This is a genomic window from Bradyrhizobium sp. SZCCT0148, from assembly GCF_018129985.1.
Lineage (GTDB): Bacteria > Pseudomonadota > Alphaproteobacteria > Rhizobiales > Xanthobacteraceae > Bradyrhizobium > Bradyrhizobium japonicum_H.
In genome coordinates this window covers 508622-566292 of sequence record NZ_JAFCKT010000001.1, presented here as the reverse complement: position 1 = coordinate 566292, position 57671 = coordinate 508622, and the positions used below count along the sequence as shown (strand labels likewise).

Genomic DNA, 57671 nt, shown 5'->3' with positions numbered 1-57671 from the left:
CACAATAAGCTTGATCTTTCCCCTCGACCTAATCGTCATAGAGCTGTTGGCTCTGGTCTATTCCTATTCTTCGCGCTCGCTTGGAAAGTCTGGATGGTAACGGCCGCCGGTTTCGTAGCGGCGCCAGGCTGCATTTGGTTCTGGGAGGACTTCCCAAAAGCAAGAGCCAAGAGCAGTGAGGGAGGTTAGATCATCAGAACGGATCGGTCCCAAGTCCCGGCACATCCCCGGGCCGCGGCCCGGGCGCGGCCCAGTGAAACCGGCGGTCCTTCTCCGCGATCGCGATGTCGTTGATCGACGCCTCGCGTCGCTTCATTAAGCCGTGCTCGTCGAACTCCCACTGCTCGTTGCCGTAGGAGCGATACCACTGGCCGCCGGCGTCGTGCCATTCGTACTGAAAACGAACCGCGATGCGTTTGTCATCGAAGGCCCAGAGGTCCTTGATCAGGCGGTAATCCTGCTCCTTCTCCCATTTGCGGGTAAGGAACGCGACGATGGCTTCGCGACCCTGCAAGACTTCGGAGCGATTGCGCCAGCGGCTGTCCTCGGTGTAGGCGAGCGACACGCGCACCGGATCGCGTGAATTCCAGGCGTCCTCGGCCATGCGCGCCTTCTGCGCGGCGGTCTCACGGGTGAAGGGCGGAAGCGGCGGGCGTGACATGATGGCCTCATCGGTGAATTGAGGCCGCAAATCTATCGGCGTAATCGCTGGAGTCGAGTGGCCGTTGCCTATCGACTGATCACTTATCGGGCGATCACGAAATCAAATCGGCCTTCATCAATGCGCGAATCGATTTCGGAATCGGCTGGGCGCGGCCGCCGCTGATGAAGGCCACGCGGACCTCGGCTTTCACCAGAACCTCATTGCCGCGACGGACTTCCTGCGCCAGCATGATCGAGGCGCCCTTCACCGCAACCGGCCAGGTCACGACGTCGAGCACGTCGTCCATCCGCGCGGGCTTCAGGAAATCCAGATGCATCGAGCGCACCACGAACGCAAAGCCCGCGCCTTCGGTCTCCACCTGATCGAATAGTGCCTGCTGCTCGGCGCCCATCAGCCTGAGATGATTGGTGCGTCCGCGCTCCATGTAGCGCAGATAGTTCGCGTGATAGACGATGCCGGAGAAATCCGTGTCCTCGTAATAGACGCGGACCTGCATGTGGTGGCGGCCGTCGCGGATCTCGCCGTCGAGATGGGCAGTCACGTCGCGCGCCTCTTCGCTTCTTGCTACCGGCCCGTTTTGCGCAAAAACGGCCAGCCGCGCAAGCGCAGGTTACGCCACCGCCGGCGCTCGCCCCAGCGTCACCTCGACGATCTCAGGCGGCACGCCGACGCGGACCGGCATGATGCTGCAACCAAGGCCGCCGGAGATAATGAGGTCGCATTTCAGCCGAAAATGGCCATAGGCGAGCCGCAGGCCGTTCTTGGGCGAAACCGCCGGCGACCAGCCGAGCAGGCGAACCTGGCCGCCATGGGTATGGCCGGACAGTTGCAGCGCGACGCGCGAGGGTACCAGCGGCGCGATGTTGGGCTCGTGCGCGAGCAGGATGACCGGCGCATCGTCGGTGACCTTGGCGAGCGTGCCCGCGAGATCGTCGGCGCCGAGCCTGTGCATGCGGCCATAGCGCTTTGCGGGATAGTAGGCGAGCTGATCGCCGAGACCGGCGAGCCAGAACGGACGACCGTCCTTGCTGAGGCGCACGACGTCATTTTCGTAGACTGGAATGCCGACCGCCTCAAGCGCACGATGGGCGATGGTCGGCCCGTGCCCTGCCTGCTGCACCGTCCTGTCGTCCCAATAATCGTGGTTGCCCATCACGGCATGGACGCCGAGCGGCGCCTTCAGGCCGGCCAGCACCCTCGCCCATTCGCGCGACGGGATCAGGCGCGTGACCTGATGCACGCCGGCGACATAGTCGCCGAGCAGCACGATGATATCAGGCTTCAGCGCGTTCGTGCGATCGACGATCTCCGCGATCCGCTCCAGCGACATCCAGGGATCGCAGGCATGGATGTCGGCAATGGCGGCGATCTTCAGCGGAAGATCCGCCGGCCATTGCCGCGGCGCCGGATGGTAACGGGTGACGCGGAGCCGCAGAACCGGCTCGATGCCGACGCCATAAGCTGCGGTCGAGACGCCGAGGGCGGACAGACCGCCGATGGAACGGATGAGATGACGGCGCGTGATCATGGAAACCCGATCGTAATGCGCCTCGTTGATGCGGTCCGATTGGAGCGGAAATGGGGTGCGTTCGTGCAGGCCGTGTGCACGAGATTACCAGAAGTTCATGACAGAAGAAGCGCGCTGCGTTGGCGCAGCTCAGTCGTCGTTCTCGTCCGTGCCGAACAGGCCGAATTGGGTCGCTGCATCCCGCGAGGGCTCGGCGATGCCGAGATGGCGGAAGGCGTGCGAGGTGAGCAGTCGACCGCGCGGAGTGCGCTGGAGATAGCCGCACTGGATCAGATAAGGCTCGATGATATCCTCGATCGCATCGCGCGGTTCGGACAACGCGGCGGCCATGGTCTCGACGCCGACCGGACCGCCGCCATAGTTCATCGCGATGGTCGTGAGGTAGCGGCGATCCATCGCATCCAGGCCTGCAGCATCGACCTCGAGCGCGCTCAGCGCGTGGTCGGCGATCTTGCGATCGATCCTGTCGGCATCGGCGGCGGACGCGAAATCGCGCACGCGCCGCAACAGACGGCCGGCGATGCGCGGCGTGCCGCGGGCGCGGCGCGCGATCTCGTTGGCGCCATCGGCGCTCATGCCGACATTGAGCACGCGCGCGCCACGAGTGACGATGCTTTCCAGCTCCTCGATAGTGTAGAAATTGAGCCGGACGGGAATGCCGAAACGATCACGCAGGGGGTTGGTGAGGAGGCCTGCGCGTGTGGTGGCGCCGACGAGGGTGAATTTCGACAGCTCGATCTTGACCGAGCGCGCCGCCGGTCCCTCGCCGATGATGAGGTCGAGCTGAAAGTCCTCCATCGCGGGATAGAGCACCTCTTCCACCGCCGGGCTGAGGCGATGGATCTCGTCGATGAAGAGCACGTCGCGCTCTTCGAGATTGGTGAGGAGGGCCGCGAGATCGCCGGCCTTGGCAATTACAGGACCTGACGTCGCGCGAAAGCCGACGCCGAGCTCCTTGGCCACGATCTGCGCCAGCGTGGTCTTGCCGAGACCCGGAGGGCCGACGAACAGCACATGATCCAGCGCCTCGCCGCGCTTGCGCGCAGCCTCGATGAAAATCGAGAGATTCTTGCGCGCCTGCTGCTGCCCGACGAAATCGGACAGCGATTGCGGGCGCAGCGCGGTGTCGCCGACATCGTCGCTGCGGCGCTCGGGCGAGACCATGCGGGGTGGCGTGTTCACTCGTTGCCTCTGCGGTACTTGTTCGGCAGCAGTTCGCCGATCGTGACCACCTTCGGCGCGCTGCCATTATTTGGCACGATCACTTTCGCCTTGGCATCGTAGTCATGGATCAGTTCGCGGCAGGTGCCGCAGGGCGAAACGACGGCGATCTTACCAGGCTCGCCGGGCTTCGGATGGCGCACGGCGACGATGCTCTCGATGCCGTGGTCGCCGGTCTCCGTGATCGCGCGCCCGATCGCAATCGCCTCGGCGCAGATCGCGTTGCGGCCGATATAGGCATCGATATTGACGCCGGTCACGATCCGGCCGTCACGGGTGCGCAACGCCGCCCCCACCTCCTGCCAGTCGTTGCGGTAACGCTGGCTGATCGCGTCGGTCGCAGCGGCAATCAGCTCCTTATCCTTCTTGGTCAGCATTCGCGAGATATCGTCCCTGGTCGGTCTGCGGCGAACATAGCCTATTTCGCCAGTTCCTTCAGGCCAAGCCGAATGAGCTGCGCCGTCTCGGCGTTCTCACCCGCGCTACGCGAGGCCGATGCAATCGCAGCGGCCGCCTGCGGCTGACCGTAACCGAGATTGACCAGCGCCGAGATCGCATCCGCCACAGACCGCGGCGCGCGCTGGTCGTCGACGGCTCCGGCGAGATGCACGACGGCCGGATCGACATTGGCGAAGGCCGGCGCCTTGTCCTTCAATTCGGTGACGATGCGCTCGGCGACCTTGGGGCCGACGCCGGGCGTGCGCGCCACCGCGGCCTTGTCACGAAGCGCGATGGCATTGGCGAGATCGGCAGGTGCCAGCGTCCCGAGCACGGCGAGCGCGACCTTGGCTCCGACGCCCTGCACGGTCTGGAGCAGGCGAAACCATTCGCGCTCCTGGTCGGTGCGGAAGCCGAACAGCTTGATCTGGTCCTCGCGGACATAGGTCTCGATCGACAGCACGGCGGCCTCGCCCGGCGAGGGCAGATGCTGCAGCGTACGTGCCGAGCAATGCACCTGATAGCCGACGCCGCCGACGTCCAGGATCACATAGTCCTCGCTGTAGGAATCGATCAGGCCCTTGAGCTTGCCGATCATCGCACTTCCTCGGCAGTGTCTGACACGTCTCTCTTGTCATGGCCGGGCTTGTCCCGGCCATCCACGTCCTGGACACCGGCAAGGAACAAGGTCGATGTCCGGGACAAGCCCGGGCATGACGACAATGAATTGGATTGGCGGATCATAGCCCCGCCACCTTCAGCCTCAACGCGGTGCTCTGGCGGTGATGGGCGTGGGTGATGGCGATGGCGAGCGCGTCGGCAGCGTCGGCGGACGGCGGCTCGGCCTTTGGCAGCAGGATCTTCAGCATCATCGCGATCTGGTGCTTGTCGGCGTGGCCGGCGCCGACCACTGTTTTCTTGACCTGGTTCGGTGCGTATTCCGCAACGCTGACACCGAACATTGCGGGCGCCAGCATGGCGACGCCGCGGGCCTGGCCGAGCTTCAACGTGGCGACACCGTCCTTGTTGACGAAGGTTTGCTCGACCGCGGCTTCCATCGGCTGGTGGGTCGAGAGCACGGCCGCAAGCCCTTCGTGGATCGCGAGCAGGCGGCTCGCCAACGGCAGGTTGTCCGGCGGTTCCACCGAACCGCAGGCGACGTAGATCAGGCGATTGCCGTCAGCTTCGATCACGCCCCAGCCGGTGCGGCGCAGGCCGGGGTCGATGCCGATGATACGAACGGGGCCGCGAATCGGGAGCGCAGTCATCGGCCAGTGATAGCGGCTGGCCGCGGCGGGGGAAACAGAAACAGAACGAAAGTAACAGGGGAAAGGCGGTCTCGTGCCCCGGGCGCGACGCAGCGCGAAGCGGTGCAGCGCTGAACCGGGGCCATTTTGCCACCGATGCCCAGAGAATGGCGGGTCACGGCTCTGCGCAGCAGCTTTTCACGCTGCAGCGCGCCCGGGACAGGCTGGACTTCAGCCGCCCATCTTCGCCATCAGCGCGTCCGACACCTCGAAATTGGCGTAGACCTGCTGGACGTCGTCGTGCTCGTTGAGCAAGTCCATCAGCTTGAGGAGCTTCTCGCCGGTCTCGTCGTCGACCGCGACCGTGTTCTGTGGCTTCCAGATCAGCGCGGCCTTGCGCGGCTCGCCGAACTTGGCTTCCAGCGCCTTGGCGACGTCGCGATAACTCTCCGTCGACGCGTAGATCTCGTGGCCGCTTTCGCCGGAGACGACGTCGTCGGCACCGGCCTCGATCGCGGCATCGAGCACCGCGTCGTCGGAGGCGACGCTGCGGTCGTATTCGATGATGCCGGTGCGGTCGAACATGAAGGAGACCGAGCCGGTTTCGCCGAGATTGCCGCCGGATTTCGTGAAGAAGGAGCGGATGTCGGAGGCGGCGCGATTGCGGTTGTCGGTCAGCGCCTCGACGATGACGGCGACACCGCCGGGGCCATAGCCCTCGTAGCGGATCTCGTCATAGTTCTCGCCTTCGTTGCCGAGTGCTTTCTTGACGGCGCGCTCGATATTGTCCTTCGGCATATTCTCCTGCCGCGCCGCGATAATCGCCGCACGCAGGCGCGGGTTCATGGCAGGGTCTGGCGTGCCGAGCTTGGCAGCGACGGTGATTTCCCGCGCCAGCTTGCCGAACAGCTTCGACTTCTGGGCATCCTGCCGCCCCTTGCGGTGCATGATGTTCTTGAATTGGGAATGTCCGGCCATGCGTGGTCTCTCGGGGAATCGTCAGCCAAAAGGTGAGCGCGGGAAGCGCGGCCTTATAGGCCGCCAACTGCCCGGAATGAAAGAGGTTCTACGACTTTAAGGTAGTATCGTAGCACATCAGCCCAAAAGTCAGGCAACGTTAACCCTGATTTCATTCCGGCTTGCGAAAATAGCGTTTGCTCGTCCTCCGACAAGAGAGACCTGATGGCGTTCGGACTATTTCGGAAGCGTCCGCCGGACATGGCTGCGCCTGCGACTGCCCCAGCGGCTCCGCAGCCGGCGGCCCATTCCGAGCCCGTTCCCGCGGTCGAAACTGATTCGGCCCGGGAGATACTGGAACTGCTTGAACTCGAGCTCGGCGCCATGATCCGCCAACTCGAGCGCGCCGCCAATTCGGTGGCGGGCGGCGCCGAAGCGACCGCGGTGACGCTTGCCGCCATCCGCGACCGGACCGACGCCCTGACCGGCCGCACCAACGCCGCGCAATCGACCGCCTCCACCTTCGCCCAAGCCGCCGACAAGTTCACCCAGTCCGCGCTGGGGATCGGCGCGCAGGTTCGCGAGGCCGGCAAGCTCGCGGACGAGGCCAGCGCTGCGGCGCAGGAAGCCCGGGCCAATGTCGATCGCCTGCGCGAATCCTCCGCCGCCATCGGCAACGTCGTCAATCTGATCGCGCAGATCGCGCGGCAGACGACGCTGCTGGCGCTCAATTCGACGATCGAGGCCGCGCGCGCCGGCGCTGCCGGCAGAGGCTTTGCGGTCGTCGCGACCGAGGTCAAGGCCCTCGCGGTGCAGACGCAAGGCGCGACGGAAGAGATCACGAGGAAAATCGACGCGCTGCAGCGCGACGCGGCCGGCTCCGCGGATGCCGTGCACCGCATTTCGCAGGCGATCGAGGCGATCCGCCCGGTGTTCGAGACCGTCAACGGCGCGGTCGCCGAACAGAACGCCACCACCAGCGAAGTTTCCGGCAACGCCGCCAGCGCTTCAGAGTTCATCGTCTCGGTCGGCGCGAGCGCCGCCGAGATCGACGCCGCGACCAAGGCAGCCGAGAGCCACGGCGAGAATGTCGCGAGCGCCGGCAAAGCCGTCACCACTTTCGCACAGAAGCTGAAATCGCGCTGCGCGGTGCTGCTTGGCCAGAGCGAGCACGAGGACCGCCGCAAGACCGAGCGGTTGCCCTGCCATCTCAAATTCGAGAGCGCTCGCGGCGTGATGCCGGTCTACGAAATCGCGATGGACGGCGTGCTGATCGGCGGCGCGGATGCAGCCCGGCTCGCCCCGCAAGCGATCATCGAAGGCACCCTCGAAGCCGTCGGCGCCTGCCGCCTGCGCGTGATCGAGCACTCCAAGGCCGGCGCCCGCGCGCAATTCGTCAGTCCCGATGCCGGGCTCCGCGAAAAGATCGAGGACAGGCTCTGGTCGATCCACGAAGAGAACACCGAATTTGTCACCCGCGCCATGGAGGCGGGCAACGCGCTGACAAGGATCTTTGAACAAGCGGTTGCTCGCGGCGAAATCAAAATCGACGACCTGTTCGACACCGACTATGCCGAAATCGCCGGAACCGATCCGCAGCAATACCGCACGAAATATCTCGACTGGGCTGACCGCGCCCTGCCGCCGTTCCAGGAGGCCTTTCTGGCCAAGGACCAGCGCATGGCGTTCTGCGCCATGGTCGATCGCAACGGCTTCCTGCCGGTGCACAACCGGATCTATTCGCATCCGCAGCGTCCGGGCGACGCGGCCTGGAACACGGCCAACAGCCGCAACCGCAGGATCTTCAACGATCCGGCGGGGCTGGCGGCCGCGCGCAACCTGCGCTCGTACCTGGTGCAGAGCTATGCGCGCGACATGGGCAACGGCAATACGGTGATGATGCGCGAGATCGACGTCCCGATCCGCGTGCAGGGCCGGCACTGGGGCGGTTTCCGCACGGCTTACAAGCTTTAGAGCCGGGCCCGAAAGCAGGTGCCGCAGCTCTCGAACAGAATCGAGAAATAAGCCGCGAAATGCGCCTGAGTGCACGCTCAGGCAAGACGCCGGCCGCGAATCGTCCTTTTAAGCGGAATTGGAATGGGAATGCCGCCGTGAGCCGGGTCTACGGCTCTGTCTGGAGGACTCATCGAACATGTCCGTCGCACAACTTGCAGTCATGGACACCGGCTCCAATCGCACGCTGGCCGAGCGGCTGATTGACCAGCTTGCCGATCGCATCGGTGGCCTCGGCGTCGAACTCGCCGACATCGCCGGCAACGTCCAGGAAGTCGCAAACCGCGTCGCCAATCAGTCGGAACGGTTCCACCATCTCCAGAAGACCGCCGAAACGATGGTCTCGGCCAACCACGATATCGCCAATGCATCGCAGGCCGTGCAAACCACCACGTCGGCGGCGGTCGGCGAGATCGCGCAATCGCGCGGCGCCGTCGACGCCGCGGTCAGCCATATCTCCGAACTCGTCGCTGCGGTGGAGCGCATCGAAGCGCGCCTCAGCGCTGTCGGCTCGGCGCTGGCCCAGGTGGCAAAAGTCTCCGGCTCGATCGAGGCGATCGCGAAGCAGACCAATCTGCTCGCGCTGAACGCAACCATCGAAGCCGCCCGCGCCGGCAATGCCGGCCGCGGCTTTGCCGTGGTCGCAAGCGAGGTGAAGAACCTCGCGGAAGCCACCCGCCAGGCTACGCACCAGATCTCCGACACCGTGCGCGATCTCGACGGCCAGATCGAAGGCCTGATCGGCGAGAGCAGCGACGCCTCGCAGCGCGCGAAGACCGCCGGCGAAGGCGCCCAGCAGATCTCCGGCATCATCTCCCGGGTCCAGCAAGGGTTCGCCTCGGTGGAGGCGCAGATCGGCAGCGTCACGCGCGCGGCGACCTCCAATCTCGGACATTGCGACACCGTGATCAGCGAGCTGAACGAACTCGGGAAGGGCGTGGATCTCTCCTCGCGCGATCTCAAGAACGCCGACGAGCGGGTGGCGAAGCTGCTCGACACATCCGAGGGCCTGATCGCACTGATCGCCGACAGCGGCGTCGAAACGTCGGACACACCGCTGATCCGCATCGTGGTCGATACCGCCAGGCGGATCTCGGCCGAGTTCGAAGCCGCGATCGATCGCGGCGACATCACGCTCGCCCAGCTCATGGACGAAACCTACCGCGAAATTCCCGGCACCGATCCCAAGCAGTATCTCACCAACTACGTCGACTTCACCGACCGCGTGCTGCCCGCGATCCAGGATCCGCTCCAGAAATCCGATCCGCGCATCGTCTATTGCGTGGCCTGGGCGCGGAACGGATATTTGCCGACGCATAATCCCAATTACTGCTTGCCGCAGGGCAAGGACCCCGTGTGGAATAACGCCAATTGCCGCAACCGCCGCCTCTTCAACGACCGCACGGTCAAGAAGGTCGCGGGCAGCACGAAGCCCTTCCTGCTCCAGACCTACCGCCGCGACATGGGAGGCGGCCAGTTCGTGCTGATGAAGGACCTGTCGTCGCCGATCATGATCCGCGGCAAGCACTGGGGCGCCTTCCGGATGGGATTCCGGCAGGGCTGACGGACTCGCGCGGCGCGTCCTGAACCAAAAAATCGGAAAACAACCCCATGCACAGTAGCCGGGGCCTGCGAAATCAATGATTTACGCGGACAGGCTTCCGGCTCGTTTTGACGCGTCGGGCAAAACAGGGACACAACGTTATTTTCCGAAGTTCAACATCCGAGCTTGGCAGGGCCGGTTCAAGCGCCTCGTCCTTCGAGACGACCGTTTCGCGGGTCGCCTCAGCATGAGGCTTCACTGCATCGGTGTCCGTTGAAGCTGCTGCTGCGTACTCCGTCCTCATCCTGAAGGGTTGCCGGAAGCGGTGTCTCGAGGGATGGGCCGCAGGCAAGGCTCACAGTTGCGGCGCTCCGTCATCCGGCTTTCCCAATCGCACGACTTTCGTCATCGCATGATTTTGCGCATCCGCACGACGATCTCCGGACATCGACAACGTGCGCGACGAAAATGCGTCAAAAAATGACGCTTATCATATCAATCAGCCCAAAACACGTGCAGCGAGCGCCGCACAAATTTGTGAACATCATGGGCTGACGCGCTGGCAGCGCAAATATGCATTGCCGGAGATTGCGACGCTTCATCGTTTCGTATCGGTATGATTATTGTCGCGCGCGAATTCGCTGACTAGATCGCCGCAAGCGATCGAGCGAGCAAGGGGATGCATATGGCAATTGTTCTCACCATCAACGGCGAAACGAAATCGTTCGACGCGCCACCTGAAATGCCGCTGCTGTGGGTGCTGCGTGACATCCTCGGAATGACCGGCACTAAATTCGGCTGCGGAATCGCGCAATGCGGGGCCTGCACCGTGCATGTCGACGGCAAGGCCGTACGCTCCTGCGTGCTGCCTGTCAGCGCGGTCGAAAACCGCGCCATCACCACGATCGAACACATCGGCAGCACGCCTGCCGGCGCGAAGGTCCAGAAAGCCTGGCTCGATCTCGAAGTGATCCAGTGCGGCTATTGCCAGTCCGGCCAGATCATGTCGGCCGCGGCATTGCTGGCCGCCACACCCAACCCTGATGATTCCGACATCGACGCCGCGATGGCCGGCAACATCTGCCGCTGCGGCACCTACGTGCGCATCCGCGAGGCGGTCAAGCAGGCCGCCAACGGCCGTCAGTCGTGAGAATTGCCATGAATGCACACAACAGCGTCTCCCGCCGTTCGCTGCTGGCCGGCGGTCTCGCTACCGGTTTCCTGCTCGCCTTCCATCTGCCGCTGCGCGCGGCGGTCAACGAACCCTCGCAGCCGGCGGATGCGACCGACGGCAAGTTCGCGCCGAACGCCTTCATCCGCATCGACGAGACCGGCCGCACCGTGCTGATGATGCCGCAGGTCGAGATGGGCCAGGGCACCTACACTTCGATCTCGATGATCTTGGCGGAAGAGCTCGATGCCGACTGGGCAAAAGTCGAGGTGCTGCACGCGCCGCCCGATGACAAGCTCTACGCCAATCCCGCTTTCGGTCTGCAGGCAACCGGCGGTTCGACCTCGATCCGCGCGTGGTGGAAACCGCTGCGCCGCGGGAGCCAGCGCGCGGGCGATGCTGGTGCAGGCCGCAGCGGCGCAATGGGGGGTCGATCCTGCCAGCTGTACGGCCGCGAAGGGCGAAGTCATTCACGCCACGAGCGGACGCAAGCTCGGCTACGGCGCGGTAGCACTCGCCGCGCAAGGCCAGACCCCGCCGAAGGACGTTCCGGTCAAGGATCCCAAGGACTTCGTTCTCATCGGCCAGTCGCTGAAGCGGCTGGATACGCCGGACAAGGTCAACGGCAGGGCCGTCTACGGCATCGACGCGATCCTGCCCGACATGAAGATTGCCGTGATCGCGAACTGCCCGGTATTCGGCGGCAAGGTCGGAAAGGTCGACGACAGCGCCGCAGTGAAGGTCGCCGGCGTGCGCAGGGTCGTCGTGCTCGACGACGCCGTCGCTGTGATCGGCGATCATATGTGGGCGGCAAAGAAAGGTCTTGATGCGCTCAAGATCGAGTGGGACGAGGGAGCGAACGCCGCGATCAGCACCAGTGACATCTGGCAGAACCTGCGTGATGCGAGCGCGAAGGACGGCGTGGTCGCGAAATCGACTGGCGACATCGCCAAGGCGCTCGCAAGCGGCGACAAGTTCGAGGCGGCTTACGAGCTGCCGTTCCTCGCGCATGCGTCGATGGAGCCGATCAACGCCACCGTGCGGGTCACGAAGGACTCCTGCGAGATCTGGACCGGCACGCAGATCATGACGCGCGTGCAAGCGGAGGCGGCGAAGGCCGCGGGTGTCCCCGTCGACAAGGTGATCGTCAACCAGCACCTGCTTGGCGGCGGCTTTGGACGCAAGCTCGAACCGGACATGGTGGTCGCGGCGGTGAAAGTCGCCAAGCAGGTCGACTATCCCGTCAAGGTGATATGGACCCGCGAGGAGGACATCCAGCACGACGTCTACCGTCCGGTCTATCGCGACCAGATCGTCGCGTCGCTGGTCGACGGCAAGGTCTCGGGATGGAAGTACAAGGTCGCCGGCTCCGCAGTGCTGGCGCGCTGGCTGCCGCCGGCCTTCCAGAAAGGCATCGACATCGACGCGATTGATGCCGCCGTCGATGCGCCTTACGACTTCGCCAACTTCCACGTCGAATATGTCCGTGCCGAACCGCCGGCGGTGCCGACCGGCTTCTGGCGCGGCGTCGGCCCCAACAACAACGTGTTCGCGGTCGAATGCGCGATGGACGAACTCGCCCGCAAGGCCGGCAAGGACCCGGTCGAGTTCCGAAGGTCCATGCTGACCAAGAATCCGCGTGCGCTCGCGGTGCTGAACCTGGTCGCCGAAAAGTCCGGCTGGGGCCAGCCCTTGCCGCCGCGCGTCGGCCGCGGCGTCTGCGTGCAGCCGTCATTCGCGAGCTTCCTCGCGACCGTGGTCGAGGCCGAGATCGACGACATCGGAGAGATCAAGCTCCGCCGTGTCACCTCGGTGGTCGACACCGGGATCGCGGTCAACCCCGATACGGTGAAGGCGCAGATCGAGGGCGGGCTGATCTTCGGCCTCACCGCTGCGCTCTATGGCGAGATCACCATCGAGAAGGGCCGCGTGCAGCAATCCAACTTCCACGACTACCGCATGATGCGCATCAACGAGACACCGAAGATCGAGGTGATCGTCGTCAAGAGCGGTGAAGCGCCCGGCGGCATCGGCGAAGCCGGCGTCAATGCCGGACCGCCTGCGCTGCGCAACGCAATTCTCGCCGCGACCGGCGTGACGCTGCGGCGCATGCCGATCGATCGAAAACTGCTGGCTGTGGGGAAGAAGGCATGAGCGGCAAGATGCGTATCCTCACAAGTCTGGGCGTGATCGCCATCGTCGCAGCGGCGCTCGGCGTCTGGATCATCCGCGGACCCGGCCCGCTCGACTTTGCCGGCGGCACCAAGGTGACGTTGGCGGATTACCGGGCGGGCAAGCCGAGCGGCGTGCCGGCCAAGCTCGAGAAGGCCAGCCTGGTCGAACGCGGCGAATACCTTGCAAAGGCCGCCGACTGCATGGTGTGCCACACCAAGCCGGGCGAGAAGGAGTATTCCGGCGGGCTCGGCTTCAAGCTGCCGTTCGGCACGCTTTACTCCACCAACATCACGCCGGACAAGGACACCGGGATCGGCAATTACAGCGACCAGGATTTCCTGAACGCGGTCCAGCACGGCCAGCGCCGTGACGGCGCCCGGCTTTATCCAGCGATGCCGTACACGTCCTACACCTTCATGACCGACGAGGACGTGCTGGCGGTGAAGGCGTATTTGTTCAGCCTGCCGCCGGTGCGCGCCAAGGCGCCGGAGAATACGCTGTCGTTCCCGTTCAACCAGCGCTGGGCGATGGTCGTCTGGTCGGCCGTGTTCAATCCGGACACGCGCTTTGCGCCCGACACCTCGAAGAGCCCGGAGTGGAACAGAGGCGCGTATCTCGTCGAAGCGCTGGCGCATTGCGGCGAATGCCACACCCCGCGTAATCTCGGTTTCGCGCTGGATAACCGCAGGAAGTTCGCCGGCGCGATCACGGCGGGCTGGCGCGCCTTCAACATCTCCTCCGACAAGGCGACCGGTCTCGGCAACTGGAGCGATGCGGACCTGATCTCGTACCTGTCGCTCGGCCATGCGCCGGGCCACGGCGCGGCCTCGGGTCCGATGGGCGAAGCGGTCGACCACAGCTTAAGCCAGTTCGCCCCCGAAGACATCCGCGCCGTCGTTGCTTACCTGCGCAGCGTACCGCCACAGCCGTCGCCCGATCTGCCTGCCACCACGGCGCCCGTCGCGCCCGCCTCGCACAAGGACGGCATCACGGCGGACGCGCGCGGCAAGATGCTGTTCGCGGGCGCCTGCGCCTCTTGCCACGGCTGGAGCGGCGAGAGCCCGGTGTCGCCGATGGCGACGCTGACCGGCACCTGGGCGGTCAACGATCCCGCCGCCACCAACGTCGCGCAGATCGTGTTGTCAGGCACCAAGCGGCACACGCCGGATGGCGCGCTGTCGATGCCGGCGTTCGGCAATGCGTATACGGACGACGAGATCGCGGCGGTGGCGAACTACGTGACGGCGCGGTTTGGAGCGAAGGGCTCGAAGCTAACGGCGAAGGATGTGGCGGAGTTGAGGGAGCAGACGGCGGAGTAGGTGTCGCCACTGGTGCGGCGACCGTTGTTGCCATAGAAAGGCTGCCGCACATTCGGGGCGCGGACCCGAATCCAATCGACTGGCTTTCGATGTCCCTTCCACCCGCCCAAATCGGCGCGCCGTTGTCCGAGATCGATACGCCGGCGCTGATCATCGACCTCGACGCCTTCGAGCGCAATCTCGACACGATGGCAGCAGCGGTCGGCAAGCTCGGCGTCCGGTTGCGTCCGCATGCGAAGACCCACAAGTCGCCGATCATCGCGGCCAAGCAGATCGCGCGCGGCGCCGTCGGCCTATGCTGCCAGAAGGTCGCCGAGGCCGAGGTCCTGGTGGCGGGCGGGGTAAGCGACGTGCTCGTCAGCAACGAGGTGGTGGGCCTGCGGAAGCTGGAACGGCTCGCGGCGCTCGCGCGCCACGCACGCATCAGCGTTTGCGTCGACGATTCCATCGCTGTCGAGCAACTGGCGCTCGCCGCGGAGCGGGCCGGCTCGCACATCGAGGTGCTGGTCGAAATCGACGTCGGCGCCGGTCGCTGCGGCGTCAGGCCGGGCCCGGCGGCAGCCACCCTGGCGCGGCAGGTGGCGGGGTCACGCTACCTGTCGTTCGGCGGCTTGCAGGCCTATCACGGCTCCGCCCAGCATTTGCGCACGCCGGAGGAGCGGCGCGCGGCCATCACCAGCGCCGCGAACGCGACCACGGAGACGCTGCGCGCCCTCGAGGACGCGGGCTTTCAATGCCGGACGATTGGAGGCGCGGGAACCGGGACCTTCGAGCTCGAAGGCGCGAGCGGCATCTGGAACGAATTGCAGGCCGGCTCCTATATTTTCATGGACGCCGACTACGCCAAGAACGTCGCCGACGGGCCGCGCAACGCCAGTCCGTTCGAGCATGCGCTGTTCGTGATCGCGACCGTGATGAGCACAGCCTCCGGCGAACGCGCGGTCATCGATGCCGGCCACAAGGCCCTGTCGAACGACAGCGGATTTCCGGCGGTGCTGGGCCGTCCCGACCTACGCTATCACAGGCCCTCGGACGAGCACGGCGTGCTCGAGTTCGACAGCGCTTCGTTGCGGCTGGCGCTCGGCGACAGGGTGACGCTGATCCCCGGTCATTGCGACCCGACCGTCAATCTCTACGACTGGTATGTCGGCGTGCGCGGCTTCAATACGCCGGACGCCCGCGTGGAAGCGCTTTGGCCGATCGCGGCGCGCGGCGCCGTCACCTGAGATGGATGCGTGATCGCGCGTCGATCTCCGCCGTCGTCCCGGATGAGCGAACTTAGCTAGGGTAGTTCCTTTGTCATCGTAAAGGGATTGAACCCACATTCCGCGAGGGCAGCCCACGAAGCCGCGCCAAGGTGTGACAATCGGAAATAGTTTCGCGGTTTGGTCGGGTCGGTATCCAACACGAACCCCGTCGGTAACGCGCGGACAGTCGTGGCATAGAACCCACCATCGGGCGACCTCTGCGATTCGATGACAGCGATCAACGATTCTGCCCTCTCAGTCTTGCCGAGCAATTTCATCAAGAGGGCCATTTGGCCAGTACCTTCGGTCCACACACCGTCGCGGTCTTCACCGTAAGAAAATCCTCCGCCGACACTCATTCGCTGTTCGGCCGTCGTCATTGCCGATGCAAATTTTCCGGCCGCTCCGTGAAGCGCCGTCAAAGGCCAGATCTGGGCATCCAGAGCCAAAATCGGATTATGCGTAACACCGTCTTCAGCGGTCCCTGCGGCAAAGCAGGCGCACCCCGGATTCCACATCGTATTGACGAAGTACTCGGCAACCGTTGACTTATCGCGCCAGTGCGCCTCGCCTGTACGCATCGCAAGAAGGCCAAATGCGGCGGCGAGGTCAGTATTATGTTCAGTCGATTTCCACGTCCGCACTTGTGGCGTCGGTTCATGCCCAAACGTCCCACCCGTGAAACCGCCAGTACCGCGCGTATCGGCCCATTGCGCGATCCAAGCGCCAAGGCGCGCTGCACCATCGCGGAACCCGGCGCCGGTGTTTACATCATCAATCGACAGCAACGCCAACATGGCCCATGCGATGTTACCAACATCGCTACCCACCTGATATCGATCCTCTAACCATTTGTTTTGAGCATTGTCCCACCACCCTGGGAGCTTGGCGGAGCCACTTGCCACCACACCCGCTGCGTATGCGTTCCGGAGCCTGCCATCATGCCAGCTGCGATCGTTATCGATGGCCCATAGGATCGCCGAGCCAATTCGATACGCTTTGTCTCGCTCGCCGCAACCGACCAACGCGATGGCGGCAACCGCATTGTCATAGAGGTAGGCGGCGCCATGGAGCGGCCCCGATTCGACGGTCGGATAGCTGGGCAGGAACAACGGCCCTGATGGCGCTGCCTTATCGGGTAAACCAGCGAGATATCCGCACGCCGACGCTGCCGGCGCTGCTTGAGCCCAGAGTGGAGTGGCGACCCCAATGATCGTGCAATACGTTGCGATCCATGCGAAGGTTGCTATTCGGCCCACTGCTGCTCTCCGGGTGGACGATGGCCCTATCTATACCCATGGGACGATGTCTTGAAGTGGCGCTGCGGTTCATCCTTGAGAGCGTAGCGGAGTCCGCTTCCGAGTGTTGGGCCGGCTCATCTCCTGCCGCCGCGGGACGGCTGTTGACGACCCACAGCAGACGTCGCCTCCGCGAGGCCCGGGAACACTACCGTTCCGGTTTCGACTTCCACTCAACCGCCAGCTTCTGCGCTTCGGCGATCTGTGTCGGGGTCATCTTCTGCGCGATGCGATTTCGATTGCTGATCGCATCTTGGTCACTTCGCGCAGCCGCCAAACTGAGCCACATGTATGCTTGAATATTGTCTTGCTGCACGCCTAGTCCCGTAGCGTAACAGAGGGCAAGATATACCTGCGCTCCAATATGACCTTGGTCTGCAGCGCGGCGAAACCACTTCGCAGCCTCGATCCGGTTCTCGGCTACGGCCACGCCCGCGAAATGCAGGACCCCGACGTTGAACTGCGCACCCTCGTTACCGCCCTCGGCAGCAAGGTGATACAATTTCAATGCTTCAGCCTTGTTCTGAGGCACCCCATTGCCGTTGTCGTACAATGTCCCCAGGTTGTACTGAGCGAAGGTATGGCCTTGATCGGCTGCGAGGCGCCACCACTTGGCAGCCTTAGCGTAATTTTTCGGAACACCCTGGCCGCCGTCGTACATGAACCCGAGTGCGTACTGCGCTTCGGCATTGCCTTGATCGGCCAGCGGACGCCAGAGCCGTAGCGCGGTTGCGTAGTCGCGCCTGCTATGCGCCGCCTGCGCGTCCTCTAGCGGCCCCGCAACAGCGGATCCCGCCATCGACAGCGGCGAAGCGAGCGCGAGGAAGACCAGGAGGATCCGGACGATCGGCATGAGAAACCTCAATTGGCGTCGCGCGATAGGCCGGCGCGCGCCGCCGTCGCGACGATGGCAGCTTGTTTGTAGCGGGTCTCCCGCGAAAGGTTCACTGCCGACGGCTCTTGCGGACACAATCGAACGCCATTGCGCATGAGCCCGGATCCGTGCCTTTGCGAGCAGATCGCCTATCGGCCCGAAGCTGAACTTCGCGGCGATGCGCGCTGAGAGGCGCTTCTGATCCGAAGCGGAAGTTGCCACACGACGATCAAGACTGAGCTAACCCGACGCCCCTCGAGTTGCCCGCCGATGTCCGCTGCTGAGGGCAAAGTTGATGTGGTCGTCGGGGGGGGACAACACCGGGTGAGTGGCTTTGGCTTTCAGCTCAACCAGAATTTCGGTGTCGCCGGCTCCAGCCGTCCGCCCATGCGCACCGGCGCAACCCGTAGCGCGAGGCCCGTCGCGTCATCCGTCTCCACCGCAACACCACTGAGCGTCGCCGCACCCGCGGCCGGCTCGAACCGGCCCGACGGAATCCCCGACGTGAATCTCCGCAGCGGCTCTTCCTTCTGCATGCCGATGATGGAATCGTAATCGCCGGTCATGCCGGCATCGGTCATGTAGGCGGTGCCGCCTGAGAGGATCTGGTGGTCGGCGGTCGGCACGTGCGTGTGCGTGCCGACGACGAGGCTGGCGCGGCCGTCGCAGAAGAAGCCGATGCCCTGCTTCTCGCTGCTCGCCTCGCAATGGAAGTCGACGACGATGGCGTCGGCGGCAACGCCGAGCGGACAGGCACCGAGTTCGCGCTCCAATGCTGCGAAGGGATCGTCGAACGGGGTCATGAAGACGCGCCCCAACGCGTTGACGACGAGGGCATGCCTGCCGTTCTTGGTTTCGACCAGGGCGGCGCCCCGGCCGGGCGTGCCTCGCGGATAGTTGGCGGGACGCACCAGGCGCTCGGCGCGCTCGATGAACACCAGCGCCTCACGCTGGTCCCAGGAATGGTTGCCGAGCGTCACCGCGTCGGCACCGGCATCGAGAAACTCCTGATAGATCGCTTCCGTGATGCCGAAGCCGCCGGCGGAATTCTCGCCGTTGACCACCACCAAATCGAGCGACCAGTCCTTGACCAGGCCGGGCAGATAGTCGGCGATCGCCGTGCGTCCCGCACGGCCGACGACGTCACCCACGAAGAGAATGCGCAACTTCAGAACTCCGGAAATCGAACACGTCCGATTCCGTTAGCACATAATCCAGTGCAACGTCGTGGGCTAGTGCCGGAACCGCCTTGATCTCCTGCGCCGCAAAAGCGAGCCCGATGCCGACGATATTCTTGGTCTTGCGCAGATGCGCAAAGGTGAAATCGTAATGCCCCGCACCATAGCCGATGCGATGGCCCAGGCGATCGAAGGCCGCGAGCGGCGTCAGCATGATGTCCGGAATGACCTCGGCCGCCGCCGGCGAAGGCTCGGGAATGCCGAGCGGGCCAAGCATCAGGCGGTCGTTCGGATGGAAGATGCGGAAGATCAGCGACTGGCCGCGCGCGGTGACGCAAGGCAGCGCCAGCTTTGCGCCCTGCTCCGCGAGCTTCTTCAGCAGCGGCATCGGATCGATCTCGCTGCGGATCGGCGAATAGCCGGAGACGATGCTGCCAGGCAGCAGTTCGAACGGCAGCCCACGCTTGGCGAGCTTTGCGGCGGCCGTGGCGCGCTTCTTCTCGCTCAGCGCGTCGCGCGCGGCGAGGGCCTTGGCACGGAGTTCGGCTTTGGTGTTGGTCATGCGCGTCCCCCACGTCATCACCCGCGCATGCGGGTGATCCAGTATTCCAGGGCGTTAGTGCTTCACACAAATGCCGCGGCGTACTGGATGCCCCGCCCCGTGCGCAATCGCGCACTCTGGGAGGCATGACGCCTGTTGAACTGGCCGCCGTCATTCAACAAGCGCGAACCAAAGAAAACAGTGCGAAGCCGCGTACGCCGTTGAAGCACTCGATCCCGGAGTTCCCTACGAAAGTAGGTGGGCACCATATGTCCGGGCCCACGGGCCCGGCCAGGGACAGTTCCCTAAAGGATCGATAAGGCCCCGGGGATATTATGGCTCCTGACGCGCGTCGCAGCCTCGCCCAAGCAATGTAACAACGATGCTGACGAATCGCCAGCCCGGCGGAAGTACCGAACTTCGGCATCATCAAGCGGGTGCGAGCCAGGACGGAGGTCCGCTCCGTCCCCCGCTAGCGGGGGAGGGTTGGGGAGAGGGTTGTCTGCGCAACGGGACAATCCCCCAGAGGACAGAGCCCTCACCCGCGCCTTCGGTGCGACCTCTTCCGCAAGCGGGAGAGATTGAGCCTGCCCCGCACCGAGGACAACAACTCAGCGCGTCATCGGCGCCCCTACCCGATCGCAATCCCGTTGCCGACGGTCCGGTTCAGGACCTGGGTCGACTTCTCGATGCGTTCGGCTGCCGCGTTCAGGGCATTCACCACCGCGGTCTGCGTCATCCTGGCGCGCTCGACGGCGGCGTTGCGGAAGTCCCTGAGCTCGGTCAGCTCCTGCTCCATGGTGCGGAGACGGTTGCCGGAATCGACCAACTCGTCACAGACGGTCAGCGCCGCCATCACGGTGAGCCTGGCATCGCCGATCTCGCCGAATTTTCCGCGCAGAGACTGGATGCGGGTCTCCAGGCTCTCGGCGAGCTTGAGCAGCCGCACTTCCTGGCCCTCCTCGCAGGCCATGCGGTATTGCCGGCCGTTGATGGTGACGTTGATGTGGCTCATCCGTCCTCTCCGGTATCGAGCACCGAGCGTATCGTAACGATCGCGGAATCCAGCCGGTCGGAAATCTCGCGATTGGTGCGCTCGAGCTTGCGCGCCTTCACCAACGCTCCGTCGAGCTCATCGGCAAGTCGCGAACGATCCGCGCCCAGCGCCTGAATGCGCGCTGCGAGTTCGTTCTCGTCGCGATCCGCATCGCGTCGTCGTTCCACCGCGCTTTCCAGCGAGTCGAGCGCCGCCGTCAATCTTCGGGTCGCGATCTCGATCTCGACCGCGGAAGACTCCGTCATGGCAGCACTGTTGGAGACGCGATCGTTCATGCAGTCAGCGGTGAAACCTGGCGGCCTTTGCCCAGTGGCCTTTTGCTGGGGCTCGCCGCCCGGCAAAAGACTCGGTTCGGCAAGCAGTTAGAAGCAGAAATTTACAAAGCAAGCTAGCCCAGCGCAACGCCGCCGCAAAACTATGCACCGATCAATCGGAACGATGCCGCGCTGGCGGCCAGTTCCAGCTCCTGCACCCGCGCCGATGGCGATCTCCACAGAGGCAACTTTTACGGCCAAATCCGCGTTTGACTGCCTTGGACTCCCGGAACCGAGGTGCTATCCCAGCCCCGACCTTCAGGCCGCCAGGCTCCTCCCGCGCGGGCGCTCGTCGCCTCCAAGCGCCTCATTTCAGACGGATTTCAGACATGACGCAGGTCGACCACAACCGCATGGCCAACGCGATCCGCGGCCTTTCGATGGACGCTGTCGAGAAGGCGAAATCGGGCCATCCCGGCCTGCCGATGGGCGCTGCCGACATCGCCACGGTGCTGTTCACGCAGTTCCTGAAATTCGATATCGCTGCCACCGAATGGCCCGACCGCGACCGCTTCGTGCTCTCGGCCGGCCACGGCTCGATGCTGATCTATTCGCTGCTCCATCTCCTCGGCAGCCCCGAGATGACGATCGACCAGCTCAAAAACTTTCGTCAGATCGGGTCGCTGACCCCGGGCCATCCCGAACACGGCCACACCAAGGGCATCGAGACCACCACCGGTCCGCTCGGCCAGGGCATCTCGACCGCGGTCGGCATGGCGCTCGCCGAGAAGATGCTGGCCGCCGAGTTCGGCAAGAAGATCGTCGACCACCACACCTATGTGCTGGCCTCCGACGGCGACCTGATGGAGGGCATCTCGCAGGAAGCGATCGCGATGGCCGGGCACTGGAAGCTCAACAAGCTGATCGTGCTCTATGACGATAACGGCATCTCGATCGACGGTCCGACCTCGATCTCCGATTCCGTCGACCAGGTGAAGCGCTTCAAGGCGTGCGGCTGGGCCGCCGAGAAGATCGACGGCCACGACCAGGCCGCCATTGCCGCTGCCATCACCCGTGCGCAGAAATCCAGCAAGCCGACGCTGATCGCCTGCCGCACCACCATCGGCTTCGGTGCGCCGCATAAGGCCGGTACCAACAAGGTGCACGGCGAGGCGCTCGGGGCCGACGAGCTCAAGGCCGCCAAGGAAAATCTCGGGATTTCGCTCGAGCCGTTCTCGGTGCCCGACGACGTGCTGAAGGCCTGGCGTGCGGCCGGCAGTCGTGGCGCGTCGGCGCGTCAGGAATGGGAAGCAAGGCTTGGTGAGCTTGGCAGCCGCAAGCGCGCCGAGTTCGAGCGTCGGCTCCGCCACGAACGTCCGGCTGCGCTCGCCAAGGCGTTCAAGGCCTACAAGAAGGAGTTGCTCGAAAAGCCGATGACCGCGGCCACCCGCAAGTCCTCCGAAGCCGTGATTGAGGTCATCGCCGGCGCCATGCCGATGGAATTTCTCGCGGGCTCGGCCGACCTCACCGGCTCCAACAACAACAAGGCGAAGTCGGCAACCGCCTTCTCTGCCAAGACGCCGAAGGGCCGCTTCATCCATTACGGCATTCGCGAGCACGGCATGTGCGCGGCGATGAACGGCATCTTCCTGCATGGCGGTTTCGCGCCGAACGGCGCGACCTTCCTGGTGTTCACCGACTATGCACGGCCCGCGATGCGGCTTGCGGCGCTGATGGGCGCCGGCGTCGTCTACGTGATGACGCACGACTCCATCGGCCTCGGCGAAGACGGCCCGACCCATCAGCCGGTCGAGCATCTTTCCGCTCTTCGCGCCATTCCGAACATGCGCGTGTTTCGTCCCTGCGACGCGATGGAGGTCGCCGAGTGCTGGGAGCTCGCGCTCAACCGCACCGACGGCCCGACCGTGCTGGCGCTGACGCGGCAGAACCTGCCGCAGCTGCGGACCACCGCCACGAACGACAATCCCTGCCAGCACGGCGCCTACGAGCTCGTGGCATCCCAGGGCGAAGCCAAGGCGACCTTGTTTGCCTCCGGTTCCGAGGTCGAGATGGCGGTCGCCGCCCAGAAGCAGCTTGCCGAGCGTGGCATTCCGACACGGGTGGTCTCCGTACCGTCGCTCGAACTGTTGTTAGCGCAACCAAAAGAACGCCGCGACGCCATCATCGGCAACGCGCCGATCAAGGTTGCGATCGAGGCCGCCATACGCTGGGGCTGGGACGCCGTGATCGGCCAGGATGGCGAGTTTGTCGGCATGCACTCTTTCGGTGCCAGCGCCCCGCTCAACAAGATCTTCCAGCACTTCGGTATTACCGCCGAGGCCGCGGTTAACGCTGTCCTGAAGCGCGTTTCCTGAGTGTTGAGCTTGCCCGAAAAAAGGACTAGGTAATCTCTCATATGATCAAGCACCGCCCGGCCGAACCGAGCGTCCGCCCCTAAAAAACCCTCGCAGGCGCGTATGGCGCGTTGTGCGGGATGACAACGGTCATTGAAGGAGACGAAACATGGCAGTCCGCGTTGGAATTAACGGTTTTGGCCGCATCGGCCGCAACATCCTGCGGGCTATTGCCGAGTCCGGCCGCAAGGACATCGAGGTCGTCGGCATCAACGACCTCGGTCCGGTCGAGACCAACGCCCATCTCCTTCGTTTCGACAGCGTCCATGGCCGCTTCCCCGGCACCGTCACCGTCGACGGCGATACGATCAATCTCGGCGGCGGCAAGATCAAGGTGACCGCCGAGCGCGATCCCTCGAAGCTGCCCTGGAAGGATCTCGGCGTCGACATCGCGATGGAATGCACTGGCATCTTCACATCGAAGGACAAGGCGTCCGCGCATCTGACCGCCGGCGCCAAGCGCGTGCTGGTCTCCGCGCCCGCCGACGGCGCCGATGCCACGATCGTCTACGGCGTCAACCACGAGACGCTGACCAAGGAGCACCTGGTCATCTCCAACGGCTCCTGCACCACCAACTGCCTGGCGCCGGTTGCCAAGGTGCTGAACGATCTGGTCGGCATCGAGACCGGCTTCATGACCACCATCCACGCCTATACCGGCGACCAGCCGACGCTCGATACCATGCACAAGGATCTCTATCGCGGCCGCGCGGCGGCGATGTCGATGATCCCGACCTCGACCGGTGCTGCGAAGGCGATCGGCCTCGTGTTGCCGGAGCTCAAGGGCAAGCTCGACGGCGTCGCGATCCGCGTGCCGACCCCGAACGTCTCGGTGGTCGATCTCAAGATCGTCGCCAAGCGTGCCACCGACGTCAAGGAAATCAACGCGGCGATGAAGCGCGCCAGCGAGCAGCAGCTCAAGGGCATCCTCGGCTACACCAGTGCGCCGAACGTCTCGATCGACTTCAACCACGACCCGCACTCCTCGACCTTCCACGAAGACCAGACCAAGGTGCAGAACGGCACGCTGGTGCGCGTGATGTCTTGGTACGACAACGAGTGGGGCTTCTCGAACCGCATGGCCGACACTGCCGCTGCGATCGCGAAGGTGATCTGACTTCGCTCTCGTGTCCCGGGCGCGATGCAGCGTGAAACGCTGCGTCGCAGAGCCGGGACCCATCTAACCGCCGGACTCGCTGCAACATGGGTCCCGGTTCTGCACAGCGGCACTGCGCGCCGCAGTGCGCCCGGGACAAGGGCCATCCGATGACCAACAAATTCCGCACCCTCGACGACGTCGAATTGAAGGGCAAGCGCGTGCTGCTGCGCGTCGACCTCAACGTGCCCATGGACAACGGCCGCGTCAGCGACACGACCCGGCTCGAGCGCGTCGCGCCGACCATCTCCGAAATCTCGGACAAGGGCGGCAAGGTCATCCTGCTCGCGCATTTCGGCCGGCCGAAGGGCCGCGATGCCAAGGACTCGCTCAAGCCTGTCGCCGAGGCTCTGGCCAAAGTGGTGAAGAAGCCCGTCGCCTTCGCCGACGACTGCATCGGCGAAGCCGCGGCCAAGGCCGTGGCGGCGCTGAAGGATGGCGACATCCTGTGCCTGGAGAACACCCGCTTCCACAAAGAGGAAGAGAAGAACGATCCGGCCTTCGTTGCTGAGCTGGCCAAGCTCGGCGACATCTGGGTCAATGACGCCTTCTCGGCGGCGCACCGCGCCCACGCCTCGACCGAAGGGCTCGGCCACAAGCTGCCGGCCTATGCCGGCCGCACCATGCAGGCCGAGCTCGATGCGCTGGAGAAGGCGCTGGGTTCGCCGACCAAGCCCGTCATCGCGATCATCGGCGGCGCCAAGGTCTCGACCAAGATCGACCTGCTCGAAAACCTCGTGACCAAGGTCGATGCGCTGGTGATCGGCGGCGGCATGGCCAACACCTTCCTGCACGCCCAGGGCGTCGGAATCGGCAAGTCGCTGGCCGAGAAGGATCTCGCCCCGACCGCGCTGCGCATCATGGAGAAGGCGGAAGCCGCCAACTGCGCCATCATCCTCCCGGTCGACGCCACCGTCGCCTATCACTTCGCCGCCAACGCGCCGTCGCATGCCTATGGGCTCGATGCGATCCCGGCCGACGGCATGATCCTCGACGTGGGCCCGCAATCGATCGCCCGCGTCCACGCCGCGATCGACGACGCGGCGACCCTGGTCTGGAACGGACCGCTCGGCGCCTTCGAGATGCAGCCGTTCGACCGCGGCACGATGGCCGCCGCCAAACACGCCGCCGAGCGCACCAAGGCGAAAAAACTGATCTCGATCGCGGGCGGCGGCGACACCGTTGCAGCCCTCAACCAGGCCCATGTGGCCGGTGACTTCACCTATGTCTCGACCGCCGGTGGCGCATTCCTCGAATGGATGGAAGGCAAGCCCCTGCCCGGCGTTGAAGTTCTGCGCATCAAGTAAGCAAGCGGCCTTAGAAGCCCCAACGGGAGAACAAGACAGATGGCTCGGATCACGTTACGTCAACTGCTCGACCACGCGGCGGAGAACGATTACGGCGTACCGGCCTTCAACATCAACAATATGGAGCAGGCGCTGGCGATCATGGACGCGGCCAACCAGGTCGACGCGCCCGTCATCATCCAGGCCTCGCGCGGTGCGCGCTCCTACGCCAACGACATCATGCTCAAGCACATGATGGACGCGGTCACCGAAATCTATCCGCACATCCCGGTCTGCGTGCATCTCGACCACGGCAACGAGGCCGCGACCTGCATGACCGCGATCCAGGCCGGCTTCACCTCGGTGATGATGGACGGCTCGCTGAAGGCCGACGGCAAGACCCCCGGCGACTGGGCCTACAATGTCGGCGTCACCAAGACCGTGACCGACATGGCCCATCTCGGCGGCATTTCGGTCGAGGGCGAGCTCGGTGTGCTCGGCTCGCTCGAAACCGGCATGGGCGACAAGGAAGACGGCCATGGCGCCGAAGGCAAGCTCAGCCACGACCAGCTCCTGACTAATCCAGACGAGGCCGTGAAGTTCGTGCAGGAGACCAAGGTCGACGCGCTCGCGATCGCGATGGGCACCTCGCATGGTGCCTACAAGTTCACCCGCAAGCCGGACGGCGACATCCTCGCCATGAACGTGATCGAAGAGATCCACCGCAAGCTGCCGAACATGCATCTGGTGATGCACGGCTCCTCGTCGGTGCCGCAGGACCTGCAGGAGATCATCAACGCCAACGGCGGCAAGATGAAGCCGACCTGGGGCGTGCCGGTGGCCGAGATCCAGCGCGGCATCAAGAACGGCGTGCGCAAGATCAACATCGATACCGACAACCGCATGGCGATGACCGGCCAGATCCGCAAGGTGCTGAAGGATCATCCGGAAGAGTTCGATCCGCGCAAATACCTGAAACCGGCGATGGAAGCCATGACCAAGCTGTGCAAGCAGCGGCTCCAGGAGTTCAACACCGCCGGCCAGGCCTCCAAGATCAAGCGGGTCCTGACCACCGCCGAAATGGCCAAGCGCTACGCCAAGGGTGAGCTCGATCCCAAGGTGGCGTAAGACCGGGGATCGCACGCGCCCCGCTCGTGGCTGGTCCGCATCGAGAGCTTCGCGAGAGGTCGTCATGCCCGGGCTTGTCCCGGGCATCCACGTTCTAGGGTGCTCGCGGCAAGGCGTGGATGACCGGGACAAGCCCGGCCATGACGCTGGGGAGGTCGCCTCCCCCCTACCCTGCGACGAACGTTAACTCGGCAATTGCCTGAGAACGGTCTAACTTCACAGGCAAGGGCAGAATCGTTTTGGGAGGACCTCTCGATGAATCTGACTGAGCTCAATAAAGTCGCAACCGCCATGGTCGCATCGGGCAAGGGTATCCTTGCCGCCGACGAATCCTCCGGCACCATCAAGAAGCGGTTCGACGCGATCGGCGTGGAGTCGACCGAAGACAACCGCCGCGACTATCGCGAGATGCTGTTCCGCTCCAAGGAGGCGATGAGCCAGTATATTTCCGGCGTGATCCTCTATGACGAGACGATCTGGCAGGATGCCAAGGACGGCACGCCGCTGGTGAAGCTGATCGAACAAAGCGGCGCCATTCCCGGCATTAAGGTCGACGAAGGCACGCAGGCCCTGCCGATGTGCCCGGGCGAACTCGTCACCGTCGGGCTCGACAGGCTGGCCGAGCGGTTGAAGAAGTACTATGAGCGCGGGGCGCGCTTCGCCAAATGGCGCGCGGTGATCGACATCGGCAGCGGGATTCCCTCGATGACCGCGATCAGCGTCAATGCTCATGCGCTGGCCCGCTACGCCGCGCTCTGCCAGGCCGCACAGATCGTGCCGATCGTGGAGCCGGAAGTGCTGATGGACGGAGACCACGACATCGACCGCTGCCATGAGGTCACCCAACGGGTGCTCAACAAGACGTTCCAGGAATTGCGCGTGCAGCGCGTCGCGCTCGAAGGCATGGTGCTCAAGCCCAACATGGTGATCTCAGGCAAGAAGTGCCCGAAGCAGGCCTCCGTCGAGGAAGTCGCGGAGAAGACGGTAAGGTTGCTGAAAGCTTGCGTGCCCGCGGCGGTGCCGGGCATCGCTTTCCTCTCGGGCGGCCAGTCGGATGAGGAAGCGACTGCGCATCTCAACGCCATGCACAAGCTCGGCCCGCTGCCCTGGGGGCTGACCTTCTCATACGGCCGCGCGCTGCAGGCTGCGCCGCAGAAGGCCTGGGCCGGCAAGGCCGAGAATGTCGCAGCCGGCCAGCGCGCCTTCAGCCATCGCGCGCGCATGAACGGCCTCGCCTCCAAGGGCGAATGGCAAAGTAGCCTGGAACAGAAGGCAGCCTAGATCTTGTCGAACAAACCGCCTCCGGCGCGCCCGGCGCCGCGCCTCTATCTCGCGACGCCCGTCGTCGATGATCCGGCTGCGCTCGCCGCCGAGCTGCCCGGCCTGCTTGGCTCGGCCGATGTCGCAGCCGTGCTGTTGCGGCTGAAGGAAACCGACCAGCGCACCATGATCTCGCGCATCAAGACGCTCGCGCCGCCGGTGCAGAAGGCGGGCGCCGCGCTACTGGTCGAGGGCCATGCCGAGCTGGTCGCGCGCGGCGGCGCCGATGGCGCGCACCTGCCCGGCATCGCCGCGCTGAAAGAGGCGCTGCCGTCGCTCAAGCCCGATCGCATCGCCGGCGTCGGCGGGTTGACGACGCGGCACCATTCCATGGATGCGGGCGAGCTGGGCGCGGATTATTTGCTGTTCGGCGAGCTCGATGCAAAAGGCCAGCGTCCCTCGGCGCAGGCGATCGCCGAACGTATCGACTGGTGGGCAGAGCTGTTCGAGCCTCCCTGCGTCGGCTTTGCCATGTCGCTGCAGGAAGCCCGTGACTTCGCCGCGAGCGGCGCCGATTTCGTGCTGGTCGGCGATTTCGTCTGGGCCGATCCGCGCGGACCCAAGGCCGCGCTGATCGAAGTGGACGCCGCAATCAAGCAGGCCCATGCGACGGTGACGGCCGACCAGAATCCTGCCGGCAGCGAGCACGGCTAGCGCCCGACATGAAGCTTCCCTGCATCACCATGCTGGCCACGCTGCTGCTCACGGGGCCCGCTGCCGCGCAGCTCCAGATCGCGCCGCCGGCCACGATCCCGAGCGCTGTGCGCGAGAAGCAAAAGCCCAAGCCGGACGCGGTTCCCAAGAAGAAAGAGGCCGCGCCGGCGCCGAAGCCGTCGCCCTCGCCAAAACCGTCCCCTTCGCCCAAGCCGGCCGCCACCGTGATCCCGGCGCCGTCGACCGACAATTCCAACGCCGATCTGGTGTTCGGCGCCTATCAGCGCGGCCAGTACAAGACGGCATTCGATCTCGCCACCGCCCGCGCGCAAGCGGGCGATCCCAAGGCGATGACCATGCTCGGCGAGCTCTATTCCAACGCCATGGGCATCCGCCGCGACTACGCCAAGGCGGCCGAATGGTACAAGCGCGCAGCCGACGCCGGCGACCGCGAGGCGATGTTCGCGCTCGCCATGCTGCGCATTTCGGGCCGCGGCGGTTCGGTCGACAAGAGCGAGGCGGTCAAGCTGATGGCGTCCGCCGCCAAGCTCGGCGAGCCCAAGGCGGCCTATAATCTCGCGCTGCTCTATCTGGACGGCCAGACCCTGCCGCAGGACGTCAGGCGCTCCGCCGAGCTGCTGCGTCAGGCCGCCGATGCCGGCCTGCCCGAGGCGCAGTACGCGCTGGCGACCTTCTACAAGGAAGGCACCGGCGTGCCGAAGGACCCGGAACGCGCGGTGCGGCTGCTGCAGGCCGCCTCGCTCGCCGACAATGTCGACGCCGAGGTCGAATATGCCATCGCCATGTTCAACGGCACCGGCACCCCGAAGAACCAGCCCGCCGCCGTGGCCCTGCTGCGCAAGGCCTCGCGCCAGGGCAGCGCGATCGCACAGAACCGGCTGGCCTGGGTGCTGATCAACGGCGTGGGCGTTCCCGCAGACAAGGTCGAGGGCTTCAAATGGCACCTGGTGGCCAAGACCTCCGGCAAGGGCGACCCGGAGCTCGACAAGCAATTGGCCGACCTGCCGGCCGAGGACCGGACCAAGGCGGAGGCCGCCGCCAAAAAATGGCTTGGGAGCAAATGACCTGACGCAATGACTTGACCTGAGGGCCCTTGCAGGGCACCCAATCCCTCAAACAAGCGCGATTTCGCGCCATTTCCCGATCAAGACCCAGAGCTCATGCTGTATTCCGCCACTATCAACGTCATGGTCAAGGCTGCGCGTCGCGCCGGCCGCAGCCTCAAGCGCGATCTCGGCGAGATCGAGCATCTCCAGGTCTCGCTGAAGGGACCGGCCAATTTCGTCTCGCTCGCCGACAAGCGCGCCGAGCAGATCCTTTACGAGGACCTCGCCAAGTCCCGGCCCGGCTACGGCTTCATCGGCGAGGAAGGCGGCACCCGCGAGGGCAGCGACAAGAGCCACACCTGGATCGTCGACCCGCTCGACGGCACCACCAACTTCCTGCACGGCATCCCGCAATTCGCGATCTCGATCGGCCTGTCGCGCGAGGGCACGATCATTGCGGGCGTGATCTACAACCCCGCCAATGACGAGCTCTACATCGCCGAGCGCGGCAAGGGCGCCTTCCTGAACGACCAGCGCCTGCGGGTGGCCGGCCGCCGCCAGCTCAACGAATGCGTGGTGGCCTGCGGCCTGCCCCATATCGGCCGCGGCGACCACGAGGAATTCCGCCGCGAGATGACCGCGATCCAGGACCGCGTCGCGGGCCTGCGCCGCTTCGGCGCCGCCTCCCTCGACCTGGCCTTCGTCGCCGCCGGCCGCCTCGACGGCTACTGGGAGCGCAACCTGCAATCCTGGGACGTCGCCGCCGGCCTGATCATGGTCCGCGAGGCGGGCGGCACGGTGACCGACATCGACACGCCGGGCGACCCGGTGGTGACCGGGCATGTCGTGTGCGGGAATGAGTTCGTGCACGGGGAGCTGGTGAAGATTTTGCGGAAGCCGGCGTAGCGCGCAGGCCACGCTTCACACTCCGCCCGTCATTCCGGGGCGCGCCACTTGGCGCGAACTCGGAATCCATTGATCCGCATTGCTGGCCGCACGATGGATTCCGGGCTCGCGCTACGCGCGCCCCGGAATGACGGTGCCTTACGGCTTGACCTGCGCCGGCGGCCCGTACGCCTCGCTTTCCCTCGCCGCCTTCGGCTCCCTGTCCCCACCCAGCACGCGCTGCACCGAGACAAAGAACACCGGCACCATCAGAAGCGCCAGGATCACCACCGCGATCATGCCGCCCATCACGATGCTGCCGAGCGCCTGCTGGCTGGCGCCGCCCGCGCCATGGGCGATGGCCATCGGCAGCACGCCGCAGATGAAGGCGAGGCCGGTCATCAGGATCGGGCGGAAGCGCAGGCGGCAGGCTTCGATGGTGGCATCCACGAGCGGCTTGCCTTCCTTGCGCAGATCCTTGGCGAACTCGATGATCAGGATCGCGTCCTTTGCCGCAAGGCCGATGATGGTGATCAGGCCGACGGTGAAATAGACGTCGTTGGGCAGGCCGCGCAGCATGGCCGCGATCACGGCGCCAACGACGCCGAGCGGCACCGTGAGCAGCACGGCGAGCGGAATGGTCCAGCTTTCGTAGAGCGCAGCGAGGCACAGGAACACCACGAAGATCGAGAGGGCGAGCAGGAACGGCGCCTGCGAGCCCGATAGCTTTTCCTGCAGCGACTGCCCGGTCCATTCGTAGCCGAAGCCGCGTGGCAGCCGGCCGGCAAGGCGCTCCATCTCGGCGATGGCGTCGCCCGAGGTGAAGCCGGGCCTGGCCTCGCCGGAGATGCGCACGGCCGGATAGTAGTTGAAGCCGGCGATCTGGGTCGGGCCGCGCGCCCATTCGATCGTCGCGAACGACGAGAGCGGCACCAGCTGGCCGCGGCTGTTCTTGACGTTGTAGTTCAGGATGTCTTCGGTCCGCATGCGGTCGCGGGCATCGGCCTGCACCACGACGCGCTGCATGCGGCCGCGGTTCGGGAAGTCGTTGATGTAATTCGAGCCGAGATTGGTCGAGATCGTGTTGTTGATGTCCTCGAAGGTGACGCCGAAGGCGCCGGCCTTCTCGCGGTCGATCGCGAGATTGACAACGCCCGCTTCGGGCAGGCCCTCGACATAGACCTTCTGCAACACCGGGCTCGCATTGGCCTCCGCGATCAACTGGTCGGCGGCGCGTATCAAGGCCGGATAACCTTTCTGTCCGCGGTCCTGGAGGCGGAACGAGAAGCCCGACGAGTTGCCGAGATTGTCGATCGGCGGCGGCTGCAGCGCGGAGATCTTGGCGTCGCGGATCGAGGATCCCAGATCGCGGTTGATGTCGTTGACGATCGCCGCGGCGGAGTCTTTCGGCCCGCGCTCCGACCAGTCCTTCAGCGTGATGAAGGCCTGCGCCGTGTTCATGCCTTGGCCGGAGAAACTGAAGCCGGTGAGGAAGGTGACGTTGTCGACGCCCGGCCGCTGCGCCAGATATTTCTCGACCTTCTCGATCACCGCCTCGGTGCGGCCGTACGACGAGTCCGACGGCGTCTGTACGTCGGTGGTGATGAAGCCCTGGTCGTCGATGGGCAGGAAGCCGCCCGGCAGGCTGACGAAGGCCCAGGACAGGCCGACCAGCAGCGCGACATAGACCAGCATCAGGCGACCGGTCCGCTTCAGAGAGAAGCCGACGGTGCGCGCGTAGCGAAACCGGCAGGCTTCGAGGAAACTATTGAACCGGCTGAACACGAAGTTGGTCGAATGGCCGTGCCCCTTGATGGGCTTGAGGAGCGTCGCGCACAGCGCCGGCGTCAGCGATAGCGCGAGGAAAGCGGAGAAGCCGATCGCCGCGACCATGGTGACCGAGAACTGGCGATAGATGATGCCGACCGATCCCGGGAAGAATGCCATCGGCACGAACACCGCCATCAGCACGAGCGTAATGCCGATGATGGCACCCGTGATCTGCGACATCGCCTTGCGTGTCGCTTCCTTCGGCGACAGGCCTTCCTCGGCCATGATGCGCTCGACGTTCTCGACCACGACGATGGCGTCGTCGACGAGGATGCCGACTGCGAGCACCATGCCGAACATCGAAAGCATGTTGATGGAATAGCCGGCGAGCAGCAGCGTGGTGCAGGCGCCGAGAAGCGCTACGGGCACCACGATGGTCGGGATGATGGTGTAGCGGATGTTCTGCAGAAACAGGAACATCACCACGAACACCAGCACCACGGCCTCGACCAGGGTCATCAGCACCTTCTTGATCGAGGCCTCGACCACGGGCGTGATGTTGTAGGGAATTTCGTAAGTAATGTTGGCCGGGAAGAAGCGCGACAGCTCCTTCATCTTCTCCTCAACCGCGCTCGCCGTCGCCAGCGCGTTGCCGGTCGGCGACATCAGCACGGAGAGTCCCGCGGTCGGCTTGCCGTCCAGGCGGGTATTAAACTGGTAGCTCAGACCACCGACCTCGACGCGCGCGACGTCGCGCAGGCGCACGGTCGAGCCGTCGGCATTGGCGCGCAGGATGATGGCGCCGAACTCGTCCGGCGAAGAGAGTTGACCCTTGACCAGCACCAGCGCGGAGGTGCGCTGGCTCGACGTCGACGGCTCGGCGCCGATGCTGCCCGAGGCGACCTGGGCGTTCTGCGCGGCAATGGCCTTGTTGACGTCGTCGGCGGTGAGCCCATAGCCGACCAGCTTGGCCGGATCGACCCAGACGCGAAGCGATCGCTCGGTCGAATAAAGCGTGGCGCGGCCGACGCCCGGAATGCGGCGGACCTCGCCGAGCACGTTGCGGATCATGAAGTCGCCGAGGCCGACCTCGTCGAGGCTGCCGTCGGTCGAGCTCAGCGTGATGATCTGAAGCACCGCGCTCGACGCTTCCTCGATCAGGATGCCCTGCTGCATCACAGCGCGCGGCAGGCGCGCCTCGACGCGCTTGATGCGGTTCTGCACCTCCACCGAAGCGTCGTTGGTATTTGTGCCCGGCTGGAAATTGGCGATGATCTCGACCTGACCGAGCGAGTCGCTGGTCGATTCGAAGTTGAGGATGCCGGAGGCGCCGTTCAGCTCCTCCTCGATCAGGCGCGTGACGCTGTTGTAGAGATTTTCGGGCGAGGCGCCGGGATAGCTGGTCGAGATCGAGATCGAGGGCGGCGCGATGATCGGATATTGCGCGATCGGCAGCAGCGGCACCGCGATTGCACCGATCAAACAGATGAACAGCGCGACCACCCAGGCAAAGATGGGCCTGTCGATAAAGAAGCTCGCCATGATGCGTTACCGCGTGAGCTTCTGGGCGTGCCGGTTGTCCGCGGTCGCGTCCGCCTCCGACCAGGATTGCGGTTTGACCTTGTCCCCGGCGGCGAACTTCTGGAAGCCTTCGACCACGACCTTGTCGCCGGCCTTCAGGCCTTCGGTGATGAACCAGACTCCGTCCTGCACCGAGCCCGTGCGCACCGGCTGCACCGCGATGTGGTTGTCGTCCTTCACGACGAACACTTCGCTGCCGCCGCCGCCATTGCGCTGGATCGCCTGCTGCGGCACCGCGATCGCATCGGAATCGAGGCCCTGGTCGATACGGACGCGGACATACATGCCCGGCAACAGCTCGCGCTTGGGATTGGGGAACTCGCCGCGCAACGTCACCTGTCCGGTGTGGGCGTCGACCTTCGCGTCGGAGAACAGCAGCTTGCCGTCGAGCGAATAGAGCGTGTTGTCGTCGAGGACCAGATGCACCTTGGCGGCATCGGAGGCGATGCGCTCGAGGTCGCCGGTCTCGAAGGCGCGGCGCAGTTGGTTGAGCTCGTTCACCGACTGGGTGAAGTCGGCGTAGATCGGGTCGAGCTGCTGGATGGTCGCCAGATTGGTCTCATTCTGCACCGCAAGCGCGCCCTCGCTGACCAGCGCGGCACCGACCACGCCATCGATCGGCGCGCGCACGGTGGCATAATCGAGATTGAGCTTGGCGCGCGCAAGGTCGGCCTTGCGGCCCTCGACCTCGGCATGGGCCTGGCGCTCGGCGGCCACTGCCTTCTCGTTCTCAGCCTCGGGCGCGGCGCGCTGACTGGTGAGCGTGGCGATGCGGTGCGCCTGCTGCTTGGCCTGCATCAAGGCAGCCTCCGCCTTGGCAAGGGCGGCCTCGTTGGCCAACACCTCGACCTCGAATGGACGCGGATCGATGCGGTAAAGCGCATCGCCGGCCTTCACCTCGCTCCCCTGGCGGAACAGGCGCTCGACCACGATGCCGGAGACGCGCGGCCGCACGTCGGAGACACGCGTCGGCGCGATACGGCCGGGCAGTTCCCGGACCACGGCGCGCGGCTGCGGCTTCACGACGACCACGCTGACGTCGGGATAGGCCGGCGGGGCGGCGGAAACGGCGGAGTTGGACTCGTCACAGCCCGCGAGCAGCGGCGCCAAGGCCGCGAGCATCATTGCAACGCATGCCGATCGCGCGCGAAGTCCTGACATGAAGTTAAGTGCCCCGAGGTTGTTGAAATTGATCACGCTCCGCCCGCGGCCCGTTCTGGGCGATTTGGTGCGGCCGATGCCGTCAAAATAGAATGCGCCTGCTGCGATGCAACGCATGCTGCTGGCGGCTCATTGTCACACAGTGCATCGTACTGAAACTAAAGATCTTTTACCGAGTCACTCGATTGTGAGACCTGTTCCATCGCGGCGTGCTGCGGCGGAACATCGCAATTACCCCGCGGCCCTCAACCGGTAGTGGCTGATGCCCCATTCGGTTCCATCGGCATGGCCGAACAGGCCCGACGTGGCGAGCAGGAACCAGCGCCAGCGCCGCATCCAAAGGAAGGTCTGCTCGCCATGAACCTGACGCAGGGACATCTCGATCGCATCCCGATGCGCGTCGAAATTGGCGAGCCAGTCGTTGGCGGTGCGCTGATAATGCGTGCCGCTCCAGCACCATTCCTTTTCGACTGTGAAAATGTCGCCGAACTGTCTGACGAGATGATGGCTCGGTATCAGCCCGCCGGTGAAACCGTGCTGCGCGATCCAGTCCTCGCGATCGAGCCGGTCGAACAGCTGCGAGCCGGAGCGATGGGTGACGATCTGCATGAAGAAGCGCCCCTCGGGCGCCAGCCATGATCGCAGGCGCGTCATCAGCTTGCGCCAGTTCATCATCTGCTCGAACATCTCGACCGAGACGATGCGGTCGAACTGGCCTTCGGGCGCGAACACGTTCATGTCTGCAGTGACCACGCGCAGGTTCAGCAGGCCGCGCCGCCGGGCCTCTTCCTCGACATGAGCGCGCTGCGCCTGCGAGGTCGACACCGCCGTCACCCTGGCGTGCGGAAACTGCCGCGCCATCCACAGTGACAGCGAGCCCCAGCCGCAGCCGAGTTCGAGGATGGTCTGGCCGTCGGCGAGGCCGGCATGCGCGACGGTCTGGCGCAGCGCCTCTTCCTCCGCCTCCTGCAAGGTGGTCGCATCGGTCTTGTAGAAACAGCAGGAATATTTGCGGTTGGGGCCGAGCATTTCGGCGAAGAACGACGCGGGCACCTCCCCGCGCCGGGCTTCCGCGTTTTCGGCGATCGGCCGTAGCATCATCCGTCCGGCGAAGGCGGCGTCAGTGGCCGCATCATGCGCGGCGAGGCGCGTTGCGCTGCGGGAGCACAGGCGCTGGATCGCGGCGCGGAGGACGACGTCCGGCAGCGGCACGCGTTCGGCAGTCCCGATGATCGCGGAAACGACGCTCATGCGCCCCCTGACTGGCAGATCGCTGCAAATACCGGCTTATCAAAGCGCCGCTTCGGGCCGGGTTCCCGAGCTGGCCCCGAAATCGGCGCATCCGGCGCTTTTTTTGGGCCGGCGCTGTGCCATAGTGCGCACCGCAAGCAAGCTTTTGGAATGGATGATACCGGCCATGCCGTCAGGCACCTCGCCCCGCTCCACCATGGATATCGAGTACACGAAGCTGTCCTCACCCAGCGTCTTCCTGGTGCGGATGCTGGTCTTCCTGGTGCTGTGCGCGCTGGTCGGCGTGGTGCTCTACAAGCAGATCATCCAGGCCTTCTTCGCCAATCCCGGCCTCAATGCCCTGATCGGCGGCGTGCTGTTCATCGGCATCATCCTGGCCTTCCGCCAGGTCATCCGGCTCTACCCCGAGGTCTCCTGGGTCAACAATTTCCGCATCGCCGACCCCGGCCTGGCGCCGGCCCGGCACCCGAAGCTGCTGGCGCCGATGGCGGCGATCCTCGGCGGCGAGCGATCGGGGCGGATGTCGATCACCCAGACCACCATGCGGCATCTGCTCGATTCGATCGCGACCCGCCTGGATGAAGCCCGCGACATCTCGCGCTACATGACGGGCCTATTGGTCTTCCTCGGCCTGCTCGGCACCTTCTGGGGCCTGATCGAGACGGTCGGCTCGGTCGGCAAGGTGATCGACGGGCTCAAGGTCGGCGGCGATTCCGGCGCGCTGTTCGACACGCTGAAGGAGGGCCTCGCCGCCCCCCTCGGCGGCATGGGCATCTCGTTCTCCAGCTCGCTGTTCGGCCTTGCCGGCTCACTGGTCCTCGGTTTCCTCGATCTGCAATCGAGCCAGGCGCAGAACCGCTTCTATACCGACCTCGAAGACTGGCTCGCCACCACCGTGCGCGAATATGGCAGCGGCGAGGTCGCGGTCGCTTCCGGCGGCGGCGGGGTCGCCAGCGGCGAACTCCAGGCCGCGGTCGAGCGCTTGCGCTCGGTGCTCGAGGAAGGCAGCGCCAGCCGCGGCACCACGGCGGCGATGGCAAGCCTTGCCGAAGCCATTCAGGCGCTGGTCTCGCACATGCGCACCGAGCAGCAGATGATCCGCGAATGGGCCGACGGCCAGGGCGAACAGAACCGCGAGATCCGCCGCCTGCTGGAACGCATCGCCCGCCAGCCCGAGAAGAGTTGAGGACTGAACGAGGGTCTCGCGCCCCGGACGCTGCGCAGCACGAAGTGATGCGCTGCAGAGCCGGGGCCCAGAGGGGCCAGATATGGGTCCGGCTCTGCGCAGCAGCGTTGCACGCTGCAGCGCGTCCGGGACACGAGAGTGGAGACGGACAACATGGCACTGGCACGCGGCCGCCGCGGCGACACCTCCTTCAACTACTGGCCCGGCTTCGTCGACGCGCTGTCGACGCTGGTGTTGTCGATCGTGTTCCTGCTGTCGGTGTTCCTGGTGGTGCAGTTCTTCCTGTCGCAGGAGGTCACCGGCAAGGACAAGGCGCTGGAGCAGCTCAACGCCAAGATCGCGCAGCTCAACGAGCTGCTGTCGCTGGAGAAGCTCGGCAAGCTCACGCTTGACGACCAGGTCTCGCAGTTGAAGGCGGGCCTCGCCTCGGCCGAGACCGAGCGCGACCGCATCAAGGGCCTCTACGACGGCCTCGCCGCCGCCGGCAACGACGCGCAAGGCAAGACCTCCGAACTCGGCAAGGCGCTGGATTCGGAGAAGGCAGTCTCGGCGCGGGCGCTGGCGCAGATCGAGGTGCTGAACCAGCAGATCAGCGCGCTGCGCCGGCAATTGGCCGCGCTGGAAGAGGCGCTCGACGCTTCCGAGAAGCGCGACAAGGAATCGCAGAATCGCATCGCCGATCTCGGCTCCCGCCTCAACGTGGCGCTGGCGCAGCGCGTGCAGGAATTGTCGCGCTACCGCTCGGAATTCTTCGGCCGCCTGCGCGCCATCCTCGGCAACCGCCCGGACATCCGCATCGTCGGCGACCGCTTCGTGTTCCAGTCCGAAGTGTTCTTCGATACCGGACAGGCCATGCTGCTGCCCGAGGGGCGCGCCGAGCTCGACACGCTCGCGGCCGCGCTGATCGAGTTGGACAAGAAGATTCCAAGCGAAATCCCCTGGGTGCTGCGCGTCGACGGCCACACCGACGTGCGTCCGGTCAACGGTCCGAACTTCAAGTCGAACTGGGACCTGTCCGCGGCCCGCTCGATCTCGGTGGTGCAGTATCTGGTCTCGCTCGGCGTGCCCGCCCAACGTCTCGTCGCCGCCGGCTTCGGCGAATTCCAGCCGCTTGATCCTGCCAACACCGAAGAGGCCTACAAGCGCAACCGCCGCATCGAGCTGAAGCTGACGGAGCGGTAGTGGTGTCGGCTACGCCACAGCTTGTCATTGGCTGGCTTGACCCGGCAATCCATCAAACAGGATCGTCTCGAAGTGAATGGATGGCCGGGTCAAGCCCGGCCATGGCGAGTGTATGCCGATGATCCACCTCCGCCCCTACCGTCCCGAGGACGAAGCTGCCGCGATCGACCTCTGGCATCGCACCTGGCAGCAGGCCTATCCGCAGATCGACTTCGCGGCGCGGCTCGAATGGTGGCGCGAGCGCTGGCGCAAAGATCTGGTGCCGAAGGCGTCCATCGTCGTGGCGGAGCAGGACGGCGCGCTGACCGGCTTCGTCACCATCGATGGCGAGGGTTATCTCGACCAGCTCGTGGTCGACCCTGACCACTGGGGTTCGGACGCGGCCCGGCTGCTGGTCGACGAAGCGAAACGCCTGACGCCATCAGGCATCACGCTGCTCGTCAACAAGGACAATTCCCGCGCCATCCGCTTCTACGAGCGCAACGGCTTTGCCCATGCCGGCGACGATGTGAACCCGACCTCGGGCCGGCCGGTGCTGAAGATGGCGTGGCGGGCGTGAGATCCATCACGCTGGGATCCCTGGCCGTCTGCTAGTCGTTGACGCAATGAGCGATGACGAGCGGACGGAGATGACCGATGAAGCTGCGCGATCTGGCCAAGGGGTCCTCGATTTTCCTAAGCGTCGCTGTCGCCGGTTATCTGTCGACGACCTACATCGACCAGCGCTTTGCATCGCTCGAGACGACGCGGGCGCCTGCTCACGCGAACGGCACGGCCCCATCGGCCTGCGTCGACGAGGACGGGAGCTGGAAGAACTGGTGGTGGCCGAATGTGCCGGCGCTGTCGCCGAAGTGCCGGTAAGCCGAGGCAAAAAGTGCGAAAACAACCCCATGCACAGTAGGCCACGCAAGCAAAATCAATAACTTACGGAGACCCCCGAGAGGACCTTTATGCCCCCTCGAACTGCAGCCTCGCCAGCCGCGCATAAAGTCCGTTCGCAGCCACCAGCTCCGCATGCGTGCCCTGCTCGACGATCTTGCCCTGGTCCATCACCAGGATGCGGTCGCATGACAGGACAGTCGCGAGACGATGCGCGATCACCAGCGTCGTGCGGTGGCGCATCAACTCTTCCAGCGCGGTCTGCACCAGCGTCTCGCTCTCGGCGTCGAGCGCGGAGGTGGCTTCATCGAGCAGCAGGAGCGGCGCGGCGCGCAGGATTGCACGCGCGATCGCGATACGCTGGCGCTGGCCGCCGGACAACGTCACGCCGCGCTCGCCGAGCGGGGTGTCGAAACCGTCGGGCAGGCGGCGGATGAACTCGGCGGCATGCGCGAGTTCGGCGGCACGCTCGACCTCGGCGTCGGTCGCATCGGGACGGCCGAAGCGGATGTTCTCGCGGGCGCTTGCCGCAAACACGTTCCCTTCCTGCGGCACCAGCGCGATGCGCGCGCGGAAATCGCGGGGGTCGGCGGATCGGACCGGCACGCCGTCGAGCGAGATCGTCCCGCTGCGCGGGTCGTAGAAGCGCAGCAGCAGGTGGAAGATCGTGCTCTTGCCCGCGCCGGACGGGCCGACGATCGCGACCTTCTCGCCAGGGCGCACGGTGAACGAGACGGCATCGAGCACATTGACGTCGCGCCGCGCCGGATAGGCGAAGCTGACCTGATCGAAGCCGACCTCGCCGCGCGCCGGGACCGGAAGCGCACGCGGCGTGGCAGGCGCCTTGATATCGGGCTGCACATGCAGGATCTCGAACAGGCGCTCGGCCGCGCCCGACGCCGCCGAAACCTCGCCCCAGACCTCGCTGAGCTGGCCGAGGCCGGCTGCGGCGAACACCGCATACAGCACGAACTGACCGAGCCGGCCCGGCGAGATCGCGCCTGTGAGCACGTCATGCGAGCCGATCCAGAGGATCGCGACCACGCTTGCAAACACGATGAAGATGATGATGGCCGTGAGCACGGATCGCGCCTGGGTCGAGGTGCGCGCGGCCTCATAGGCCTGCTCGACCTCGCCGCCGAAACGCTGCTCGGCGAATGACTCGCTGGTATAGGCCTGCACGGTGCGGATCGCGCCGACCAGTTCGCCCGCATAGGCCGACGCCTCGGCCAGCGTGTCCTGCGCATTGCGCGACAGACGCCGCACCCAGCGCCCGAACGCGACCAGCGGCAGCACGATCAAGGGGATGGCCAGCAGCACGAAGCCCGACAGCTTCGGGCTGGTGATCACCATCATCGCCGTCGCGCCGAGAAACATCATGAGATTGCGCAGCGCGATCGACACCGAGGCGCCGACGGCCGATTTGAGCTGGGTGGTGTCGGCGGTGAGCCGAGAGATCAATTCGCCGCTTCGCGCGGAATCGAAAAAGGCGGGAGACAGCGACAGCAGATGAGCGAACACGTCGCGCCTGAGGTCGGCGACGATGCGCTCGCCGATCGTCATCACGAGGTAGTAGCGCGCAGCGCTGGCCACCGCGAGCACGCCGACCACCGCGAGCATCACCGAGAAGTAGCTGTTGATCAGCTCGATGCCCTCGGGCGTCAGGCCGAAATCGATCATCCGGCGCACCGCGACCGGCACCAGCAGCGTGGTCAGCGCCGCGACCGTGAGTGCGACGAAGGCCAGCGCCGCGCGGCCGCGATAGCGGCTGACGTAGGGCGCCAGCGCAAGCAGCGGGCGGAGCTTGGCGCGACCCTTGGCCGGCTCCTCGATCAGCTCGGCCTCGATCGAGGGCGTGTCCGCGGCGTTCATTCCGGGCTGATCGACATACTGATCATCAAGCCGTTCCACTGCGCTCATGAGATCCGACCCATTGCATTCGTTCGCTCCCAATAGGCCGGTGCAAGGGTAGTGGCAAATCCGGGATGTCCCTTAGGGGCAAACCCCCGGTTCGCGACCGGGATGGCTTGTTTTGCGGGGTTTCGTGAGGTATAGAGCCGCCCAAATCCGTCATTCGCTAGCCACCCAACAAGGCGCCGGGGCGCCGAGGAATTGCCATGAAAGCCGAAATTCACCCGAACTATCATACGATTAAGGTCGTAATGACCGACGGAACCGAATACCTGACCCGCTCGACCTGGGGCAAGGAAGGCGACACGCTGAACCTCGACATCGACCCGAAGTCGCACCCGGCCTGGACCGGCGGCAACGCCCAGATGCTGGATCGCGGCGGCCGCGTCTCGCGCTTCCAGAAGAAGTTTTCGGGCTTTCTCAAAAAGGATTGATCCGGCCCGCAAGGCTGGAGACGAAAACGCCCCCGCAAGCCGGGGGCGTTTTTTGTTGCGACCGTCATTCCGGGGCGCCCGAAGGGCGAGCTAGGATGCGCAATTGCGCATCTGAGAATCCATAGCCACGATCGGGAGTATGGATTCCGGGCCCGCGCCAAGTGGCGCGTCCCGGAATGACGACCGAGATTGTCGATGGAGCCTACCGCTCGAACGCCGCCTTCAGCGCGTTGAGATGCGGCACCAGCGGGTTGCCGATCGCCGCGTGTTCGGCCGGCGGGGTGTGGATGGTGGTGTCGAGGCGGCGCACGCGGGTCTGCAGGCTCATCGAGCGATGGATCAGATCCTGAAGCTGCGAGGGCAGCTTCTCGATGGTGTCGGCGGGGCCGGGATCGGCGGCGCTGAGCTTCACCTTGGTCTTCTCGCGGTTGGCCTGGCCCAGCGTCATCTCGCCTTCCTTCACTGCGCGATGCAGCAGCAGCCAGGAGGCGAGCTGCATCAGGCGGGTGGTAAGGCGCATGCTCTCGGTCGCGTAGGTGAGGCTGACCGCACGATCGAGCGCCTTGGCCTCGGTGCGGCCGGCGCCGTCGAGATAGGCGGCGGTCTCTTCGACGAGGTCCATGCCCTCGCGGAACAGGACGCCGAACGCCGCAGAATTGGTGAATCGCTCGCTGAGTTGAACGAGAGCGCCGTCGGCCTGCAAACGTTCCATGGTTAACGCCTCTTACGCAACTGTTTGACTGCCCGGCTTTGGCAGCCGGCTTATGATGAACAAATCATTGCGCGGGCGGGACGCGGAGTCCAGTGACAAGCGCGGATATGGTTTCCGCGGGTCATCCCGCGGAATTCAACCGCAACGGGATGCAAAAACGCAAAAAAGAGCCGCCGGAAAACCGGCGGCTTTGAAAGTTGATAACAGGGAGGCGTCAAACAGAGTGGACAGGAGCCACTCGGTGTCCAAACGAGGACAGTTCCAAGTCATAAACCCGAAAGCTTAATCGACCGTAAACGAGCGATTTCTTTGAGGGTTCGTTAGCCATGTCGGTCAGTGGCCGAGCGAGATGACACGTTTCCCTCTCTGCCGTCGTTTCCGGGGCGCGACAACGTCCCGAGCCCGGAATGACGAAACGGTCTTGCGCGTGACATGCGTCCAGGCTCTGCGGAGCGTCACTGCGTGACGCACCGCGTCCGGGACACGAGAGTTGTGAAATTCCTAAGACTTGAAAATGCTGTTGGCCGCGTCGCGCGAGGCGCGCTTCCTGGTGGCGGCCTCTTCCAGCCTTGCGATTTCGGACTTCAGCAGCGTGACGCGCTCGGTCAGTTCCTCGACCGACAAGAGTGAGAGATCCTGTCCGATGTCATGGCTGACCTTCTTGCGCGGGCGGTCGTCGTCTTCCGTCGCCATCGTCAATCCTCCTCTCGTCCGCGGACCGGACCACACGGCTCAGGCAGTTGCCAGTCCGGACCGCGCTGGCTAATCAAAGGCCTCGTTCATCCCGCACCTTCACCCAAGGACACATCATGGACAAGCTGCCCGCGCAAATGACCGTGGTCGCCATCTCCAAACCCGGCGGACCCGAGGTGCTGATCCCGGAACAGCGCGCGCTGCCGCAGCCCGGCCTCGACGAGATCCTGGTCAAGGTGCAAGCCGCGGGCGTGAACCGGCCCGACGTGGCGCAGCGCTCCGGCGCCTATCCGCCGCCGCCCGGCGCGAGCGACCTGCCCGGTCTCGAGATCGCGGGCGAAGTGGTGGCGGTCGGCAGCAATGCCAAGCGGCACAAGATCGGCGACAAGGTGATGTCGCTCGTTGCCGGCGGCGGCTATGCGCAGTACTGCATCGCGCAGGACGCCCAGGCGATGAGCGTTCCGCCCGCGCTGTCGATGAAGGAAGCCGGCGCGCTGCCGGAAACCCTGATGACGGTCTGGCACAACGTGTTCGAGCGCGGTGGCCTTAAGGCCGGCGAGACGCTTCTGATCCATGGTGGCTCCTCCGGCATCGGTACCATGGCGATCCAGCTGGCGAAGGCGTTCGGTGCGAAGGTGTTCGTCACGGTGGGATCGCAGGACAAGATCGATGCCTGCCTCAAGCTCGGCGCCGACCGCGCCATCAATTACAAGACCGAAGACTTCGTCGCCGTGGTCAAGGAAGCGACCAACAAGGAAGGCGTCAATCTGATCCTCGACATGGTCGCCGGCGAATATGTCGACCGCAACTATGATGCCGCCGCAGTCGACGGCCGGATCGTGCAGATCGCGACCCTCAACGGCCCCAAGGTCACCGTCAACATCGCCAAGGTGATGGTCAAGCGCCTGACCCATACCGGCTCGACCCTGCGCCCCCGTACGAATGCGGACAAGGCGGCGATGGTGGCCGCAATCGAGGCGAAAGTGATGCCGCTTTTGCGCGAAGGCCGCGTCAAACCGCTGATGGACAGCAGTTTCCCGCTGGAAAAGGCAGCCGATGCGCACCGGCGCATGGAGACGAGCGCACATATTGGCAAAATTGTGTTGGAGGTCTAGGCCGCTGACCCACAGGCGGCGGCGGAAACCCTTTGATTTTCCTCGCTTTCGTGGCATCTATCGCGACGCACTGAACGCACCCGTGCGGTCTGAAATCGTCTTCACCTGAGTCGTTTGCGTCGAACGCGGAGAACTGACCTTGCGTCTGATCAGGTGCCTCGCGCCCATCGCGCTCGGCTTCATGATTCTCGTCGCCGCGTATCCCGCGCGCGCGCTCGACGCCGTCAGCGTCCGCAGCGACGCGCCCGCGATCGACCTCACGGGCGTGCTCGAGCATCAGCGCAGTGATGCCGACCGCATCCAGGTTTCGACCGCGCCCGGCACCGACGGCATCGTCCGCCGCATCGAGGTGCGCGCGCGCGAAGGCGGCCAGAACTGGGTGGTGTTTGCGCTCGCCAACAACACCGACGACCAGCTCGACCGCCTGATCGTCGCCCCGCATTACCGCATCGTCTCCTCGGGGCTGCTGTGGCCCGACCTCGGCCTGTCGCGCATCGCGACCATCACGCCGTCGACCGGCGACCGGCCGGAGCGGCAGGAAAGTCCGACCGCCGACGTATTCCGCGTCACGCTCGACCCCGGCGCCGTCATCACCTTCGTCGCGGAGCTGCGTACCGACAAGCTGCCGCAGCTCTATCTGTGGGAGCCGGAAGCCTACAAGGACAAGGTCAACTCGTTCACGCTGTATCAGGGCATCGTGATCGGCATCTCCGGCTTGCTCGCGCTGGTGCTGACCATTCTGTTCGTGGTCAAGGGCAGCATCATGTTCCCGGCCGCCGCGGCGCTGGCCTGGGCGGTGCTGGTCTATATCGGCGTCGATTTCGGCTTCTGGGGCAAGGTGCTCGACATGTCGAACAACGCCGAGCGCATCTGGCGCGCGGCGGGCGAGGCGATCCTGGCGGCGACGCTGCTGGTGTTCCTGTTCGCCTATCTCAATCTCAGCCGATGGCACGTGCGCTATTCGCACATCACGGTGGGCTGGCTGGCGTTCCTGGGATCGCTGGTGGCACTGGCCCTGTTCGATCCGGCGGTGGCCTCCGGCATCGCGCGCATCTCGCTGGTGCTGATCGCCTTCGCCGGCTTCGCGCTGATCGTCTACCTCTCCACCCACGGCTTCGATCGCGCGGTGCTGTTGATCCCGACCTGGTTCCTGCTCGTGGTCTGGGTGGTCGCGGCCGGCATGACGGTGGCGGGCTCGGTGACCAACGACATCGTCGGCCCTGCCCTGCTCGGCGGCCTCGTCCTGATCGTGATGCTGATCGGCTTTACGGTGATGCAGCACGCCTTTGCCGGCGGCGGCGCCACCACCGGCGTCGTCTCCGATATCGAGCGGCGCGCGCTGGCGCTGGCCGGCTCCGGCGACCTGATCTGGGATTGGGACGTTTCCGCCGACAAGGTTTTCACCAGTCCCGAGACCGAAGCCCTGCTCGGATTGAAGCGCGGCACGCTGGAAGGGCCCGCGGCCTCCTGGCTAGAGGTGCTGCATCCGCTCGACCAGGACCGTTTCCGCGCCGCGCTCGACAGCGTGCTCGACCAGCGCCGCGGCCGCCTGGTGCAGGATTTCCGCCTGCGCACGCCGGACGGCCATTTCATGTGGTTCGCGCTCAAGGCGCGCCCGGTGGTCGGCTCCGACGGCGAGGTCTCGCGCGTCGTCGGCACGCTCACCGACGTCACCGAACTGCGCAACGCCGAAGAGCGCCTGCTCCACGATTCCGTGCACGACAACCTCACCGGCCTGCCCAACCGCAAGCTGTTCATGGACCGGCTGGGTGCGGTGGCGCATTTCGCCAAGACCATGCCGACGCTGCGGCCGACGCTGATGGTGATCGATCTCGACCGCTTCAAGCAGGTCAACGATTCCGTCGGCATCGCGGTCGGCGATTCCATCCTGCTGACGCTGGCCCGCCGCCTCACCCGCATCCTGAAGCCGCAGGACACGCTGGCACGGCTTGCCGGCGACCAGTTCGGCCTGATCCTGCTGTCGGAGCAGGATCCGGCCCGCATCACCGCCTTCGCCGAGACCATCCGCAAGACCATCCGCGCGCCGATCGCCTTCAACGACCGCGAGATCTTCCTCACCGCATCGATCGGCCTTGCGCTCTCCGATCCGCAAACGCAGCTGACGGACGAGATCATCAAGGATGCCGAGCTTGCGATGTATCACTCCAAGCGCATCGGCGGCGACCGCATCGACGTCTACAAGCCCGCCATGCGGGCGCGGAAGACCGACCGCCTGACGCTGGAGAGCGAACTGCGCCGCGCCATCGAGCGGCAGGAGCTTACCATCCTGTACCAGCCGATCGTGCGGCTGGAGGATCGTTCGGTGGCCGGCTTCGAGGCGCTGGTGCGCTGGGATCACCCGAAGCTCGGCCGCATGGCGCCGTCGGAATTCATCACCATCGCCGAAGAGACCGGCCTGATCGTCGACCTCGGCATGTTCGTGCTGGACCAGACCGCCAAGCAGCTTTCGATCTGGCAGCGCGCGATGCGCTCGCGCGAGCCGATCTTCGCCTCCGTCAACGTCTCGTCGCGGCAGTTGCTGCGCCACGATCTGATCCACGACATCCGGACCGTGCTGTCGCGCTCCTCGGTGGCCCGCGGCACCCTCAAGCTCGAACTGACGGAATCGCTGGTGATGGAGAATCCGGAGCACGCGGCGCAAATGCTGACGCGGATCCGCGAGCTCGGCACCGGGCTGTCGCTCGACGATTTCGGCACCGGCCACTCGTCGCTGGCCTATCTGCAGCGCTTCCCGTTCGACACCATCAAGATCGACCAGTCCTTTGTGCGCACGACCAACCGCGGCACCCGCCCGGTGATCCTGAAGTCGATCATCGCACTCGCGCACGACCTCGGCATGGACGTGGTGGCCGAAGGCGCCGAGACCGATTCCGACGCGGTCGAGCTCTACCAGATGGGTTGCGAATACGCACAGGGCTTCGCCTTCGGCGAGCCGATGGACGCGGACGCGGCGATGCGGCTCTTGACGGAAGTGCGGCTGGAAGCGGCGAGCTGATCGACAGTACCGTGGGGTGGGCAAAGGCGCGCTTGCGCCGTGCCCACCATCTATCCAGCACAGCAACAGATCGTGGGCACGCTTCGCTTCGCCCACCCTACGATACTTACCCCGTGGGAGATGAACGAAAGCACGCCGCTACCGTCGCCCGTCCTTCTTCATCTTCGTGAATCGCACGGTCTGCCCGTCCGGCATCCGCGTAGCCTTGAAGCCTGCGGCGAGGCAGGCTTCGCGCTGGGGCATCTGAATGTCCGGACTGCGCGAGGTATCCCACCATGAGGCGCGGTTGGCCGCGCGCGGCAAGGCGGCGCCGATGATCTCCTCGATCTGCTCGAAACTCAGGACAAATTCGGCCTGCTTCTGCCGCAGCAGATAGTCCCGTAACGCGTCGTAGTCGTTCACATCAGTCCTCTCGTCCCAAGCCCGGTTTCGCTCGGTCTGCCTGCCCAATTCGATGAGCCGCGTAAACCGGTTCTTAACTCATTGCGGCAGCGCCGTCCTTCCTTAAACACTACTCAAGCTTTCGGGCGCATCCATCAGGATCGGGAGAAAGCGATGCTGTCTGGATGGCGCGAAGTCACGGCCCGCCGGCCGTGGCGGATTTCGGCGAAGCTGCTGATCATCTCGTCCGTGGTGACGGTGATCGGCTTTTCCGCCATTTGCGTCAACGTCATGCTCGACATGCGCCGGGGCGAGGAGGCGCTCGCCCGCCAGACGCTGGAGAACCTGGCGACGACCATCGAGTCCGACATCGGCCGCAATATCGAGATCTACGACCTTGCGCTGAAGGCGGTCGCCAGCAACATGCTGCTGCCCGAGCTTGCGACCGTGTCGAAGCCGATCCGTCACCTGATCCTGTTCGACCATGCCATGACCGCCCGGCATTTCGGCGCCATCCAGGTGTTCGATGCCGGGGGCAGGCTGACGATCGACGCCTCCACGCTCGATCCTGCACCGGAGAATCGGAGCGAGGAGGACTACTTCAAGGTCCATCGCGACAACCCCGGAGCCGGACTGTTCGTCAGTCGTCCCATGCTGTTTCGCGGCGCCTATTCGATCGTGCTGAGCCGGCGCATCAGCGACAGCGACGGCGGCTTTACAGGCGTCGTCGCCGGTTCGATCCGCTTCAGCTATTTCCACGAATTGTTCGACCGGCTGAACCTCGGCCCCGAAGACACCATCACCGTGCTCAACCGAGACCGCACCATCATGATGCGGCGGCCGTTCGATCTCGACGTGATCGGCAAGAACCTCGGTGCGCGCCTGGACTGGAAGGCGGACAATCTGCGCGTCGGCGGCGCCTATGCCGGCCAGGGCCCCGTCGACACGACCCCGAGGCTGTATGTTCGCAGCAGCGGCACCAGCCCGCTGTTTGTCGTTGCCGGCAAGCCCTTGAGCGCCGTGTTCGAGCTGTGGCGGAAGGAGGCTTACCGGATCGGTGCCGTGGTGGTGGCGCTCATCCTGTTCATGCTGGGATCGACGCTCGTGCTCGCGCGTGAGATCGGCCGCCGCGCCGAGGCCGAGCGCAAGCTCGAGGAGATGGCGACGACGGACGCGCTCACCGGCCTGCGAAACCGCCGCAAGTTCGATTCCGTCATCGACATCGAGTGGCGGCGCGCCATGCGCCAGAAGGCGCCGCTCGCGCTGTTGATGATCGATGCCGATCACTTCAAGGCGTACAACGACACGTTCGGCCATCAGGCCGGCGACCAGGTGCTGGTCGGCATCGCCATCTGCATTTCCGATTCGGTGAGCCGGGCCGGCGACTGCGCCGCGCGCTATGGCGGCGAGGAATTTGCCGTGCTGCTGCCGAACACGTCCGCCACCGACGCTTTCAAGGTCGCCGAGACGATCCGTGCCAAGGTGCAGGGCTGGTCCGACGACGAGGTGATTTCAACGGTATCCTGCGGCGTCGCCAGCCTCGTTCCCACCACCGGCATGGATTGGGCGATCCTGGTCGCCGCCGCCGACAAGGCACTCTACGCGGCGAAGGCCGGCGGACGGAATCAGTCGGTGGTCGCGAGCCTGCCGAAGCTGTCGCTGGTGGCGTGAGACACGCTCCTCACTGCGGTCGAGCGCGACGCAATCCGCAACAGCCCCGGTGCTGCCCCGCGAAGGCGGGGACGACAGCGGAATGTGTGGCCGCTACTGCCCCAGATATTTCTTCATCTCCGTGATCAGTCCGTCGCGCAGTTCCGGGCGCTTCAGGCCGTAGGCGATGTTGGCGCGGAGGAAGCCGGGCTTGGAGCCGCAATCATGGCGCTCGCCCTCGAACTCGACGCCGTAGAATTTCTGCGATTTGGCAAGCCCGATCATGGCGTCGGTCAGCTGGATCTCGCCGCCGGCGCCGCGCTCCTGGGTCTCGAGGATCTTGAAGATCTCGGGCTGGAGGATGTAGCGGCCCGTGATCGAGAGATTGGAGGGCGCGGTGCCCTTGGCCGGCTTCTCGACCATGCCGTCGACCTCGAACATCTTGCCGTTGCGCTTGCCGACGCCGCAGATGCCGTATTGATGGGTGAGATGGTCGGGCACCGGCTCGACCGCGACCAGGTTGGATTTCTCGCCGAGCGTCGAGGCCATATCCATCATCTGCTTCAGGCAGCCGGGCGAGTTGAGCACGAGCTCGTCGGGCAGCACGACGGCGAACGGCTCGTTGCCGACGATGTCGCGCGCGCACCAGACCGCGTGACCGAGGCCGAGCGGCGCCTGCTGGCGGGTGAAGCTGACGGCGCCGGCTTCCGGCTGGTTCTGCGCCAGGACGTCCTGCTCGGCCTTCTTGCCGCGCGCGGCCAGCGTGGCGTCGAGCTCGTACATCCGGTCGAAATGGTCTTCGATGACACTTTTGTTGCGGCCGGTGACGAAGATGAAGTGCTCGATGCCGGCCTCGCGCGCCTCGTCATAGACGTACTGGATCAGCGGCTTGTCGACGATGGTCAGCATTTCCTTCGGCATCGCCTTGGTGGCGGGCAGGACACGGGTGCCGAGGCCGGCGACGGGGAATACGGCTTTGCGAATTTTCATGTGATCGTTTCGAATACCTGGGGGCACATGGAACGGGATGGGAACAGAGCAATGGCTCCTTGCTAGCCTGTTTGCAGCCGTCAACAAAGGCGGATGTGGGGCCTCGTCCGCCCAGAGTTAAGAAAAAGGCCGCCGCCAGAATTTCACTTTTGTTAAGCTATTGGCAACCGTAGCCAGGCCTCCTGATGGCGGATTGTGACGGCGATGGGTGAGACATGATGCGAGCGGCGGCAAGGCAGGCTAGGCGGGCGGTCACCGTGACCGGCGCTGCGACGATCGCGGCGGCTTTGCTGCTGCCCGTCAGCGCACAGGCCCAGGCGCAGAACGGGCTGTCCAACCTGTTCGGCGGCATCTTCTCCGGTGCGAATCCGGCGCCTTCGCAGGCCCCGCCCGGTCCCGGCGGCGCCCTCCCCTGGAGCGGCGAGGACGGCGCTTCCGGCCATCCGCTGATGACGGCCGCGGCGATCCGCGAGGCGGCCTCCAATTTCAGCAATTGCGTCGCCGGGATGTGGCCCGATGCCGCGCGGCGCGGCGTCACGCAGGAGAATTTTCAGCGCTTCACGGCCGGGCTTTCGCCTGATCTGCGCATCATGGACCTCATGGACTCGCAGCCGGAGTTCACCAAGTCGATCTGGGACTATCTCGACATCCTCGTGAACGAAAACCGCCTCGCCAAGGGCCGCGAGGTGCTCGCCAAATACAAGGCGCAGTTCGACGCCACCGAGAAGGCCACCGGCGTCGACCGCACCATCATCGCCTCGATCTGGGGCATCGAGTCCAATTACTCGACGCAGATGGGCGACCGCAGCGTGCTGCAATCGACCGCCACGCTGGCCTGCATCGGGCGGCGACAGGCCTATTTCAAGGACGAGTTCCTCTCAGCGCTGGAGATCCTCAACCGCGGCGACCTGAGGCCGGAGCAGATGCGCGGCTCGTGGGCCGGCGCCTTCGGCCCGACCCAGTTCATGCCGACCGCATTCAAACGCTTTGCCGTCGATGGCGATGGCGACGGCCGGCGCGACGTCGTCGACAATCCCACCGACCTGATTGCCTCGACCGCCAACAACCTCAAGAAGGACGGCTGGCAGGCCGGCCAGACCTGGGGCTTCGAGGTCGTGGTGCCCCAGGGCTTCAACTACATGCTGGCCGACCGCGCCAAGGCGATGCCGATCGCGCAATGGGAGAAGCTCGGGCTCAAGCGGGCGACCGGCCAGCCATTCCCGCATCCGGGAGAGAAAGCCTATCTGCTGGCGCCGGCCGGCGCGCAGGGGCCGGGCTTCCTGATGCTGCAGAATTACCGGGTCATCATGAAATATAACCCGGCCGAGGCCTACGCGCTGGCGATCGGCCATTTCGCCGACCGCCTGCGTGGAGGGCAGCCCTTCGTGCAGCCCTGGCCGCGGCAGGAACGCGAGCTGTCCCGCACCGAGCGGCTGGAGCTGCAGCAGCTGCTGGCCCAGCGCGGCTTCTACAAGGGCACCCCGGACGGCCAGTTCGGCGGCCAGACCCGGGAAGCCCTGCGCAATTTTCAGGCCTCGATCGGAGTGCCTGCAGACGGTTTTGCCTCCTCCGACGCCCTGGAACGGCTGCGCGGACGGTAAAATCGCCGCCGCGCCGGCTGCTCAGCTGCAACATAGTTCACGACGTCGGAGAGTTCGAACCTGGCTCCCGGGACCGACATGTCCTTCACCTTGGGCCGCCAGTTCGGGACCTGGACGAGATAGGACTGGCTGTCCGCGACCACGAGACCGATCAGGACCTCGGCGACGATACGGCCGCCAACGTCGCCCAGCCGGCTGCCGCCGAGCTTTGCCGTACGCTTCTTCTTGTCGTCATCCTCGAAGGCGGTCTTGACCTGATCGGTCAGCTCAGCCTCGCGCAAGATGTAGTACCAGAGCGGCGCATTCTCATGCAGCTGGGCGAAATTCGCCTTGAACATCTCGCGGCGTGCCTTCACCGCGGCTTCGTCCGTGAGGTTTCCCTCGTCGATCCAGAGTTGCTCGTCGGTCAGCGGCGTCAAACCCATGCGCCGCGCCACCGCCTGCCCGCTGGGCAAGCCCAGCGCTATCCCGCGTTGGAGATTCAGGCTCGGCAGCGACCTGCGATCGGGCCTTTCATTGCGCAGATCGGGCAAACTGGCGAGCGGGTCGACAAGCATCGAGTCGATCCGATAGGCCGGCTGCGGCCTGACGAAATTTCCGAACGGGAGCTCCTTCGTTGGTTTCGGCAAGTCGCTTTTCACATCGGGGAGGAAGAAGCTCCAGTCGACGCCCCATTCCGGCGGCAACGGTCGGAAGCCGTTCAGGCTCTGCACGTCGTCGCAGCTGAAGTTCGGCTTGAAGATGGCCAGCCGCTCCAGTGAATTCGTCTTTTGATGCGGTATCGCCGCGCTGAGCGAATAGCTCGGTCGGACCATGGAGTGACCGAACCGATAGGCCGCGACCGAGAATTCAACGGGCATGAACGGATAGCGCGCGGCTTCCGGCTTGTAGAACTGAATGTCCGGCTTGCCGCCATTGTAGACGGCATGGAACATCTTGTCCCCGACGATGCGCCGCACGAAGTCGTGCAACACCACCCATTGATAGTGCCACCGCACGATGCGCTGCGCCGTGTTGAAGGCCGCAAGCCCCGTGATGCCCGGGCGCTCGTTTCCCTTTGCAGTCGAGGGCTTGGCGAGATCGAGCATGATCCTGTTGTGAAAACGCTGCCACAGCACATGGATCTGCAGGACGATGTTGTTCTCGTCGTTCCGCTTGTCGCCGATGATGGCGCGGGGACAATCCTGGTGCGCATCTTCGACCTCGCCGCTCTCGTCGCGTGGCGCGCGCTGCACGTCAAAACGCTTCTTGCCTTTGAGGTAAGCGGGCGTCTTGTCGAAGCCCAGCTTGATGGTGAGATCCGGATTGTAGAGATAAGGCTGATCCGCCGGACCGCGCCCGTATATGGAATCGAGATCGAGCCGGGCCGTGCGGAAATCCTCGGTCGCGTTGGGATCATTATCGCGGTCGAGATCGGATGCGGGATCGAAGGTGATGTCGTGGTCGATGAACTGCCCGAAATAGGTATAGCCCGCCATGATCGCCGGATTTTCATCCACCGGCTCGGCCTTTTCGATCGGAGCGCCGAGATCGCCGGTCTTGATCATGGTGGCGGCGATCGCCTTCATGACCTCCTGCTCCTGAGACAGGGTGTCACCGAAACGGGCACGGGCGAGTTCGGGGAACATCCGGCCGAACCGGCCAAAACCTTCCGGATGGTAAGCCACCGCATCCAGACCGCGCTCGACACGTCCATGGCCTTGCGGCCGCTTCGCTTTGGCCTGTTCCGCTTGCTTATCGAGCAACTGCTCCGCTTGCGCACGCGACTTCGTCATGTCCTGCATGGCTAAGGCTCCACAAATCGACGTTGGTAGAAATGGAACAATTGCAATTACAGGAGGATTTTATATCGAAAATATCATTGAGGTTGTTGGATGGATCACAATTGGGGACGATCCGCGCCGCCCTGGCTCTTGGCCGGTAACCGTTCCTATCGCCGTCGCACGGCTTGGCCTTGACCCCCGGCCCCATCGCGCGATTTATGGTGATGGAATTTGCCTGTTTGCGGCCTGATTCCGGTATTATATGGGACTTGTTTCAGACCCCATTGCGTTGGCCCGAGATCGCATGTCGAAGCCCAAGTCCCTGTTCAGGGTGTTGACCGAGACCGGCCCGTTGATCGCGCTGGGGACGGCGCTTGCGATTCTGGTCTCGGTTGCGGGACCCGCCTCGGCGCAATTCTTCAATTTCCCTGGCTTCGGCGGCCCACCGCAGCGCCAGGCTCCGCCGCCACAGCGCGGCGGTGGAGGCGGCGGGTGGTTCGGCGGCGACTTCTTTGCGCCGTTCCAGCAGCAACAGCCGCAGGCGCCGCGCCAGGATTTTTCGCGTGCCCCCTCGCCCGCCAAACGCGACACCATTCCCGAGAAGAACGTGCTCGTGATCGGCGACGCCATGGCCGACTGGCTCGCTTACGGTCTCGAAGACGCCTACGCCGAGCAGCCCGACATGGGCGTGATCCGCAAACACAAGACCACGTCCGGCCTGATCAAGTACCAGCCGCGCGGCGAGCCCGCGGATTGGACGACCGCCGCAAGGGGCATCCTCGAGACCGAAAAGCCCGACGTGATTGTGGTCATGCTGGGCCTCAACGACCGCAGCGCGATCCGCGAGCCGGCCGCCGACAAGACGGACAAGGCCGCCGCAGACAAGGACAAGAAGAACGACAAGGGTGCGCGCGCCAAACAGCCGGCGAAGCCGGGGGACGCCAAGCCCGGCAACGACACCGCGGCCAAGCCGGACGACAAGCCTGCCGATGCCGATCTGCCGCAGGACGATGCCGACAATGCCGACACGCCGGCGGCCGCGCCGGAGAAGACCGCGCGCAATCCGAACGGCCTCTACGAATTCCGCGACGAGCGCTGGGTCGAGCTCTACGGCAAGAAGATCGAAGAACTCGCCGGCGTGCTCAAGAGCAAGGGCGTGCCGGTGCTCTGGGTCGGCCTGCCCGCGATCCGCGGTCCGAAGGGCACCGCGGACATGCTGTTCCTGGATTCGCTCTACCGGGAAGGCGCGGCCAAGGCCGGCATCACCTATGTCGATGTCTGGGACGGTTTCGTCGATGAGGCCGGCCGCTTCCTGCAGAAGGGCCCCGACTTCGAAGGTCAGATCCGCCAGCTCCGCAGCGGCGACGGCGTCTTCTTCACCAAGCCCGGCGCGCGCAAACTCGCGCACTATGTCGAGCGCGAGATCACGCGCCTGCTGGCAGGACGCTCCGGTCCGATCGCGCTGCCGAGCGAGCCGGCGACGCCGGACACCAGCGCCGAGCCCGGCAAGCCCGCGCCGCGGCCGCTGGCCGGGCCGATCGTGCCCTTGGTAGCAGCCTCGATCTCGACCGATCAATTGCTGGGTGGCCCGGGCTCGCGTCCCGCCGCCGTCGATGCGCTGGCCGCAAAGACGATGGTGAAGGGCGAGCCGCTGGCGGCTCCGGCCGGCCGTGCCGACGATTACGCCTGGCCGCGCCGGGAAGTGGGCCGCGAGCAGGCCAAGGGCGATACGCCTGTGGCCGCGACGACCCCTGACGGTGGTGCGGCTTCCCCCGCGCCGGGCGCAGCCGCGACGATCGCGCCACAAAAACTCGCGCCGAAAAAGCCACCCGTGGTGCAGCAGCCGGCGCAGGCCCAACCATCGATGCGTGATTTCTTCGGCTTCGGCTCGCCGCAGCCCGCGCCTGCGCCCCGTCAACTGACGCCTGCGCCGCGCAACCCGAATCCAGCCTCAAATCCAGGCCTTCCGCGTCCGCCGGGTAGCGTAGGGCGCTCGGCCGAAATGTTCCGGTAAGCGAAGGTCCGCGTCATGGACGCCTCGCAGCACCCCTGGTGATGCGAGGCAGTGTCGGACCCGGCTCTCTCACCACATTCGCAAAGAATCGGCCCCGGCTCCGCAAAGCGGCGTTTTGCGCCGCTTTGCGACCGGGGCACGAAAGACGTTGCCTAATTCAGGCCTAGTAGCGCCAGCGCGGCGGCGAGCGGCGAACCGGCCGCGACATCAGCAGCGCGAGCGCGAAGCCGATGCCACCGGCGACCATCAGTGCGCCGAGCGGATTGTCCTTCACCTTCTGGGAAATCGCCTGCGAGCCGTCACGGAAAGTATCGCCGCTGTTCTCATAGGCGTCCTTGGCGTAGCTGGCCGCAGTGTCCGTGGCGTCGCGCACGGCGTCCTTGGCCTGCCCGTAGAGATTCTGAACGGTGCCCGCGGCTTCCCGCGCCTTGCCCGATGCCTGCGTCTTGGAATCGCCAGCGATGTCTCCGATCGCGCTTTCCGCCTTACCTGCGTAGTCCTTTGCCGCTCCAACAATACGATCCGTATCCATGCTGCTCCTCCTCGGGTGTCAGCCGAAGTAACCGATCAGGTGCGGCGCGGTTCCACGCGACATCAAAAGTGTAGCCCTATAAAATCAGCCCACCATCGACGACCAGCGTCTGTCCGACGATGTAGGACGACAGCGGCGAGGCCAGGAACAGGGCCGCGCCCGCCATATCGGCCGGCGTGCCCAATCGCCGCAGGGGAATGCGCGCGAGCGCGCCTTCGAGCCGCTTGGGATTGTCGGTCGTCACCTTCGTCATCTTGGTGTCGACGAGCCCCGGCGCGATGCCGTTGACGCGGATGCCGTCTTCCGCCCAGGCCTCGCCCAGCGTCCGCGTCAATCCGACCGCACCGGTCTTCGAGGCGTTATAGGCGGGATTGCCCATGGTGGAATGATAGGCCGCGGTCGAGGACACCATGATCAGCGAACCCATCGCATCCCGCAACATGGAATGAAACCGCGTCGCGCAAGCCATCAGGCTCATGAGGTTGACCTCGACCACCTTGCGAAAACCGCTCATCTCGAATTCACCGCGGCGATAGAGCACCGCGCCCTGCGCCAGCACGAGCACGTCGAGCCGGTCGAAGGACGGCTTGAACGCCTCGATCGCAGCGGGGTTGCTGACGTCGAGCTGCGCATAGGCGAGACCGCTGAGATCGGAGCCTTCTTCAACTGAATATTCCGTCGCGTGAGCGCGCGTGCCGCAAACGGCGACAGCTGCGCCCCTCGTGCGAAATGCCTGCGCGATGCCGTTGCCGATCCCGCTCGAACCGCCGACCACCAGCACCTGCCTGCCTGAGAAATCGAGCTCGTTCGCCATTGCGGCCTCTCCCTTTGTCTTGCTTGTTTGACCTGTCTGCGGATCGATGCCAGCCTTGTCAATCATAACAAGAACAAGCGGGCTACCGAGGAAACAGCATGTCCGAGTTCAAGCAGCTCAGCCGGTCCGTCAAGGGCCTGACCGTTCTCGTCACCGGCGCCGCCAGCGGCATGGGGCGCGCCACCGCGCGGGTATTCGCCGCGGAGGGCGCCAACGTTGCCGTCACCGACCATGACGAGCAAGGCGCGCTCACCGTCGCGGAGCAGATCGCAGCAAGCGGCGGTACGGCAAAAGCCTGGACGCTCGATGTCGCCGACGGTGGCGAGATCAAGCGCGTGGTGAATGATGCCGCGGCACATTTCGGCGGGCTCGACATTGTCGTCAACAATGCAGGCATTTC

50 protein-coding genes, 1 other RNA gene and 1 pseudogene (1 of these 52 cut by a window edge) are annotated in these 57671 nt (G+C 65.0%); 26 read left to right on the top strand and 26 right to left on the bottom strand.

All coding sequences use genetic code 11. The annotated features are described in order from the left end of the window. Positions 1 to 193: 193 nt before the first annotated feature. The 8 genes from JQ580_RS02665 to JQ580_RS02630 all read right to left on the bottom strand — a co-directional run bounded on the left by JQ580_RS02665 (position 194) and on the right by JQ580_RS02630 (position 6076). Positions 194 to 661, bottom strand: a complete 468-nt coding sequence (locus tag JQ580_RS02665; RefSeq protein ID WP_212278186.1) for a nuclear transport factor 2 family protein — start codon at positions 659 to 661, stop codon at positions 194 to 196. A 94-nt stretch (positions 662 to 755) separates the two neighbouring features. Further along, a complete protein-coding gene (gene ybgC, locus JQ580_RS02660) occupies positions 756 to 1205 on the bottom strand; it encodes a tol-pal system-associated acyl-CoA thioesterase (protein ID WP_212278185.1) in 450 nt (149 codons plus the stop codon). A 69-nt stretch (positions 1206 to 1274) separates the two neighbouring features. Continuing rightward, positions 1275 to 2192 carry a metallophosphoesterase gene (locus JQ580_RS02655; RefSeq protein ID WP_212278184.1) on the bottom strand — a complete coding sequence of 306 codons (918 nt, stop codon included), beginning with the start codon at positions 2190 to 2192 and terminating at the stop codon, positions 1275 to 1277. A gap of 129 nt (positions 2193 to 2321) precedes the next feature. Next, positions 2322 to 3374 (bottom strand): Holliday junction branch migration DNA helicase RuvB, encoded by a 1053-nt coding sequence (gene ruvB / locus JQ580_RS02650; protein ID WP_212278183.1) that lies wholly within the window; start codon positions 3372 to 3374, stop codon positions 2322 to 2324. Continuing rightward, positions 3371 to 3790 carry a cytidine deaminase gene (locus JQ580_RS02645; protein ID WP_212278182.1) on the bottom strand — a complete coding sequence of 140 codons (420 nt, stop codon included), beginning with the start codon at positions 3788 to 3790 and terminating at the stop codon, positions 3371 to 3373. Before JQ580_RS02645 ends, ruvB begins: the two co-directional genes overlap by 4 nt. Before the next feature lie 41 nt (positions 3791 to 3831). Next, entirely contained in the window at positions 3832 to 4449 is a 618-nt protein-coding gene (gene ruvA, locus JQ580_RS02640; protein ID WP_212278181.1) for a Holliday junction branch migration protein RuvA, read from the bottom strand. Positions 4450 to 4591: 142 nt separating this feature from the next. Next, a complete protein-coding gene (gene ruvC / locus JQ580_RS02635) occupies positions 4592 to 5119 on the bottom strand; it encodes a crossover junction endodeoxyribonuclease RuvC (protein ID WP_212278180.1) in 528 nt (175 codons plus the stop codon). A gap of 210 nt (positions 5120 to 5329) precedes the next feature. Continuing rightward, entirely contained in the window at positions 5330 to 6076 is a 747-nt protein-coding gene (locus JQ580_RS02630; protein ID WP_212278179.1) for a YebC/PmpR family DNA-binding transcriptional regulator, read from the bottom strand. 204 nt (positions 6077 to 6280) lie between these two features. Between JQ580_RS02630 and JQ580_RS02625 the strand changes: the two genes are divergently transcribed. The 7 genes and pseudogenes from JQ580_RS02625 (at position 6281) to JQ580_RS02595 (ending at position 15502) form a co-directional block, all read left to right on the top strand. Continuing rightward, entirely contained in the window at positions 6281 to 8029 is a 1749-nt protein-coding gene (locus JQ580_RS02625; protein WP_212278178.1) for a methyl-accepting chemotaxis protein, read from the top strand. A gap of 178 nt (positions 8030 to 8207) precedes the next feature. Continuing rightward, a complete protein-coding gene (locus tag JQ580_RS02620) occupies positions 8208 to 9632 on the top strand; it encodes a methyl-accepting chemotaxis protein (RefSeq protein WP_212278177.1) in 1425 nt (474 codons plus the stop codon). 434 nt (positions 9633 to 10066) lie between these two features. Further along, positions 10067 to 10231 (top strand): hypothetical protein, encoded by a 165-nt coding sequence (locus JQ580_RS02615; protein WP_212278176.1) that lies wholly within the window; start codon positions 10067 to 10069, stop codon positions 10229 to 10231. Positions 10232 to 10296: 65 nt separating this feature from the next. Beyond that, on the top strand, positions 10297 to 10761 hold the full coding sequence (locus tag JQ580_RS02610) for a (2Fe-2S)-binding protein (RefSeq protein WP_212278175.1): 465 nt from the start codon (positions 10297 to 10299) through the stop codon (positions 10759 to 10761). An 8-nt stretch (positions 10762 to 10769) separates the two neighbouring features. Then, positions 10770 to 12936: pseudogene (locus JQ580_RS02605) on the top strand (xanthine dehydrogenase family protein molybdopterin-binding subunit). Continuing rightward, positions 12933 to 14276, top strand: coding sequence for a c-type cytochrome (locus tag JQ580_RS02600; protein WP_212278174.1), 1344 nt, complete (start codon positions 12933 to 12935; stop codon positions 14274 to 14276). Before JQ580_RS02605 ends, JQ580_RS02600 begins: the two are co-directional and overlap by 4 nt. 89 nt (positions 14277 to 14365) lie before the next feature. After that, entirely contained in the window at positions 14366 to 15502 is a 1137-nt protein-coding gene (locus JQ580_RS02595; protein ID WP_212278173.1) for a DSD1 family PLP-dependent enzyme, read from the top strand. Positions 15503 to 15558: 56 nt separating this feature from the next. On the opposite strand, the gene JQ580_RS02590 is transcribed toward JQ580_RS02595, so the two are convergent. The 7 genes from JQ580_RS02590 to JQ580_RS02560 form a co-directional block, all read right to left on the bottom strand. Further along, positions 15559 to 16635: a hypothetical protein gene (locus tag JQ580_RS02590; RefSeq protein WP_212278172.1), complete on the bottom strand. Its 1077-nt coding sequence runs from the start codon at positions 16633 to 16635 to the stop codon at positions 15559 to 15561. A gap of 334 nt (positions 16636 to 16969) precedes the next feature. Next, positions 16970 to 17674: a tetratricopeptide repeat protein gene (locus tag JQ580_RS02585; protein WP_212278171.1), complete on the bottom strand. Its 705-nt coding sequence runs from the start codon at positions 17672 to 17674 to the stop codon at positions 16970 to 16972. A 362-nt stretch (positions 17675 to 18036) separates the two neighbouring features. After that, positions 18037 to 18861, bottom strand: a complete 825-nt coding sequence (locus JQ580_RS02580) for a TIGR00282 family metallophosphoesterase (protein WP_212278170.1) — start codon at positions 18859 to 18861, stop codon at positions 18037 to 18039. Further along, positions 18839 to 19435, bottom strand: a complete 597-nt coding sequence (locus JQ580_RS02575) for a 5-formyltetrahydrofolate cyclo-ligase (protein ID WP_212278169.1) — start codon at positions 19433 to 19435, stop codon at positions 18839 to 18841. The genes JQ580_RS02580 and JQ580_RS02575 overlap by 23 nt, the downstream gene beginning before the upstream one ends. A 181-nt stretch (positions 19436 to 19616) precedes the next feature. Next, a non-coding RNA gene (ssrS, locus tag JQ580_RS02570) (6S RNA) lies at positions 19617 to 19778 on the bottom strand. 267 nt (positions 19779 to 20045) lie between these two features. Continuing rightward, positions 20046 to 20429, bottom strand: coding sequence for a cell division protein ZapA (locus JQ580_RS02565; protein ID WP_106948090.1), 384 nt, complete (start codon positions 20427 to 20429; stop codon positions 20046 to 20048). Next, a complete protein-coding gene (locus tag JQ580_RS02560; RefSeq protein ID WP_212278168.1) occupies positions 20426 to 20746 on the bottom strand; it encodes a DUF4164 domain-containing protein in 321 nt (106 codons plus the stop codon). Before JQ580_RS02560 ends, JQ580_RS02565 begins: the two co-directional genes overlap by 4 nt. A 368-nt stretch (positions 20747 to 21114) precedes the next feature. On the opposite strand from JQ580_RS02560, the gene tkt reads away from it, so the two are divergent. The 8 genes from tkt (at position 21115) to JQ580_RS02520 (ending at position 30656) form a co-directional block, all read left to right on the top strand. Then, positions 21115 to 23100, top strand: a complete 1986-nt coding sequence (gene tkt, locus JQ580_RS02555; RefSeq protein ID WP_212278167.1) for a transketolase — start codon at positions 21115 to 21117, stop codon at positions 23098 to 23100. A gap of 148 nt (positions 23101 to 23248) precedes the next feature. Further along, complete coding sequence (gene gap, locus JQ580_RS02550; RefSeq protein WP_106948088.1) at positions 23249 to 24256, top strand: type I glyceraldehyde-3-phosphate dehydrogenase; 1008 nt, start codon at positions 23249 to 23251, stop codon at positions 24254 to 24256. Between the two features lie 149 nt (positions 24257 to 24405). Beyond that, positions 24406 to 25602: a phosphoglycerate kinase gene (locus JQ580_RS02545; RefSeq protein WP_212278166.1), complete on the top strand. Its 1197-nt coding sequence runs from the start codon at positions 24406 to 24408 to the stop codon at positions 25600 to 25602. A gap of 39 nt (positions 25603 to 25641) precedes the next feature. Next, entirely contained in the window at positions 25642 to 26709 is a 1068-nt protein-coding gene (gene fba / locus JQ580_RS02540) for a class II fructose-bisphosphate aldolase (protein ID WP_212278165.1), read from the top strand. Positions 26710 to 26964: 255 nt separating this feature from the next. Continuing rightward, entirely contained in the window at positions 26965 to 27990 is a 1026-nt protein-coding gene (locus JQ580_RS02535; protein ID WP_212278164.1) for a class I fructose-bisphosphate aldolase, read from the top strand. 3 nt (positions 27991 to 27993) lie between these two features. Continuing rightward, on the top strand, positions 27994 to 28683 hold the full coding sequence (locus JQ580_RS02530; RefSeq protein WP_212278163.1) for a thiamine phosphate synthase: 690 nt from the start codon (positions 27994 to 27996) through the stop codon (positions 28681 to 28683). Between the two features lie 8 nt (positions 28684 to 28691). Beyond that, positions 28692 to 29768, top strand: coding sequence for a tetratricopeptide repeat protein (locus JQ580_RS02525; protein WP_212278162.1), 1077 nt, complete (start codon positions 28692 to 28694; stop codon positions 29766 to 29768). A gap of 96 nt (positions 29769 to 29864) precedes the next feature. After that, a complete protein-coding gene (locus tag JQ580_RS02520) occupies positions 29865 to 30656 on the top strand; it encodes an inositol monophosphatase family protein (protein ID WP_106948083.1) in 792 nt (263 codons plus the stop codon). Positions 30657 to 30794: 138 nt separating this feature from the next. On the opposite strand, the gene JQ580_RS02515 is transcribed toward JQ580_RS02520, so the two are convergent. The 3 genes from JQ580_RS02515 to JQ580_RS02505 form a co-directional block, all read right to left on the bottom strand. Beyond that, positions 30795 to 33947, bottom strand: a complete 3153-nt coding sequence (locus JQ580_RS02515) for a multidrug efflux RND transporter permease subunit (RefSeq protein WP_212278161.1) — start codon at positions 33945 to 33947, stop codon at positions 30795 to 30797. Between the two features lie 6 nt (positions 33948 to 33953). Then, a complete protein-coding gene (locus JQ580_RS02510) occupies positions 33954 to 35147 on the bottom strand; it encodes an efflux RND transporter periplasmic adaptor subunit (RefSeq protein WP_212278160.1) in 1194 nt (397 codons plus the stop codon). Positions 35148 to 35378: 231 nt separating this feature from the next. Then, positions 35379 to 36398 (bottom strand): SAM-dependent methyltransferase, encoded by a 1020-nt coding sequence (locus tag JQ580_RS02505; RefSeq protein WP_212278159.1) that lies wholly within the window; start codon positions 36396 to 36398, stop codon positions 35379 to 35381. Between the two features lie 166 nt (positions 36399 to 36564). On the opposite strand from JQ580_RS02505, the gene JQ580_RS02500 reads away from it, so the two are divergent. From JQ580_RS02500 to JQ580_RS02485, 4 genes are all read left to right on the top strand, one after another. Beyond that, positions 36565 to 37584, top strand: a complete 1020-nt coding sequence (locus JQ580_RS02500; protein WP_212278158.1) for a flagellar motor protein MotA — start codon at positions 36565 to 36567, stop codon at positions 37582 to 37584. Between the two features lie 153 nt (positions 37585 to 37737). Continuing rightward, positions 37738 to 38766: a peptidoglycan -binding protein gene (locus JQ580_RS02495; RefSeq protein WP_212278157.1), complete on the top strand. Its 1029-nt coding sequence runs from the start codon at positions 37738 to 37740 to the stop codon at positions 38764 to 38766. A 112-nt stretch (positions 38767 to 38878) separates the two neighbouring features. Then, positions 38879 to 39325: a GNAT family N-acetyltransferase gene (locus JQ580_RS02490; RefSeq protein WP_212278156.1), complete on the top strand. Its 447-nt coding sequence runs from the start codon at positions 38879 to 38881 to the stop codon at positions 39323 to 39325. Positions 39326 to 39402: 77 nt separating this feature from the next. After that, a complete protein-coding gene (locus JQ580_RS02485; protein WP_212278155.1) occupies positions 39403 to 39627 on the top strand; it encodes a hypothetical protein in 225 nt (74 codons plus the stop codon). An 87-nt stretch (positions 39628 to 39714) separates the two neighbouring features. Here JQ580_RS02485 and JQ580_RS02480 read toward each other — a convergent pair whose 3' ends face one another. After that, positions 39715 to 41565 carry an ABC transporter ATP-binding protein/permease gene (locus JQ580_RS02480; protein ID WP_212278154.1) on the bottom strand — a complete coding sequence of 617 codons (1851 nt, stop codon included), beginning with the start codon at positions 41563 to 41565 and terminating at the stop codon, positions 39715 to 39717. A gap of 197 nt (positions 41566 to 41762) precedes the next feature. Between JQ580_RS02480 and rpmE the strand changes: the two genes are divergently transcribed. After that, a complete protein-coding gene (gene rpmE / locus JQ580_RS02475) occupies positions 41763 to 41990 on the top strand; it encodes a 50S ribosomal protein L31 (protein ID WP_008137002.1) in 228 nt (75 codons plus the stop codon). Positions 41991 to 42192: 202 nt separating this feature from the next. Here the strand turns inward: rpmE and rcdA are convergent, their stop codons facing one another. Both rcdA and JQ580_RS02465 read right to left on the bottom strand, forming a co-directional pair. Then, complete coding sequence (gene rcdA / locus JQ580_RS02470) at positions 42193 to 42702, bottom strand: protease adaptor protein RcdA (RefSeq protein WP_212278153.1); 510 nt, start codon at positions 42700 to 42702, stop codon at positions 42193 to 42195. Between the two features lie 501 nt (positions 42703 to 43203). After that, positions 43204 to 43395: a DUF1192 domain-containing protein gene (locus tag JQ580_RS02465; RefSeq protein WP_212278152.1), complete on the bottom strand. Its 192-nt coding sequence runs from the start codon at positions 43393 to 43395 to the stop codon at positions 43204 to 43206. A 116-nt stretch (positions 43396 to 43511) separates the two neighbouring features. Between JQ580_RS02465 and JQ580_RS02460 the strand changes: the two genes are divergently transcribed. Further along, positions 43512 to 44510 carry an NAD(P)H-quinone oxidoreductase gene (locus JQ580_RS02460; RefSeq protein WP_212278151.1) on the top strand — a complete coding sequence of 333 codons (999 nt, stop codon included), beginning with the start codon at positions 43512 to 43514 and terminating at the stop codon, positions 44508 to 44510. A gap of 139 nt (positions 44511 to 44649) precedes the next feature. Further along, positions 44650 to 47526: an EAL domain-containing protein gene (locus JQ580_RS02455; protein ID WP_212278150.1), complete on the top strand. Its 2877-nt coding sequence runs from the start codon at positions 44650 to 44652 to the stop codon at positions 47524 to 47526. A gap of 138 nt (positions 47527 to 47664) precedes the next feature. On the opposite strand, the gene JQ580_RS02450 is transcribed toward JQ580_RS02455, so the two are convergent. Continuing rightward, positions 47665 to 47928 carry a DUF7662 domain-containing protein gene (locus JQ580_RS02450; RefSeq protein WP_212278149.1) on the bottom strand — a complete coding sequence of 88 codons (264 nt, stop codon included), beginning with the start codon at positions 47926 to 47928 and terminating at the stop codon, positions 47665 to 47667. Positions 47929 to 48081: 153 nt separating this feature from the next. Between JQ580_RS02450 and JQ580_RS02445 the strand changes: the two genes are divergently transcribed. Next, positions 48082 to 49578, top strand: coding sequence for a sensor domain-containing diguanylate cyclase (locus JQ580_RS02445; RefSeq protein ID WP_212278148.1), 1497 nt, complete (start codon positions 48082 to 48084; stop codon positions 49576 to 49578). Between the two features lie 93 nt (positions 49579 to 49671). Here the strand turns inward: JQ580_RS02445 and JQ580_RS02440 are convergent, their stop codons facing one another. Then, positions 49672 to 50547, bottom strand: coding sequence for a UTP--glucose-1-phosphate uridylyltransferase (locus JQ580_RS02440; RefSeq protein WP_212278147.1), 876 nt, complete (start codon positions 50545 to 50547; stop codon positions 49672 to 49674). Between the two features lie 218 nt (positions 50548 to 50765). Between JQ580_RS02440 and JQ580_RS02435 the strand changes: the two genes are divergently transcribed. Next, a complete protein-coding gene (locus tag JQ580_RS02435) occupies positions 50766 to 52148 on the top strand; it encodes a lytic murein transglycosylase (protein WP_409363194.1) in 1383 nt (460 codons plus the stop codon). Here JQ580_RS02435 and JQ580_RS02430 read toward each other — a convergent pair. Then, a complete protein-coding gene (locus JQ580_RS02430; protein ID WP_212278145.1) occupies positions 52076 to 53932 on the bottom strand; it encodes a peroxidase family protein in 1857 nt (618 codons plus the stop codon). The two genes, JQ580_RS02435 and JQ580_RS02430, sit on opposite strands and share 73 nt — an antisense overlap. Positions 53933 to 54215: 283 nt before the next feature. Between JQ580_RS02430 and JQ580_RS02425 the strand changes: the two genes are divergently transcribed. Next, positions 54216 to 55925 (top strand): SGNH/GDSL hydrolase family protein, encoded by a 1710-nt coding sequence (locus JQ580_RS02425; RefSeq protein ID WP_212278144.1) that lies wholly within the window; start codon positions 54216 to 54218, stop codon positions 55923 to 55925. A 163-nt stretch (positions 55926 to 56088) separates the two neighbouring features. On the opposite strand, the gene JQ580_RS02420 is transcribed toward JQ580_RS02425, so the two are convergent. Further along, positions 56089 to 56457 (bottom strand): CsbD family protein, encoded by a 369-nt coding sequence (locus JQ580_RS02420; RefSeq protein WP_212278143.1) that lies wholly within the window; start codon positions 56455 to 56457, stop codon positions 56089 to 56091. A 76-nt stretch (positions 56458 to 56533) separates the two neighbouring features. Continuing rightward, positions 56534 to 57271, bottom strand: a complete 738-nt coding sequence (locus JQ580_RS02415) for an SDR family NAD(P)-dependent oxidoreductase (protein ID WP_212278142.1) — start codon at positions 57269 to 57271, stop codon at positions 56534 to 56536. A 98-nt stretch (positions 57272 to 57369) separates the two neighbouring features. Here JQ580_RS02415 and JQ580_RS02410 point away from each other — a divergent pair, with 98 nt between their 5' ends. Then, a protein-coding gene (locus JQ580_RS02410) for an SDR family NAD(P)-dependent oxidoreductase (RefSeq protein ID WP_212278141.1) crosses the window boundary here: on the top strand, positions 57370 to 57671 show its 5' end (the start). 478 nt of this gene lie beyond the right edge of the window; 302 of the gene's 780 nt are visible here — the first part of the coding sequence; its start codon is at positions 57370 to 57372; its stop codon lies off the right edge, out of view.

Bases quoted from the DNA above. Each gene is read 5' to 3' on its own strand.
- JQ580_RS02665 (WP_212278186.1), bottom strand. From the start codon at position 661: ATGTCACGCCCGCCGCTTCCGCCCTTCACCCGTGAGACCGCCGCGCAG.
- JQ580_RS02655 (WP_212278184.1), bottom strand. From the start codon at position 2,192: ATGATCACGCGCCGTCATCTCATCCGTTCCATCGGCGGTCTGTCCGCC.
- JQ580_RS02645 (WP_212278182.1), bottom strand. From the start codon at position 3,790: ATGCTGACCAAGAAGGATAAGGAGCTGATTGCCGCTGCGACCGACGCG.
- ruvA (WP_212278181.1), bottom strand. From the start codon at position 4,449: ATGATCGGCAAGCTCAAGGGCCTGATCGATTCCTACAGCGAGGACTAT.
- ruvC (WP_212278180.1), bottom strand. From the start codon at position 5,119: ATGACTGCGCTCCCGATTCGCGGCCCCGTTCGTATCATCGGCATCGAC.
- JQ580_RS02630 (WP_212278179.1), bottom strand. From the start codon at position 6,076: ATGGCCGGACATTCCCAATTCAAGAACATCATGCACCGCAAGGGGCGG.
- JQ580_RS02625 (WP_212278178.1), top strand. From the start codon at position 6,281: ATGGCGTTCGGACTATTTCGGAAGCGTCCGCCGGACATGGCTGCGCCT.
- JQ580_RS02620 (WP_212278177.1), top strand. From the start codon at position 8,208: ATGTCCGTCGCACAACTTGCAGTCATGGACACCGGCTCCAATCGCACG.
- JQ580_RS02610 (WP_212278175.1), top strand. From the start codon at position 10,297: ATGGCAATTGTTCTCACCATCAACGGCGAAACGAAATCGTTCGACGCG.
- JQ580_RS02600 (WP_212278174.1), top strand. From the start codon at position 12,933: ATGAGCGGCAAGATGCGTATCCTCACAAGTCTGGGCGTGATCGCCATC.
- JQ580_RS02595 (WP_212278173.1), top strand. From the start codon at position 14,366: ATGTCCCTTCCACCCGCCCAAATCGGCGCGCCGTTGTCCGAGATCGAT.
- JQ580_RS02585 (WP_212278171.1), bottom strand. From the start codon at position 17,674: ATGCCGATCGTCCGGATCCTCCTGGTCTTCCTCGCGCTCGCTTCGCCG.
- JQ580_RS02575 (WP_212278169.1), bottom strand. From the start codon at position 19,435: ATGACCAACACCAAAGCCGAACTCCGTGCCAAGGCCCTCGCCGCGCGC.
- JQ580_RS02565 (WP_106948090.1), bottom strand. From the start codon at position 20,429: ATGAGCCACATCAACGTCACCATCAACGGCCGGCAATACCGCATGGCC.
- JQ580_RS02560 (WP_212278168.1), bottom strand. From the start codon at position 20,746: ATGAACGATCGCGTCTCCAACAGTGCTGCCATGACGGAGTCTTCCGCG.
- tkt (WP_212278167.1), top strand. From the start codon at position 21,115: ATGACGCAGGTCGACCACAACCGCATGGCCAACGCGATCCGCGGCCTT.
- gap (WP_106948088.1), top strand. From the start codon at position 23,249: ATGGCAGTCCGCGTTGGAATTAACGGTTTTGGCCGCATCGGCCGCAAC.
- JQ580_RS02545 (WP_212278166.1), top strand. From the start codon at position 24,406: ATGACCAACAAATTCCGCACCCTCGACGACGTCGAATTGAAGGGCAAG.
- fba (WP_212278165.1), top strand. From the start codon at position 25,642: ATGGCTCGGATCACGTTACGTCAACTGCTCGACCACGCGGCGGAGAAC.
- JQ580_RS02535 (WP_212278164.1), top strand. From the start codon at position 26,965: ATGAATCTGACTGAGCTCAATAAAGTCGCAACCGCCATGGTCGCATCG.
- JQ580_RS02525 (WP_212278162.1), top strand. From the start codon at position 28,692: ATGAAGCTTCCCTGCATCACCATGCTGGCCACGCTGCTGCTCACGGGG.
- JQ580_RS02520 (WP_106948083.1), top strand. From the start codon at position 29,865: ATGCTGTATTCCGCCACTATCAACGTCATGGTCAAGGCTGCGCGTCGC.
- JQ580_RS02515 (WP_212278161.1), bottom strand. From the start codon at position 33,947: ATGGCGAGCTTCTTTATCGACAGGCCCATCTTTGCCTGGGTGGTCGCG.
- JQ580_RS02510 (WP_212278160.1), bottom strand. From the start codon at position 35,147: ATGTCAGGACTTCGCGCGCGATCGGCATGCGTTGCAATGATGCTCGCG.
- JQ580_RS02505 (WP_212278159.1), bottom strand. From the start codon at position 36,398: ATGAGCGTCGTTTCCGCGATCATCGGGACTGCCGAACGCGTGCCGCTG.
- JQ580_RS02500 (WP_212278158.1), top strand. From the start codon at position 36,565: ATGCCGTCAGGCACCTCGCCCCGCTCCACCATGGATATCGAGTACACG.
- JQ580_RS02495 (WP_212278157.1), top strand. From the start codon at position 37,738: ATGGCACTGGCACGCGGCCGCCGCGGCGACACCTCCTTCAACTACTGG.
- JQ580_RS02490 (WP_212278156.1), top strand. From the start codon at position 38,879: ATGCCGATGATCCACCTCCGCCCCTACCGTCCCGAGGACGAAGCTGCC.
- JQ580_RS02485 (WP_212278155.1), top strand. From the start codon at position 39,403: ATGAAGCTGCGCGATCTGGCCAAGGGGTCCTCGATTTTCCTAAGCGTC.
- JQ580_RS02480 (WP_212278154.1), bottom strand. From the start codon at position 41,565: ATGAGCGCAGTGGAACGGCTTGATGATCAGTATGTCGATCAGCCCGGA.
- rpmE (WP_008137002.1), top strand. From the start codon at position 41,763: ATGAAAGCCGAAATTCACCCGAACTATCATACGATTAAGGTCGTAATG.
- rcdA (WP_212278153.1), bottom strand. From the start codon at position 42,702: ATGGAACGTTTGCAGGCCGACGGCGCTCTCGTTCAACTCAGCGAGCGA.
- JQ580_RS02465 (WP_212278152.1), bottom strand. From the start codon at position 43,395: ATGGCGACGGAAGACGACGACCGCCCGCGCAAGAAGGTCAGCCATGAC.
- JQ580_RS02460 (WP_212278151.1), top strand. From the start codon at position 43,512: ATGGACAAGCTGCCCGCGCAAATGACCGTGGTCGCCATCTCCAAACCC.
- JQ580_RS02445 (WP_212278148.1), top strand. From the start codon at position 48,082: ATGCTGTCTGGATGGCGCGAAGTCACGGCCCGCCGGCCGTGGCGGATT.
- JQ580_RS02440 (WP_212278147.1), bottom strand. From the start codon at position 50,547: ATGAAAATTCGCAAAGCCGTATTCCCCGTCGCCGGCCTCGGCACCCGT.
- JQ580_RS02435 (WP_409363194.1), top strand. From the start codon at position 50,766: ATGCGAGCGGCGGCAAGGCAGGCTAGGCGGGCGGTCACCGTGACCGGC.
- JQ580_RS02430 (WP_212278145.1), bottom strand. From the start codon at position 53,932: ATGCAGGACATGACGAAGTCGCGTGCGCAAGCGGAGCAGTTGCTCGAT.
- JQ580_RS02425 (WP_212278144.1), top strand. From the start codon at position 54,216: ATGTCGAAGCCCAAGTCCCTGTTCAGGGTGTTGACCGAGACCGGCCCG.
- JQ580_RS02420 (WP_212278143.1), bottom strand. From the start codon at position 56,457: ATGGATACGGATCGTATTGTTGGAGCGGCAAAGGACTACGCAGGTAAG.
- JQ580_RS02415 (WP_212278142.1), bottom strand. From the start codon at position 57,271: ATGGCGAACGAGCTCGATTTCTCAGGCAGGCAGGTGCTGGTGGTCGGC.